A 57,671-nucleotide genomic window follows, 5' to 3' on the forward strand; every position below is an offset into this window, starting at 1 on the left:
GTGTACTTATATTTTTTGTTATTTGATAAAACTTTAGTCAACCTCAATTCCTTTATGTCTCTAGATATGGTTGACTGATTCGTATCAATTCCTTTTAACTTAAGTTGTTGCCCCAGCTCTTCCTGTGTTTCAATATCCATATTTTCGATTGTTTCAAGAATTATCTGTTGCCTCTTGTTCTTCAATTGATTTTCCTCCCTAATTACTATTTGTTGTTTATGATTTTGTCACTTAAAACTTTAAAGAAACTGTAATTTTCTGTAGTTATAAGCCTACAGTGATCTGATGATGACTTTATATTTACAAAAGAATGCTGTTGGAGTTCTTGAGAACACTGTCCATCCACTGTAATAAATACATTTTCCCCATGAGATTTGTACCATATTTTTATATCTGAATCTTTATGAGCTACTAAAGTTCTCATGCCTAAAAGCTGGGGGCATATAGGCGTTATTGATATAACGTCTAACAATGGACACATAATAGGTCCGCCTGAGGATAATGAGTAGGCTGTGGAGCCTGTAGGCGTAGATATAATTATCCCATCAGCTTTAAAAGTAGTGAACATTTCATCATCTATGTAGATTGTAAATTCAATAATTCTTGATAATGTACCTTTGCATATAACTATATCGTTTAAAGCCCTATATTTGTATGTCTCACCATTGTTGATGTTAAATTCTAGGAGCATTCTAGAATCTACAGAGCACTCACCGCAAAGAACTTTCTTAAATTCTTCTTCAAAGTCATTAAGGTCGCAACTAGTGAGAAAACCTAAATTTCCAATGTTCACTCCAAACACAGGAATATCTAAGGGTTGCAAAAGTCTGCAAGTGCTTAGAATCGTTCCATCTCCGCCTAGACTTATAACCATATGGAGTTTTTTTAAATCATCTATGTGATTTGTTTCTTCTAGGACAAAAATCTCACAATCTGGAACAATTTTTTTAATGCTGGACTTTATCATATTCAAAACTGTTTCATCTTTGTCTTTCATTCTATTCACATTTATACCTATATTTTTCATTTAGCTACCTCACTGAATTATAAAACCTGAAAAGCAACATCCACTCTGTTGCTTATTTTTTCTATGGTCATGGTGTTTTCTTTTTCGCTTAAGGAAAGGTGTATAAGATACTCTATATTTCCATTAGGTCCTTTAATAGGGGAGTAGTCGAAATTGAGTACAGAGAGATTTAAAGCTTTACATGTATCTAGCACATCCTCTATTATTTTAGAATGAACACTTTTATTTTTCACAACGCCTTGCTTGTTTAAATTTCCCCTTCCAGCTTCAAACTGTGGCTTTATAAGCGCTACAATTTCGCCGCTATGCTTCATTATATTCAAAACATAGGGCAAAACCTTTGTCAAAGATATAAAGGACACATCTATACTACAAAAATCCATGTTTTCTCCAAAAAAGCCAGGTACAAGCTCCTTTACATTGGTGTTCTCACAAGATATCACTTTATGGTTCCCTAGCAATTCAGAACTTAATTGGCTTGTTCCCACGTCAAGGGCGAAGACCTTTTCAGCGCCGTACTTTATCATACAGTCAGTAAATCCCCCAGTAGATGCCCCTATATCGGCACATATTTTTTTATTTAGATCTATAGAAAAACTATCTAGTGCCTTCTCCAGCTTCAGCCCACCTCGACTCACGTATTTTAGAGGTTCCCCTTTAAACTCCAGTATAGCTTCCTGAGAAATTTTCTTCCCACACTTTGTAACTTTTATTTTATCAACATATATTTCACCTTTTAAAACACTCTCTCTAGCTCTTTCCCTAGATGGAAATATATTTTTCTTTACCAACATAACATCTAGTCTTTCATCCTTAATCATTACAACTCTCCTGATTCACATCTATGTCTACCTTAATTCTCTTTTACAAAAATCTGTATTATTTTAGCTACTCTAAAGATTATGTCCTTGGAGTTATTTATAGCATAGGATTTTCCTATAGCTTTGCCGCCGATGGTCATAGCTGCTATAATGGCGCCTACCATGGCTGGAAGCAATGTAATAATAAGAGAATTACTTCCCACATTATTGAATTGTATAAACTTTTCCGTAATTATAGCACCAGCTGAACCACTGACAATACCGCAAATATCGCCGATAACATCATTGCAAAAGTTTGATACTTTGTCCGCATTTCTTATTAGCCTTACTGCAGTGGCAGCACCTTTTACCTTTTTAGATGCCATGGCGTGAAAAGGCATTTCATTGACGGCAGTTATAGAGGTGCCTATTGCATCAAATAGAATTCCTACCAATATAATTAAAATAACTATAATAAAAGCTACTAACAATGTTGCGTTGCTTAGTAGCGAATCGGATAAAAGGGAAATACAGCCTCCCAAAATTATAGTCCATATAAATATAATTGCAATCCATTTTTTTTGACTAATAGGATTTCTTTTTTTTCTCCCATTGCCCATTTAATAATAATTCCTCCTAAATTGTATAATGTGGTGGTATTTTAAGTAAACCTTATGGCTTAGGTTTAGTATGATTTCCAATGAAAGGATCAGCACGTCGCCATGCTGACGGTTTCCCTTTAACCCTTCATCTATATTGTCACCATATACAGTACTAAATTACCACTTAGACCATACTATAATCCTTAAAATACCTTTTTCAAATAGTCTAGGAGCTTTCCTCCACAGTTGGGTACCTCTTTAGCCTCTTTTGCAACATAGGTTTCAGCAAAGCCTCTACCTACACCACTCAAGGCAGGCTACTCTATACATAGCTCATCACCACAATATAGGTTTAATCCATAATCGTACAAAGGGTATCTAGCCCAATGCACAAGTTATGGTCTCCTCGAAATTAGGGTCAGTACCGCATGCCATTGCGGCTGCCCCAATTTCTTACTCCCAGCACAAGCCCACGACTGGGCGTCGAAAGCCAGCACAAGGAACTTCATCGATATGCCCTTTAACGGATTTTTAGCCCCGCCCTCAGAGATACTTACCTGACTAGAATACTACACCACATAATAAAGTAATTATAACATATTTAGTATTGCCTTTTAAATAGCATATTTGTTATTTCCATTATTTTTTTCGTATCGCCTTTAAGAGAATTAATAAGTTCTTTGCATTGTTCCTCCAAAGAAGCAAGCATGGATTTGCATTTATCTAGCCCATATACGTTGACAAAAGTGCTCTTGTTTTCATCCATATGAGTGTTTTTGCCCATCTTTTCTTTATCCCCTTCCACATCTAAAATGTCGTCTTGGATCTGAAACGCTAAGCCTAAAACCTTTCCATACTCTAAAAGAATATTTTGTTCACATTCCTGTGCCCCGCCCATAATTGCCCCTGATACGATAGAAGCTGTTATTAGCTCTCCGGTCTTTTTATTGTGCATATACTCCAATTGTTCTTTTTCAATTTTTCTATTTTCATTTATAATATCCACAATTTGACCGCCTATCATACCGTCAGCGGAGGATGCCTTGCTTATTATGCTCATTACCTTTATTTTTAAATCACTTTCAATTTGGCATTGAAGCATAGAATTAAAGGCCTCGTTTAAAAGTCCGTCTCCAGCAAGTAATGCCACGGCATCGCCGAATATTTTGTGGTTAGAGGGTTTGCCACGCCTCATATCGTCATTGTCCATACATGGAAGGTCATCGTGTATAAGTGAATACGTATGTATCATTTCCATAGCTGCCGCCATTGGCATGATTTTCTCATAATCAGATTTATACATGCTGTACGTTAAAATCATAAGCATAGGTCTTATTCTCTTCCCACCTACATTTATACTATAACCCATGGCCTCGTATAAAAGCTTATTGTATCCGTCTCTTTTATAAAAATAATCTTTAAGGTATTTATCTATTTTCTTCTTAATTTCATCAAATTCCATACTGTTCTTCTCCTAAAGATTAAACTTCTCTTTGAAAATCTTCTTCTTCACCCTTGTTTAGTATGACTATTTTGCTTTCCATACCGTTGAGAAGTTTATTTATCACGCCTGAAAGCTTCATGCCTTCTTCATATAATTTCATTCTTTCTTCCAATGTCAAATCTGGTTTTTCCATCTTTGACACAATATCTTCTAGCTGTGTTATACACTCTTCATAGCTCTGTTTTTTTGTAGCCATAAACTAATCCACATCCTCTACTTCAATATTTACCCTAACTCTTCCATCCTTAAGAGTTACATAAATAAATTGGCTGTTTTTCAGCGCCTCAATATCTGAAATAACTCTCTTATCCTTATCCTCCAGTATAGCGTAACCCTTTTGAACCACATTCAGTGGGTTTGCAGCATTTAGGATAAGCTTAAGCCTACTTAATCTTTCATTTTCCTTGTTTAAATATAACTCCATAGTATGAGAGATTTTATTTGTGAGATTTTCCACGTAATTATACTGATTCACAATATAATTTTGAGGGCTATTATTTAATAAAATAAATTTATAATCGTTTAAAGCTCTTTTTTGTTTTTCAAGAAAATCTTTCATGGTTGAATTTAACTCTCTTGTGGCTATTATATTTCTTGACATCATATCCTGGCGCAAGGGTATGGCTAGCTCAGCAGCGGCAGAAGGCGTTGGAGCCCTCATATCACTTACGAAATCGCATATGGTAAAATCTATTTCATGGCCTACACCACTTATAATAGGCTTCTTACACTTGTATATGGCATAAGCTAACTCTTCATTGTTAAATGGCCACAGCTCTTCAATAGAGCCACCACCCCTTGCAATTATAATAGTGTCCACATCTTTTCTTTTGTCCAACTCATCTAAAGCCTTTATAACAGATGAAGCAGCATCTTTTCCTTGGACTAGAGCTGGGTTTATTATTAGTTTAACACCTATGTTTCTTCTGCTAGCCACATTTATGATGTCTTGTATAGCAGCTCCTGTTGGAGATGTTATTACTCCCACGCATTGCGGATACTCAGGTATGAGCTTTTTATGTTCTTGGCTGAAAAGTCCCTCTTTTTCCAATTTTTCTTTTAAAAGATTAAATTCATAATAAAGCTTTCCAACACCTTCAAGTTCAATCTCCCTTGCATAAACCTGATATGCCCCATCTCTTTCATATACAGATACTCTTCCCTTTATTATAACATTATCTCCTTCTTTAGGAAGAAAGGACAGCCTTTCTGTGTACTCTTGAAACATGACACAGTTTACCCTACTATTGTTATCTTTTATGGTGAAATAGCAATGACCACTGGTATGAAGTTTGAAATTTGATATTTCTCCCTTCACGTGGACATTGTTGAGAATTACATCATTGTCAAAGGATTTTTTGATATAACTGTTCAAGCCAGATACAGTTAACACTTTCATAATCATTTTATCTCTAGATTCCTCTCCATGGCTTTTAAGGTGTTTTTCAAAAGAAGCATTGTAGTTATGGAACCAACTCCGCCTGGCACCGGTGTTATATATCCTGCCACTGGCTCCACATCATCAAAATCAACATCCCCCGTGATTTTTCCGTTCACATCACTAGTGCCTACATCCATTACGATTGCTCCAGGTTTCACAAATTCGCTATTTACAAAGTGAGGTTTCCCAACGCAAGAAACTAGTATATCGGCTTCCTTTGTTATACTCTTTATATCCTTTGTATGAGAATGACACACAGTGACAGTGGCGTTTTTCTTTAACAGCATAATAGCTAATGGTTTCCCTACTATATTGCTTCTTCCTATGACCACAGCCCTTTTACCTGCAAGATCTTCTCCGATGTAATCTAAAAGTTCCATGACGGCTTTTGGAGTACACGGTTCAAAACACCTACTACCCTTAAATAATCGACCTGCATTAGTATCTGTAAGGCTATCCACATCTTTATCCGGATTTATATGATGTATTATGGCCTTCTCATCAAGATGACTTGGAAGTGGAACCTGCATCATAATTCCATGAACTGAAGTGTCACAATTGAGCTTTTCAATAATGTCAATTACCTCTTCTGTGCTTACACCTTCACTCAAATGAATCAACTCGTATTTTATACCCAATGATTCACAATTTTTCTTCTGAAACTCCACATAAAACATTGAACCCCCATCATTTCCAATCAAAATAGATGCAAAACATGGTTCTACTCTATATTTTTCTTTGTATGAAATAATGATTTCCTTAAGCTCTTCGCTTATCTTTTGTTTTAATTCCTTTCCTTTCAGAACAGTTCCCATAATACAACCCTCCCAGTTATTCTTAATTATTAATTATTCCTTACAAATTTATCAAGCACGCCGTTTATAAACTTTGATGATTTATCTTCGGAAAATTGTTTTGCCAGTTCAATGGCCTCATTTACAGATACCACATTTGGAATTTCATCCACATACAAAATTTCATACACACTCAATCTCAAAATGCATAGATTTGTCTTTGATATTCTATTAATGGTCCAATTTTGAAGCTGAGCACAAATTTTTTCATCTATTTCGTCTTTATGATTAATTACACCCTGAATTATATCTTTAATATAAGAAAAATCTATTTCATCCTCTGGTATTATATCGCCCTCGTCATTGAGCATCTTTAGATATTCTAAGGCCTGCTCAGCAGAAACATCATTCATTTCAATTTGGTATAAAGCTTTCATTGCTAGTTCTCTTGATTTTTTTCTATTCATCGCATTTCCTCCCGCTTAAATATACTTATTATGTATATACCATACCTATAATAACACATTAGCACTGTGTTAACTACTAAAATTTTTTCAAAGACCAAATAACCCACTGCTATGTGAAATCAAAAAAGCAGGTATATCACTTATGTAGTGATATACCTGCTTTTTTACTATTCCTGCTCTTCCTCTTTTTTTGGAAGAATTATGTTCTCTATATAAACATTTATGGCATTAACTTTAAGTCCAGTCATTGTTTCTATAGTCTTTTTTACGTTTTCTTGAACTTTTTGTGCAACTTCGTAAATTTTTACACCGTATTCCACCACTACAGAAAGTTCTACTGTAGGATTTCCTTCCTCCAACGTAACTTTAACACCCTTAGATAGGCTTTTCTTTCCGCTAATTTTTTCTGTAAATCCACCTACAATTGTTGTATTCATGCCTGCAACACCTTCTATTTCAGAAGCTGCTATGCCAGCGATTATGCTAATCACGTCTTCAGATATTTTTACTATTCCTTCATTGTTTAGATTTTCCTGCATTTACAGTACCTCCTCGTATTTCATTAGGTAACCACATTATATGTTTATTATATCAAAGTTACTCATATAATACAATTAAGTTGAAATTATTTTTTTACTGTTATGTCTACATCCTTTATATTGGTGCTTGTCAACACTTCTTCTTTTATAAGCTGTAATTGCTCTTTTGTCAGATCCTTTTTAGATTTTACATAGACCTTAACTTTTGAGTTGTTGTCAATGAAACATATAACATCGTCAAAACCTTTTCCCTTTAGCTTGCTTTCAAGATCAATTTCTCTTTGAGAGTTAAGCGCTAAGGTTCTATACTCCTCTGATGCCTTTTCACGCTGTTCATTTGGAACATTTTCGTTGTCTATTAATACCTGAAGATTTTGGTATGTGTTTGCATTGTTTCTGTCCCTAGAAAGCTTCTGTTCAACAAAGAAAGAATTGGTTCCACTACTTACAGTAGCTGAGCTCTCATTGTCTAAAACATCCTCAATGCTGCCATTTGTACTAGCATCAAAAACTGGGTTATTAAGTTTTATAGCTAGATAACCTGTAAAACACAATAAAACTAACAATGATACTACAATAATTGATTGATTTTTATTCATTTTCATTCCCCCAATGATTTATTTTTCTAAATTATTTATATGCTGTTACTTCATCGGATATACATGAACTTTGCTTTCAGGTATATCAAAAAGATTTATAACTGCCTCCATTATTCTAAGTTCTGTTATTTTATCTTCTGCACCCTCTGCTACTATGCAAAGCCCTACGATTTTAGGAGCTTTAGTATGTGTTATCAGTGGTTTGGTGTTATTGTCCTCACTAAATGTCACAATAGTTTTTCCGTCATTATTTTGGTTGATTTTTCTCTTTCCTCCATTGGTATCGGCCTCTTCAGTGGTGCTAATAGAGTTATTTTCATTCACAGCTGGAATATATTCTTCTCCACCTTGAAAATAGATCATGCTCTTTACCTTTCCCACACCATTTATAGAAGAAAGAATTTCTGTTAATTTTTTGTTCAGTTCATCACCATATCTATTCATCCTGTCTATTCCCTCAGAGTTTTTTTCCATGGTTTTTTCTTTAATATCTGTGCCTTTAATATTTACTCCGTTATTTGAATTGCTGCCGTTTGTAAGTGCGCTTTTCTTAGAAAATACGTTTGCTGTCATGATGAGAACAGCTCCTAAAAGTACTAAAATCAGCACATTTCCTATGTTATATTTTTTAGCCTTGGAAGGCTCGTCAGTATTTTCCTTTGAAGAAAAACACTTTTTAAGACTTTTAATCAGATTATCAAAAAAGCTATCCATTTTTACTTCTCCTTTATTTATCTTTTATTCTTCCTTGTACACACTAATTGATTCCGCGTCTACACCTGTGTAGTTACATATTATTTCTTTAATCTTATTGGCCTTGTTACTGTCATCAAGAGAGGCATGGACCTCTTCTTCACTTTTTCCTATGATAACTTTTTTTATATTTTTCACACCACCCTCCCTTACTCCTATATTTATTGAGGATATAGAAATAACATTTTCTTTTTCATACACCTGTATAAATATATGAAATTCATCTTTTTTATATGTATTTTTCAAAAGTTTAATGCACTGTTTTGAAAGATTTTCTTTAAATACTTCTACAGTTTTGATGTCATTGTTCTTTTTGTAAATTTCTATGTTCTTTTTATATTCTTGATCTTGAAAATAACTTTCAGACTTTGATAAATACACTTCAGCATCAAACTCCCCATTATACAGCTTTATTATGGGACTAATTAAAACTAGCAAAATGATGAGTCCAAGGACGTACTTACTGTATTTTTTTATGCTATTATCAGGCAAGATCATTTCCACCGCGGTGATGAGTATTACTACACCACATAGATTGATAATCCACTGCTTTAACATATCCATCATATTTACTGCTGCCTCCATTCAAATTATACTGAAATTATGCCTTTTCCTGTGGCTGTAAGCACCGCCACCATTATAAAAGTCATTACCGTTGTACATATAACACAAGCTAAAATAAGAGTTATACAATTTCCCACCGAATCAATGGAGTCCGTCAATCGCTTATCCGATATGGGCTGTAACAAAGCCCCTGTCACTTTATATATGCCACTTATGCAAAACAATTTTATTATAGGTGACAACATAACAAGGATAATTACGACCATGCCCAAGGTTCCAATGGAGTTTTTTAAAAGCAAAGTATAGCCAGCCATGGTACTTATGGCATCAGATAAAGTTTTCCCCACCACAGGCACAGCGCTGTCCACTGCAAATTTAGCAGCCTTAATGGTGACATCATCCATGGTGGCACTGGCAATACTTCTTATGGTAAGAATGGTGACAAAAATGGTCATCATTATTCCTTGAATCCACAAGACAGAGCTTTTAATTATTGAACTTAACCTTCCTATTTTGTAATCCTCTGATAAATTATTTACAAAACTCAAAACGAAGCTGAGGGTTATCATCGGAAATATCACCTTGGATATTATGGTTATGCATATATTAATAGAGGCAATTAGAATAGGATCCATAAATATAGCCTGAGTTACATTTCCTATGGAGGCAAATAACACTATCATAACCGGAACAATGGCATACATAAAATCAGATATTCCATTTACCGCATTGGAAGCTATGCTGATGCTTATATAAAAACTTTTTGATATTACCACAATCATGGAAGCGAAACAGGTAAAGTAGGCGATGTCAGAAACTCTGTTTTCCTTAAATGCATCCTGTAGATGCTTTAGCAAAGAACAAACTATGGCGATTACTACTATTACACCCATCAGTTTCCCCGTTTCAGCAATCTCCTTTAAAAGCACTTTTTTTGCCGCTCTTATAATTTTGTTTTTTTCTAAATCAAAACCATCTTTATCATTAAGACCCTCTACAAACTCTTCCACGTCTAATTCCCTTAATATTTCATTGTTATCCTTCATCTTTTCTACCATCTCATATACTTTGTCCGCTTCTTTCTTGTTTTCTTCCAATACCTCATCTTTGCTTTCACTTATCACATTTACATCTTCTACCTGTATAGATCTTGCCTCTGCTTTTACAGAGATTCTCAGCATAACCATGACTACACTTATACAGATTAGCATCCTTAAAATACATATTTTCTTCATTATGTACTTTCTCCTTTACAATATTTTTAATATGGAATCCAAAATTGCCGTTAATATGGGAATGCTCAGAGATAAAATCAATATTTTGCCTGAAAATTCAATTTTACCAGCTATACTGCCAGCTCCGGCATCCCTACATATTTCAGCTGAAAAGGATGTAAGGTATGCTATGCCTAGTATTTTAAATATTAAGTTTAGATATGTAGGATTTATGCCAGCCTTATCACTTAACAGCTTTAGAAACTCTATGACTAAAGTTAACTTAGGAACCATGAATATAAAAATCAAAATACCAACTGCAAGGCAAATCTGCAATGTTATATCGTCTCTATTAGCGTTTTTAAACAAAATTATTAAAGTAACTGCTATGAAGCTAAGGCCTACCACCTTTAAGATTTCCATATTCATCACCTAAAATAAGAATAGAGTTTTTACAGTATTAAATAACTCATTCAAAAGCTTTACCACCATTAAAAGTATTATTATTATTCCGGCAAGATTTGTTATTACAGCAAAATCCTCTTTGCCCGCACTCTTTAATACCTTATCTAAGACAATTACCAGTATGCCAACCCCAGCGATTTTCAATATAAGACTTACATCCATCATATAATTTTACCCCCCACATTATATTAGTAATATGCAAATTGTTAAGCCAAAAGTAACACCAAGAACTGTATACATTTTGCTCATCTTTATTTCGTTTTTCTTTGATTCCTCTAGATTTTCATCCACCATGTTTTTTGCCATAATAAATTCATTTTTATGAGATTCAATATCCCATTTACCAAGAACTTTACCTAAATCCATTATTATTTCTAAATCTTTATTTTCCAAATGAGTATTGAATTTATTTTTACTAGCAGCATCATTAAGAGCGTTGTATACATCAAAGATATCCCCATTTATAAGACTCTTACCCGCTGTTTGAAATATTTTACCTACCCCTTCACCAATGTTTTCGCCAATTTTTAAAAATATATAGGGAACCTCAGTGTATAGATACATTATTTCACTTTCTAAAATGTGAATAGCTTTCTGCAATTGCAATAGCTCTTTTCGCCTATTTTTCAATGAACAGGACTTTATAATCCCAATATACGAACAGCCAAATAAAATCATTAATGCTCCTAGAAGTTTAATCACTTTATTACCTCCATTCTCTGATTTTTTCCAAAATCATATACGTATGCGACTTTCCCCATTTTGAATTTATTGTCTAGAATAATGGCTCTTTTAAAAACTTTATTTTCTAAAAGCTCCTTAAATACATATCGCTGATACAAATCCTCCATGCTATTCCCATGAATGGTGGTAATTATACTAACACCGCTATTAAGAGCCATAAGTATGCTCTTTACGTCTTCTACAGTGCCTATTTCATCGCATATGACAACCTCAGGAGACATACTCCTTATGCACATCATAATGCCTTGACTCTTAGGGCAATTGTCCATTATATCGGTCCTAATCCCAACCTCCATTTGAGGAACACCCTTGTAGCATGCAGCTATCTCGCTTCTCTCATCTATAATAGACACACTCTTGCCCGTAAAATTTGTATTTTTCATTCCATTAGATATATTCCTGCATATATCTCTTAAAAGAGTGGTTTTCCCACATCTAGGAGGAGATATTATTATGGTGTTGTGTATAGAATTTTCATGGCAAATCAACTCCATGATTTTATCTGAGCACCCCTTAACCTCCTTGCTTATTCTAATATTTATAGAGGCTATGTGCTTTATAGTTTTAATTTTGTTATTTTCCATGACGCATACCCCACATATACCTATCCTATGTCCACCGCACACCGTAATATATCCTTGTCTTATTTCTTCTTCAAAGGCATACATGGAGTAATTGCTTATTCTCTTCAAAATGAAATCAATATCCTTCTTTGAACATATGTATGGACAAATGCATTCTAGATTATTTCTAACGTATATTAACTTCCTATTGCATTTTATCCTTATTTCTTCTACACTCTCTATTTTTAAATTACCCGAAAAAAACTTTCTTATATCCTCAGGCAGAATTTCAATGATATAACTTAAACTTTCCATTTTCTCCTCCTAACAAGTTAATATTATCTTTATAGATAACTTATACATCCTGTTAATAAAAATAATATTTATCTTTTCCCAAATTTATTACTGAAACTTTATATATTTTAAAGAAGAAAAATCGCGAAAAAAAAAGTGCAAACAATGTTTGCACTTTTAAAATAAAATTTGTATTACTGAACTCTTTCCATGTACTCGCCAGTTCTTGTATCTATTCTTATTGTTTCACCTTCATTTACAAACAAAGGTACCTTTACGATAGCTCCAGTTTCAACTGTTGCTGGCTTCATAACGTTAGTTGCAGTATTTCCCTTTGCACCTGGTTCACACTCAGTTATAAGAAGTTCAACGAAGTTAGGAGCTTCCACTGAAAATGCTTCTCCCTTGAAAAACTTTATAACAGCATTCATATTTTCTTTTAAGAATTTTATAGCGTTTTCAACTTTTTCATAGTTTAAAGGAACCTGTTCGTAAGTTTCCTGATCCATGAAATAATACAACTCTCCATCATTGTATAAGTATTGCATTTCTTTTCTTTCAACTACAGCTTCCTGAAGCTTTGCTGTTGGGTTGTATGTTGTTTCTACAACTCCTCCAGTTATAACGTTTTTCTTAGTTACCCTTACAAAAGCTGCCCCCTTACCTGGTTTTACGTGAAGGAAATCTACTATTGTAAATACCTGTCCATCTTCTTCGAAAGTAGTTCCTTTTCTTAACTCTCCTGCTGATATCATGAATATCCCTCCAAAATGCGTTTTGTTATTTTATTAATGAACATATATTATCTTTAGCTAATAAATTTTCTATGTTCTAAACAATGTTAAGGTCACATTACCCGACAGTATAAATTTTACTACAATTAACGTGCAAATACAAATAGTTTATTGCATTCTCTTTAAATATTTTCTTCAAAATCATAGATTTTATTCATTAATTTCCTTAGCTTCTATGTAATTATCATAATATATTACATTATATTTCTTATGTCTGTACAAAATATTGTTAGAGTAATAACTTATTTCAGCTACGTTGCCCTGCCCGTGAATAGAAATATAAGAAACATCATCTATGTAAATGTTGCTATTAAAATCTACACTTTTATTATTTCTGCAACATAAGTATTCATTGTGTAGCATATGAAATAAACGCTGCTTTGCCGATGCTATCTCTATTTCCTTTAGTGAAGCCTTAGAATTTATTTTTACATAACATTGTTGATTTTGCTGAAAGCTCATTATGTTTGTTAGACAAAGTAAAATAAAAAGCATGCATATCGACGTAAAAACCATTATACTGCCATTCTTTTTTTTATTTTTTTTAATTATATGCATTTTAAATATTTTTCTCCTATATCCGTCTCAATAAAAATATAAACCAAAAAATCTCCATATTTATTCACTGTAAAAGTTTTAATGTTATTCATGCTTATAGTGTTGGTGCCTATATTCCCACCTATATCGGCAAACTTTGTCACAACCTGAATTCTTTTGTTTTTTAAAAATATCTCCTTCTTTTTGCCTGCATCTTCATATATCACAATTTTTTTAAACTCCAAAATATCATACCCATTGCCTTGGCTTATAATACTTTCAATAAAAGTCAAAGTGTCATTTATAGACATTTTTTCTTTGTGTTTTATGGAAAACTCCCTGTATTCTCTGCATTCCATCACAAATAGGATATAAACATTGCTTACAATGATCATAAATATAAACATGGCAATTATGGCCTCAACTAGTATGAATCCTTTCTTCATAAACCCTTCCTTTCGCAAAAGTAAACATATTTTCTAATTTATCATCATAGAATAATTTAACTTCAACAATAATGCACTGTTCCTCTCTTATGCCAATAGATATATACTGTTTTTCACAAGGGCTATGGGTATACTCATTCAATTTCATAACAGGTATTTTATAAATTGTATTGTCATCTAAAGGAGTATATATTATTTCATCCTTATAGATTAGCAACTCATCATAAGCATACCTGTTCAAAAAAGTTTTTAAAATACAATTTTGCAGATTTGACTCCACTGTTTCCCTTTGAAGCAAAATACGCTGCTTTATAATGTATGTTTTCAAAATAAAAAGTGACGAGGAAAACAGAGAGAAGATTGCCAAGGACACAATTACTTCCACAAAGGAAAAACCTTTTCTACTCCTCATTGACATAATTTGTATACACCCCCACACTGAGCTTCTTTTCTTCTTTACCTCTCACAAAATATATACTACCTGCGTTTTTTATATAGCCAGTATTGTCAATATTTATTCTGCTGAGTTCAAAGGTTATCTTTCTTATCTCTACATCATCTAAAATCTGCAACTTTTTTTCGCAATGAACACCTATGTAAAACTTCATCTGCCTTGTGTCGCTATCAAAAATAATGTATCCACTTTTACATTTTTCTCTGCAAATATTCTTTCCAATTATTATAAAATCTCTACATTGCATTACAGATTTTGACAAAGTCATATTTTTTTCTGATTCAATTATGGATCTACATAAAATAAAGCTTGTGTTGCAAAAAGTACACATTATAAAAATATATACTAAAAGTTCAACTAAACATATACCTGGTTTTTTCATTTTAAATTTCCCATGCTTTCCATCACCGGACACATAACCGAATATATAAGGAAAAATATCATAATTCCTAGCAAAATAATAAGTGCTGGCTGTAATATATTAATTGCTTTTTTAAAACTTTCATTAAACCTATCCTTTTGAATCTTATAGGAATTGTATAGACTTTGTTCTAACTGGGCAGTATCTTCTCCCACACATATAATATCTATAGCTATGCAAGGGAATATTTCCATACTGCTCAAAGCCCTATGAAAAGGCTCACCACTCTTTATGTATTTTAAACCTCGTAAAATTTTGTGCTTTAAAATACTATCTTTTTCATTCTTCATCATAATTTCTAGGCAGTTGTTAATGTGGACACCATTATCCAAAAGAACATACATAAAATATGTATATTTCATACTGCATACACTATGGTAAACCCACTTTACCAACAGAACTTTATTCATGATGAAATACAAGCCCCTTTTAAACTTGAAATAACACACGATGAATATAAAAAAAATAAACATTATCACTGAAATAACATACCTCCAATACTTTCTTATCCACTGATTTATAGTAAGAAGTGAATTCATGTATTTGTTATTGTCTATATTACAGCTGCTGAGGCTATTGTTCATCATTGGAGCAAAATAAAGAACCACTCCTAAAAACAACAGTATTCCAAGGACAACTACAAATAAGGGGTATGCTAAGGTAGCCCAAAGAGATTTATTTCTTTTCTTCTTCTCCTCATAGTACTCCACCAAACTTTTGAGTACACTGCATAACTGACCTGACTCTTCCCCTATTTTTATTAATTGAATCACATATTGGGGAAAATAAAGGCTTTTTTCAAAGGACTCTCCCATGGAATAACCTTTGTCCATGTTAGCTTTTATGCTTTTTACAGCCTTTAAAGTTCTTCCCTTACAAAGCTTGCGATTAATCATCATTTCTAAAACCTTTGGAAGGTTGTAACCACACTTAAGATACATATACATATTTCTATTTAATCTAATTATCTCATCAATTTTTAGTTCCTTCATAATACCACCTTATACACTTCTTCCAAAGAAGTTATTCCGCTTTTTATATATTGCTTACACATGCTTTGAAGGGTAATAAACCCGTTATCTATGCAGAACTTTCTAAAGCCCGATAAATCCTTATTTTCGCTTATATACTGTTTGCATTTATCATCCATAATCAATATCTCATATATTATACTTCTCCCCATATAACCAGTGAAATTGCACTTTTCACAGCCCTTGCCTCTGTAAAGCTTAGTGCCTTCTTCAACAAACTCGTAGCAATCACCATACTGATTTACGTATTCCTCTCTGCAATGGGGGCAAATTTTTCTCACAAGTCGTTGGGACACTATATAAGATAAGGCATCTAACAAAATATATTTTTCAATATTCATATCCAGAAGCCTAGTTATAACACTGGTAGCATCGTAGGTGTGGATGGTTGACAGTACAAGGTGGCCCGTTATGGCGGCTCTTAAAGCTATTTTTGCTGTTTCTTCGTCCCTAATCTCCCCTATCATTATTACGTCTGGATCTTGACGGAGTACACTTTTTAAAGCCTCCTTGAATCCCATATTAGCCTTTTCATTTAAACTTACTTGAGTTATGCCACTTATCTTGTACTCTATAGGGTCTTCGATGGTTATTATATTCTTTTCCTTTTTATTCATCAAATTTATTATAGCTTTTAATGTAGTGCTTTTCCCGCTGCTAGTAGGTCCTGACACTAAAAAAATACCATTGCTTTTAAAAGCTAAATTTTTCAAAACCTCAGCGTGGTTCTTGAATCCTAAATCTTGAAGATTTATCTGTTTTTCAGGGTTCAATATTCTGATGACTAATTTCTCTCTATACATGCTAGGCAAAGTAGATGTCCTCATGTTGTAAACTTGATTTTTGAAATTAAAATTCATGTTCCCATCTTGAGGCACAAGTTTTTTTGATATATCCATGGAAGACTCCAATTTTACAATGGAAAGTATTTTGTCATATACTGGCAGTGGAAACTTGAAAAAGCAGTTTAGCACTCCGTCCATCCTAAATCTCACATAACACATGGAGCTTTCCCCTTCAAAGTGGACATCGCTACTTTTATTTTCAATGGCAGAATTAATAATATGGCGCATTATGCTTCTCGTCAAATCATGGCTCTGATTTTTCCCCATTATTTCTGTATTGTATTTTTGTATACAGTAACAAAATTCCGAATATAGTATATATGTCATATGTACTTTTAACTTGCTGATTTTCTCTATATTATTCAAAGTCTTTTCCCTTAACTTCTTATAGCTCAATACATATACATAATTTTCATCGTAATTTACTGCTACGAAACCTTCATTGCACATATAAGCTATAGAAAAAAGACTTAATATCACCATATTATTGAATCCTGTTTCAATACTGTATTCATGATAATTTTTTTCTTTTAAAACTTTATTCTGACTATAGCACATAATGGTTTCTAAAAAATTATTCACGCAATCACTTCCCTATGAGAATTGTAAGGTTATTCTCAATATTTTTATTCTATCTATAATATATACCCATTATTACTTTATTTATACACATTAAAAGGATTAAACTGGCAATCACTATATGATATATATATAATTCAGGTGATTTGATATGAAATTTTAGATATAGTATAATTAAATATACTGTTATGATGAACATAGATATATATAGACTACACACTTAGAAAGGAAGTAACGCAATGTCACTAGATGGTTTGTTTTTAAAAAGTGTCGAAATGGAATTAAGAGAACTATTAGTCAACTGCCGAATAGATAAGATCAATCAACCAGAAAAGGATGAAATAATCCTAAGCTTTAATAAAAATAAGAAGAATTATAAATTGTTGATTAGCTCTAACTCCACTTACGGAAGGATACATATAACAAATGAAATAAGAGAGAATCCTTCAAAAGCTCCTATGTTTTGCATGATTCTTAGAAAATACTTATCGGGAGCTAGAATTGTATCCGTAGACCAATTGAATATGGATAGAATCATAATTATAAAATTTGAAAATACAGATGAGTTGGGCTTTAACAGCACTTATTCTCTTATAGTTGAGATCATGAACCGCCATAGCAATATTACCCTTGTGAGAGATAGGGATAATATAATAATGGATTGCATAAAGCATGTAGGCTCAAATGTAAACACCTACAGGGTTCTGTACTCAGGCGCAGAATATGTATATCCACCTGAAAGCTCCAAGGAAAATATTCTTACTGTTATGGACTCAACTGTTGAAAAACTCATTGAAGAAAATGATTTATGCCAAGATTTCTTTTCAAATTGTTTTCAAGGCATAAGCAAAAAAACTTCTCGTTTCCTTTATGAAAATTTTCTCAATATCTTTAAAGGCATAATTGATAAGAACAACATTAAAACATTTATACATCACCTAGTCCAAATCATATTAGATAGAGACTTCACCTTCTTTATCTACAACAACAACAATGTTCCTGACTTTAGCTGTATTGACTTTAAGGGTAACAACGATGTTGAAAGAAAAACCTTTAGCAGCGCCTCTAGTCTCTTGGAAGCTTACTACAATGAAAAAGATAAAAGAGACAGATTAAACACCAGGAGCTCGGACTTACAGCGTATTGTTCAAACAAATATTGAACGCTGCGAAAAAAAATTACATATCTTTAATGAAACTTTAAAGGAATGTGAAAAAAAAGATGACTTTAAGCTTAAGGGCGAATTGTTAACAGCCAACATCTATAAACTTCAAAGCGGCATATCCTCTATTTCCCTAGAAAACTATTACGATGAAACTTTGCCCCTTTTGGATATTGCTCTTGATAAAAGCAAAACTCCTGCAGAAAATATACAAATGTACTACAAAAAATACACAAAACTAAAAAAATCTGAAGAGATGTCTATCATAAATATTGCCACCTGTGAGGATGAGATAACATACCTTAGTTCCGTACTGAACTCAATACTTCAAGTTGAAAACTACGTTGAGATTGAAGATATAAGAGCTGAACTGATGGAATCAGGTTATATAAAGTTTAGCAAGAAAAAAGATAAGTCAAAAAAAACCTCAAAGCCCTACCATTATATATTTAAAGATGGTTCTAGTATTTTCGTAGGTAAAAATAACATACAAAATGATCACCTAACATTGAAATTTGCTGGGAAGAACGATATTTGGATGCACACAAAAAACATCCCTGGATCCCACGTCATAATACAGACTTCTAATAATACCTATCCGTCAGAAGAGCTTTTAGATACCGCTGCAAGCCTTGCTGCTTATTATAGCAAAGGTAGAAACTCGTCAAAGGTTCCTGTGGATTATACGGAGGTAAAGAACGTTAAAAAGCCAAAGGGTGCGAAACCAGGTATGGTGATTTACGTTACCAACAAAACCATTTTAGCGTCACCAAGGGAGCCCTTGTCCATGGATCTAAAAGAATAGAAAAAAGATGTCATAGCTCAATTGCTATGACATCTTTTTTTGTCTATGACTCTGATTTACTCTTTTCAGGAAGTAGCAAATTCAAGAATATACCCACAAGAGTGGCCAAGGCTACCTGTGCTATTTCAATGCTAGTTCCGTTTGGAAGAGGAATTGAAATGTTTGCACCTCCAACGCCTAGTACGATTATTACAGAAGCAATGATAAGATTTCTTTTCATTCCAAAATCAATTTTGTTTTCAATATAAACTCTAAATCCAGATGAGGCGATAATTCCAAACAACAGTATGCTGACTCCGCCCATGACTGGCAAAGGTATATTGGTTAGTATGGCAGTTACTTTTCCGATCATGGATAATACTATAGCAATAATAGCAGCGCCCCCAATGACCCATACGCTGTATATTTTTGTTATGGCCATAACTCCAATGTTTTCACCATAAGTAGTATTAGGTGGTGCACCTACAAGTCCTGCAAAACAAGTTGCGATTCCATCGCCTAATATGGACCTATGAAGTCCAGGTTCCTTTGTGAAATCTCTTCCAATTATATTATTAGTAACGTATACATGTCCAATGTGTTCAGCTAAAGTTACAAAAGCCACTGGAAGCATTAATATTATAGCACCCCAACTTAAGCTTGGAAGTGTAAACTTAGGCATAGCAAACCATGGTGCATTTGAGATTTCTTTAATATGTTCTTGAGGTATAGCCCCTATTACAAGTGCTATTATGTATCCTGAAACCATGGCAATAAGTATAGGAATTACGCCAAGGAATCCTTTAAAAAACATAGATCCTATTATACCAATGCCTAAAGTTGACAGAGATACAATAAGCCATTTATACCTAGGAATCTCCACTAAAATCTGAGAAATATTATCCTTATTAAGATATGATGGATTCAACCCCGCCCAATTTATGGCTACATTTGCAAGTGATAATCCTATAACTATAATTACAGATCCTACTACTATGGGTGATAGGGTTTTGTTCAACCAATCTATACCCACTAATTTTATAATACCAGCTACTACAACGTATACCAGTCCAGCAGCCACAATGCCGCTTAACATACCACTTACACCATATGCACTGCTAGCTATTTGCATGGGAACTACAAAGGCAAAGGATGAGCCCACATAAGCTGGTAACTTTGCTTTTGTGCAAAGTATGTATAAAAGTGTTCCTACACCACTGCCAAACAAAGCCATAGAAGGACTTAACCCCGTAAGCATTGGTACTAGTATTGTTGCACCAATCATAGCAAAAAGGTGCTGAAAGCTGAGGGCAATTGTTTTCCCCATTGGTAGCCTTTCTTCAACATCAACAAAATCTTTCATTTTTTAACACTTCCTTATATTAAATTCTATAAAATAAAATTGATACACACTAGTTATTACAGATTTTTATAGAGTCCACTTCATCTAATTCTTTCAATTCTACAGAAATAACTTCCTTATGTGAAGTTGGTATATTTTTACCTACAAAATCTGCTCTAATAGGCAATTCCCTATGTCCTCTATCTACTAAAACAGCCAATTGAATCATCTTTGGCCTGCCCTCATCTATTATAGCATCCATGGCAGCCCTCACTGATCGACCTGTGTACATTACATCGTCAATTAAAATTACGATTTTATCTTTTACGATGACTCCTAGACTTTCCGTTGCGATGTTTGCCTTTTCCCTTAGTTCTAGGCGGTCATCTCTGTAATATGTTATGTCCACTGAACCAACTGGAAGGCTAACGTTCTCTATGCTCTCAATGATTTGTGATATTCTACGAGCCAAGGGTACTCCTCTTGTTTTTATACCTATGAGCACTATGTTTTCCACACCTTTATTTTTCTCTATTATTTCATGGGCAATTCTAGTAAGAGTTCTGTTTATGCCTTTTTCATCTAATATTTCAGCCTTCAACTGCATATTATCACACCTTTCATTAGCTTATTTTTCTCAACAACTCTTTAAAGTATTCAGGTATTTCACTGCTAAACTCCATGTATTCCCCTGTTTTAGGATGAATAAAACCTAGAACCATGGCGTGAAGAACCTGACCTTCAAGCTTAAACTTCTGTTTTTTGAATCCGTATAGCGGATCTCCCACAATGGGGTGGCCTATACTTGCCATATGCACTCTTATCTGATGTGTTCTCCCTGTCTCCAGTCTACATTGAACCAATGTGTAGTTGTCAAAAGTCTCCATAACCGTTACGTGAGTTACAGCTTCTCTTCCCTCACTGTCAATGGCCTTTTTTAGCCTGTTTTTCTTATCTCTTCCTATGGGTTTGTCTATTGTTATACTATTTTCCTTTATAACTCCTTCACATAAGGCTACATAAATCCTTTTCATAGAATGCTGCCGCAATTGTTCAGAAAGCTTAATATGGGCATAGTCATTTTTAGCCACCACTAAGATGCCAGAGGTATCTTTATCGATTCTGTGCACAATACCAGGCCTGTTGTCCCCATTTATCGTTGATAGGCTTTCACAATGATTTAGTAACCCATTGACTAGTGTTCCTGACTCACTACCTGGTGCTGGATGAACTACCATGTTTTGAGGTTTGTTCACCACTAGAATGTCCTCATCTTCATATAGTATGCAAAGTTCTATGTCCTCTTTAATTAAATTCCCTTGCTTTTCTTCACCATGCTCGACTTCCACTTGGTCAAAAGTTTTTACTTTATAATTGCTTTTAGTTTTTTTTCCGTTGACAAGTACCATACCCTCTGCAATGATTTTTTGATAATGACTTCTGGATTTTTCACCATCCTCTTGAAAAAGGTATACATCTAATCTTGTGTCTTCGGATTCCTTATCTACTATGAGTCTCTTTATCATTAAATCCACCCTTTAAAATAAATAATATCATTAAAAATTCCCCAACTGTCACGCATATGTCCGCCACGTTGAAAGTTGGAAAATAGTATAGGTCTTTATAGTGAAAGCATATAAAATCAACCACATATCTATAGTAAATCCTATCTATGAGGTTTCCCACAGCTCCAGTTGCTATAAGTGCCAAACTACAATACATCAATTTACTCTTCTTAGCATACTTGTAAAGATAAATACCACCAAAGATCAAACTCAACACAGCAATTATGGCAAGTAGCACTTGTTTGTTTTGCATTATCCCAAAGGCAGCCCCTCTGTTCTCTAGGTATTCAAACTTAAAGAAGTCTTTGTGCACAATAATCTCCTGAAGCTTTAAAGTATCAATTGCCCATAGCTTAGTAACCCTATCTATTACTATACCAGCGAAAAATATTACAGCGAAAAGTATCATTTTTATACCTCATAATTATTATATTTTTTCTAACATACCTTTAATGATAGCAACCGAATTTCTAACAGCAATAACTTTGAATTTTTCGTACTCAAGATGAGTATCATTTAGAGCATTGTCTGATATGGATCTTATAACAACAAAAGGTATCTTATTTAAAAAGGATACATGGGCAATACTAGCTCCCTCCATTTCGCAAGCATAAGCATTAAAATTAGAGTTTAGCCAAGAAAGCTTTTCCTTTGTAGCCACAAATTGATCTCCAGACACAATTATGCCTTCATACACATTGTAGCCCTTTAATTCTTGTGATACCTGTTTTGCTAGATTTACTAATTTGTCGTCACTAGGAAAGGAATATGTATTCAATCTTGGAATCTGTCCTATCTTATATTGGAAAAAGCTAGCATCAAAATCGTGCTGTATAAGCTCTTTTCCTATTATAATATCACCTGGAACTATTGATTCCATAGCTCCTCCCGCGATGCCCACATTTATTATGGCATCAACTTGAAAGTTATCAGCCAATATCTGTGTGCAAATGGCCGCATTGACTTTTCCAATACCACAAGTAACAACTACAACCTCCTTGTTAAACAACTTCCCACTATTAAAAGTCATCTGAGCCTTTTCAGTAACGGTTTCCACATTCATATTTGATATTAAGCTCTCTGTTTCTTCATTCATAGCACCTATTATTCCAATTCGCATAAGTCAAATCCTCCTTAAAAATATTGTTCCATAATAGTATACTATGATTTTACCTCAATATCAAAATAAACTCACTAAAAGTGAGTTTATTTACTGTTATTTAAAAGACCTACCTCTAAAGGTGATGTGCTCTTGATACTGGATAGGTCAATGTTGTTTTTTGTGAGAAAATCGTTAAAATTCTCTTGTATGCTCACGGATTCATCATCTACAAACTCATCAAATATCAAAGGATTTCCCACGGGCATTTTAACTGGGGATGGCTTACCTTGTAGCGAAGTCTTTTGTTCTTCCTTTTCACTAGCTGTGCTTACTTGTTGATTTATATTTAATTCGTTGCATTGTTTCTTAAAACCGTCGTCAAGAGTTTCAAACATATCCATCTGACTATTCATAAAGTTTCTAAATACAACCTTAAATTTTTCAAATTCTTGTTTTAATCTCTCATATTCTTGATTTATCTTAATAACATCATTATTGGCATTTTGAACTATTATTCTTGCATTATCTCGAGCTTCTTGTAAAATTCCGTCAGCTTCTTTTCTCGCTGCTTGCTTTACTTGCTCTGCTGCACCTTGAGCTAGCACAAGGGTATTTTGAATTGTCTCTTCTATTCTTTTATAATTTTCAACTTTTTCTTCATAGTTACTTATTTTTTCTTTGTACAATGAATTTTCTTTATACAGCTCATCATACGTATCTGCAACATCATTTAAAAAGTCATTCACATCGTCAATGTCATATCCTCTAAAGCTTTTTTTGAAATCTTTGCTATCTATATCCATTGAAGTAATTCTCATGACAGTTACCTCCTTAGTATAATCATACAAACTTATGAAACAAAACCTTTATTCTATCTTTTTGTGTTTTTCCAATTATATCTGCGATCTTATATTTTCCATAGCCTCTTACTGTTATAATATCACCCATATCCACTAAACGTTCTTTTCTGTGTTCTCCTATATAATTTACGAGAACGTTACCTTTATCTAAATATTGCACTGCCACGGCTCTTGATTTGTTAATAATGGAGGAAAGAACACAATCTATCCTCATAGACGTTATAATTGCATTTATTTTTTCAAACTCTGGCCTTGGTATATCCTCGTCGTGGACTTCAAGGATGCTTATATCGCAAGGACTGTTGCTTATCTTGTTGAGATTGTCCTTGATATACTGAGAAAATTCCTTCATAACTGGAACGTAGGCACAATCATGCTTTACAATCAAATCAGCAAATTTCTCTCTTTTTATATCTAAGGACATAAGCGCACCTAAGTAATCCCTGTGACACAACTGGCTAAATTTAGATTTATTTGTTATCTTCAATATATGAATAGGAAGTTCTATGGAAATGATATTATCTTCAGAAAGAACGCACAGTTTTCTCTCACATCCCTCATAGAACTCCCATATGTTTATTATTATTCCTTCATAATCAGCTGCCTTACGCAGTCCCTCATATAAGTCCGGAGTTAAAAACTCACCTATTACTATGTCCTTGCCACTTTTAGATGTCAAATTAAATTTATCGTAGAGATACTGAATCCTATCCAGATTTCCATTGACAAAAAACTTTTGAAAGCTACTCTTATCCATATTCACGTCCTTACAATTTAATACTAATAATCCACATAGTATATTAATTCATAAAGTTGAAAACACCCTTGCCTTGAATCTCTTTTTTCAAAGTATTGGACACATCAACGTTAGATGGTAAGAACATGTATATACCCTTGTCGATTTCTCTTATTTGAACGTTCAAAACATAAGTTGCTCCACCAACAAAATCAAGCAATCTCTGAGCTATTTTGCTATCTAAAGAATTAGTGTTTACAACAACTATCTTATTATCCTTTAAATTATCGCATATGCCAGCAGTTTCATCAAATTCAAAAGGCCTAACGATAACTACCTTTTGCTTTTCGTCCATTGATTCCATGTTTGATTTTACTGGAAGCTTTACAACTCTACTATCTTTTCTAGAAGATCTACTTGAAGACTTTAAATCATCTTCCTTTTTAAAATCAGCTATTTTATCCTCTATACTAGTTGATTCTTCAAATTCATTTTCTTCCATTTCATCATCATATGAATCATTTAAACAAAATGCGTCCATTACCTTACTTATAATTTTGTTTGCCATTATTAATTCCTCCTATATCTTTACGTTGTACTCCCTTTCTCCGAAGATCTTTTGACCAACCCTTACCATATTACTTCCTTCCTCAATTGCCCACTCATAATCGTTGCTCATGCCCATGGATAATATTTCCAAGGAAATATTATCTTGATTTAGGGATACAGCCTTTGAAAATATCTGTTTTGCTTGTTTAAAAAAGCATTTACATTGAATTTCTTCACCCTTAGGTATCACAATCATAATCCCTCTAATACAAATGTGATGAAAAGCTCTGCACTGTTCTAGAAAACTGGTGATTTCCTCTGGATATATTCCATGCTTTGCCTCTTCACGACCAAGGTTTATCTGTACTAAACAGTTAAGCATGACTTCCTTTTTTGAACACCACTTTTCCACTTCTCTTGCCAGTTCCAAGCTATCCAAGGACTGAAGAAGGAAAATTTTATCTACAATATACTTTACTTTATTTTTTTGTAAAGTACCAACAAAGTGCCACCTTATATCCTTCGGTAGCTGGTCATACTTTTTTAAAAACTCCTGAACCTTGTTCTCACCAAAATCCATTTGGCCTGAATCATAGGCTTCCTGAATAAGCATAGCAGGTTTTGTTTTAGATACACATACAAGAGTTGTGTCTTTACCTAGTGTGGATTTTATCTCCTGTAGTCTTTGAGAAATACTCACATCATTACCTCCCTGAATTCTTATCATATAAAAAGTATACCTACATATATATATTCTTCATTCAGCGCATAATCCCTTTAAAAAATTAACTATTTTTTAATTTTTCCGTGTTTAAAATTATAGTCCCCAGCATAGGCAGGTATCTCCACCTCTTCACTTTCAGATATACTAATTTGCATCTCCCTTATATCCAATATTTTCATGTGAGATTCATCACTAAGTATGTAGTCTTTTAAGCTAGAAGGATTTCCTATTACGTCTATATAGAATGGTGCCACCATCTTTGCACCATCTATTTCTATATACACGCCTCCACAAGTTGTATAAGAGTTTGGCATAACCCTATTGCCATTTATAGAGATAGCCTCAGCTCCAGCAATTCTCAAATCGTTTATTAAATATAAAAGATCTGTATCGTGTATGTTATTACTTCCAAAGTAGTCATCTTCTATACCAAAACTCTTTGCATCATTTAATGTGATGTGCAAACCTTTTCCCACAAGGGCTTCGTGGCCTAAATACACTTCATTTAGTCTTACCTCATCATTTATTTGGGATTCAATATTCTCTAAGTTGTATGAATTAGACTCATATTTTGATAGCTTTTCTATAGCTTCATCATACTCTTTTTTTAAATCTCTTATATTTTTGCTTAAAGCGTTTCTTCTATTGTATTCTTCGTTAAATTCATCCACACTTAGGAAGATAGAGTCATTGGAAGAGGAAAATTTTATATTCATGGAAATCAGTATGCCTACAACAATAGAGGCTATAAAAACAAATATAGTAGCTTCATTCTTCTTCATTTATCTACCTCAATACATTCTTAATTTTTCTTTTCCGATATCTTCTCAAGAAGTCTTCTTCTTATGCTAGCAAAATTATTTAAAATTCTTCCTCCAAACACAATGACAGCTGCAAGATATATTGGAAGGCTTAATTTATCACCAAGATAAACAAGAACCGATGATATAGCTGCATTTCCAAGGAATCCAGATATGAAAATGTCTTCCCTAAAGGTTCCAGTCATTTTTGCACGTATAGCCCCAAAAATGGAGTCGATACAGGCAAATATTGCTACAGAGATATAAGGAGCAAATTTTACCGGAATATTGATTTGCCAAACAATACCTATTAAAACGCCAATAATAATTCCCACAAAAGCTACCATTTTATTTCTCCTTTTCTATAGATTTAGCATATTTAAACTTCATATCCTGTGATGTGTCCTTTCCAATGACCACGTCATCTCTAAGTTCCCAGGAAACATCAAAATTATTTTTTATATTTTCTGGAATGGTACCTGGAAAATTAATAGCACTTTCTAAATCCTTTTTCTTGCCTATAGCTTTTATTACTATCTTACTTTTGGGATATATCTTACTGCTATTGATTCTAATAGAATCTGCGGTTTTTCTGATCCCCGTAGTGGCATTTAACCTTATATCATTAATAGAGATAACCTCTCCACCTATTGCATACAATTCATTTACTATGTTTAGAAGTTCCATGTGGTCTACAGCAGCATCTGCGTTTCCAGTGCCAAAGAGTGCTTTTTTAGGTTCTATAGTCAACAATATACCTTCGCCCTGAACGTCCATGTATCCATTTAAAAGCTTTAAATTCTGTAATTCCGATACTAGCGCCTTAGTATCATGATTTCTGTCCGCCAAGGAATTTTCGTAAATATTGATTTTCTCCATAAGCTCTTTTAACTTCTTTTCATACTCTTTTTTTTGGGTTTCCATCTCCTGATTTTGCTTTATAATTTCCGCTTTAGCTATGTTATCCTTGGAATCCACATCAAATAAATAACTCATTTTTATCTGGTAGGTCACAAGAAAACCTAAAATACCAAAGATGACGATTATCAATACTTTAGAAAAAAATTTGTTCAAATCTATACCCCCTAATCTACGTTTACCACTGAACTGCTTTTAAAACTCACATCAATATACCCTGTTTTTTCTGATATATTGTGGGCTTCAATTATATTTATGGCTTGATTCAGTTTTTCTTTCATATTGTATTCCGTTCCTAATTTTATGGTTAAGTTGTTAAAAAAAACATTTATGTTTGTTATTTCCCCTATATCTATCTTTGAAAATTTAATATTAGATTTATTTGCCTTGCACAGCTCGTGAAACTCTTTTAAAACCTTTTGTTGTCTCTTGCTAAACCCTACCTCAGTCTCTGAAAAAACTTGATTTCCAAACCCCGTGACCTCAATTAGGGACTTATTGTTTAACTGTTCACTTCTCTCTAATATTATACCATCATAATCTATAATATAAAGCTTATCATTGTTAATAAAATAACTAGCCCTTCTCTCCTTTACAGATATGTTTATTTTATTTGGAAGGATTTTTTTTACCTCAACATCTTCCACGTATTGATTTTCCTTTAGTCTTTCTTCAATTTTTTGCTTTCTTAGTAGAAAAATATTTTGTCCTAAATATTTGTTGTATATGGTAGATGCCTGATCTTGAGATAGGTTTTTATTGCCTAAAAGCTTAAACTCCGTCACATTAAAATACGGTAATTTCACTGCTAGAGTGCATAAAACACATAATAGAATAATAATTATTATAATGCCTCGTCTTCTTCTAATTCTTTTTTTTCTTTTTTTTATAAGCTCATCTTTATTTTTTATAATGTATTCCGCTGAATATTTTCCTTTATTATTCATGGTTTAACCTCATTTTTAATCTTATACTACTTTAATATTATACTTATATGATACCATTGTAAATAATAAATTTCATCTTAATATTTCTTAACAAATTATTAACAATAAAATAAAAAAAGGATTAAATCCTTTTTTTATTTTACAATTATTTGTTTTGCCTTGTTATATTTAGGAGCACTCCCATGGCTAGCATGTTAAACACAAGGGAAGAACCTCCATAGCTTATAAAGGGAAGAGGAACACCCGTAACAGGCATAGCTCCTGAAATTACCGCTATATTAATTATAGCCTGTACTCCAACCACTGATGTTATTCCCACAGCTAAAACATGGCCGTATATATCTTTAGCTTTGCTAGCAGTCATTATTCCTCTCCAAATAAAAACAATATAAAGAAATACTATAAGCAAACAACCTATAAGTCCTAGCTCTTCACCTATAATAGGGAGAATGAAATCATTGTGAGGTTCAGGTATAAAGAAACACTTTTGCCTTGACATACCAAAACCCGTTCCAAAAATTCCTCCAGCTCCCAAAGCAAGAAGAGATTGGACCAACTGATAACCTTCTTTTTGCTGTTTAGCCCATGGATTTAAAAAACTTGTAGCTCTATCCAATCTGTATTCAGAGGTCACTATTAAAAGGACACCAGCTGCTATTCCACATATTAAATACAAGCCTAAATGAGACTTTTTAGTTCCAGTGGAAAACAGTACTATAAATACTACAAACATAATTACACAGGCTATACTCATATTGGGTTCTAGAAGAATTAGCCCTGCAAACAAACCACCTACCATAAGATACCATGTAGTCCACCTAAAAAAGTTATTGGAAAGTATATTTCTTTCCTCCATACTCTTTGCCAATATAAACACCACCATATACTTTGCAATTTCAGATGGCTGAATAGTGGAAAATCCTAAGTTGATCCATCGCCTTGCACCTTTTATAGGTGTAGATCCAAGTACGAGGATCAGCAATACAAAGGTTACTACCGTGCCTATTTTTGTAATTTTCTTCAGAGCATGATAATCTAACCTCATAGTTATTATCATACCAAGTGTACCTATACAAGCCCATAAAAGCTGTTTTTTCAAAAAGAACATGGAGTCGTATTTATAATCTTTTGAGAAAAATGATATGTAGGAGCTTGCACTATATACCATAACAACCCCTATAGTGACAAGTGCCATTATTACTATAAACATGACAAAATCGATTTTACCTAACTTATTCTTCTCCTTATTCATTAATTACCCTCCTAAAATTACTATAAGGATAAAACCAGAAAACTTACAAGACATAGTACTACTGTAATTATTGAAAATATGACTACTACTCGAGTTTCATGCCATCCACACAATTCAAAATGATGATGTAATGGTGCCATTTTAAATACCCTTTTGCCTGTACTTTTAAAGGAAATAACCTGTATTATTACCGATAAAGTTTCCATCAATGGAATACCTGCAACTATTATTACGATAAGAGGATTTTTTAGCATCATGGCTACAGTTGCAATAAATCCACCCAATGCTATGGATCCCATGTCTCCCATGAATACCTTAGCTGGGTAGGCGTTGTATTTTAAAAATCCTAATAAAGCCCCTACCAGTACAGCACATGTTATTGAAAGGTCCAAGTAATTCATAACATAAGACAAAACAGCAAAAAATGTTATTATAAGCAAAGATATTGAAGTAGCTAGTCCATCAAGACCGTCTGTAAGGTTTACAGCATTTGTCACTGCTGTGAAGAAAAATATCATGGCTGGCATGTAAAACCATCCTAAATCCCAGCTTACATTTAAAAAAGGTATTATTATTTCTGTACCTATTCTCACATACCCAAAATAAGACATACCACTTGCCACTATAATTAAAAGTAGCATTTTCTGTCTAGGTTTCAAGCCCTCATTTTTCTTGTGAACCATTTTTAAGTAATCATCTATAAAACCTATGGATGAAAATAATATAAGACCCATCAGTGGAGCAACAACCTGACTTGTGTATACCCTTCTAAAAGCAAATAAAGTTATTATGGATGCTAAAATAAATATAAATCCTCCCATAGCAGGAGTCCCAGATTTAACCCTATGACTTTTAGGACCTTCTACTCGTATGTTTTGTCCCATTTTTAGTCTTCGAAGAATTGGTATAATAATGGGACCTAAGGCTATTGCCACTATAAAGCTAATTAAAATAAAAAATACAACTGAATTCATACTTATCCCTCACTTTTGTTACTTTACATAATTTTAGCTACTATATTTTCAAATTTCATGGATCTGGAGGCTTTAACAAGAACAGCATCGCCCTTTTCCTTTATGGAATTATAGTAGGATGCCAATTCCTCATTTGTCTTAAAACATTTAACTTTTCCCCCGTTGAAACCTTCCACGAACGCTTCACTGAACTCGCTATTGACAAGGAGCACATCTATTCCTTTGTCTTTAGCGTATACAGCCACCTCTTTATGTAGCTGGTAAGAGTTATCACCTAATTCTCTCATAGTACCCAGTATGCAAATTTTCCTCTTTCCATTAAGTACATTTAAATAATCTATACCCGCTCTTACTGAATCAGGACTGGCATTGTATGAATCATTTACTATTCTAATATTAGAGGATTCTATAAGCTCTAATCTCATGGAAGTGCTTTCGATGTTTTGAAAGCCTTTCTGTATTTCCTCAAACTCTAGACCCATTTCCCTTGCAACAGCAATGGCAAGCTGTGAGTTTAACACATTGTGCTCTCCAGGAGTGCTTAAAGCTATATGGGCTGTTTTCCCCGTTCTTTTCTCTAATATATCGTATTCTATACCACTCTCATTATTAATTATATCCTGCACATCATAAATAAATTCGCTATTTTTTACATTGTAGCCTATTTTTTTAACTAGAAATTTACTGCTTTTCACCGTAGAAAGATAATCATTGTCACCGTTTACAATTAAAACATTTTTTTCATCAAAAAAATCTGTTATCTCCATTTTTGCTTTTAGTATATTTTCTCTAGTTTTCAGATTTTCAAGATGTGATACACCCACATTGGTTATAACGGCTATTTCAGGGTTTGCAACGTATGAAAGCTGATGAATCTCATTTAAATTGCTCATTCCCATTTCCAACACTGCCACGTCATAACTGCTGTCCATGGAAAGTATCATAAGCGGAAGACCTATGTCATTATTGAAATTTCCTTTAGTTTTAAACACTTTGTATTTTCCGCTAAGAGCTGCTGCCATAAGATCTTTTGTGGAAGTTTTCCCTGTAGAACCAGTTATGCCTACCACTTTAATTTTAAGCTTCTCTCTGTAGTATTTAGCTAAAGCCTTCAAGGCTTCTCTTGAGCTATCAACTAAGATCACGGTGCTAGAGGAATTACTCAAATTATCTTCATCTTCTAGATGATCTACAATACAAAGAGATGCTCCCTTTTCTATAGCTTGCTGAACATACAAATTTCCATCAAAGTTTTCACCCTTTAGTGCTAAAAATACATCACCACTTTTTATGGTTCTTGTATCTGTATTTATATTATAAAAAGGACCCTCACTTTTTTTTCTGAGAATTTTCCCATTTATAGCTTCATTTATTTCATAAAGACTAAGTGCTTCCACGTTAAAACAGCTCCTTTACTATTTCTTCTACAATTTCATGCTCATCGAAGTGTATCTTCCCTGTTTTTAAAACCTGATAGTCCTCATGACCCTTGCCGGCAATTACAATAACATCGCCTTTTTTTGCTTCCACTATTGATTTCTTAATGGCTTCTCTTCTATTCTCTTCTACCACATAATTACTTCTTTCTACGCCCTTTAGAATATCTCTTATAATCTCCATAGGCTCCTCTGTTCTTGGGTTATCTGATGTTATGACACAAAAATCACATATATCAGTTCCTATTTTACCCATAATAGGACGTTTAGTCTTATCCCTATCTCCACCACAACCGAAAACTCCTATTAGCCTTCCCTCAGTGAACTCTTTGCATGTTTTAAGTATCTTTTCAAGTCCATCCGGAGTATGGGCGTAATCTAAAATAACGTGAAAGCCCAATCTATCTGTGCATTGCATTATTTCACATCTTCCAATTACCACTACATCACCCATAGCCTTTTTTACTACGTCCACATTTATTTTCTCTTCCATGCAAGTTGCTATAGCTTCTAAAGAATTGTAAATATTGTATTTACCTGAAATAGATATACTCATAGGATAAGAATCGACGTAGCTTACCAATGTATAATCTATTTTTCTAGGCTCAATATTGTAGTTTTCAGCTTTATAATGGTAATCTCCTTCTATTCCGTATGTAATCACCGATTTGCAAGACTTACTTATCTGGTCAATTAATCGTCTGCCATACTCATCGTCGCCATTTATTATACATGTATCGCTCATGGTAAACAGTTTGAATTTTGCCTTATAATATTCCTCAAAGGTTTTATGGAAATCTAAATGGTCTCTTGTCAAATTAGTGAATATACCATATTTAAAATTAATGCCGAAGACCTTATCCCAGTATAGAGAATGGGATGATACCTCCATGACACAGTATTCACAACCTTCATCTACCATTTTCCTGAAAAGTTTATGAAGCTCGAAAGATTCCGGAGTTGTAGAGGAAGCTTCCATTCTTTCGCTTCCGATGTAATTGGCCACAGTACCAAGAAGCCCTACCTTATACCCTGCCTCCTCTAGTACTCTTTTTATCATAAAAGCAGAGGTAGTCTTTCCGTTGGTCCCGGTAATTCCTATTATCTTCAATTTTTCATGGGCTCTATTAAAATAATTAGAAGAACAAAGGGCAAAGGCTTTTCTAGTGTGCTGAACCTTAATTACAGTAATCCCTTCCTGATTTAAGTTCACACTCTCACTGACCACAATAGCAGAAGCTCCATTTTTTATAGCCACAGAGATGAAGTCATGGCCATCGCTAGTAACACCTGGCAGTGCAAAAAAAACATCTCCTTTACATACTTTTCTACTGTCATATTCTAATTTTTCTATTCTAACACTAGTACTTCCCTGAATCAATTCATATTCCATATCACATAGAATTTTTTCTAATATCATATCCTTTAGCTGAAATTGCTTCAGCTAAACACCACCTTTCCGTAATTCTATTCTACTTAAAAATTCGGCAGAAAAGTTTTCTGCCGAAGATAAATCATACTAAAAATATCACATTTTTTGTACAATGTCTAGTCGCCGATTATTTCCAACTGAAGATATATGGTTGTTCCTTTCCTTACCTCAGTGCCTTCATCTAAACTTTGAGAAGATACCATACCATCACCTGCAATCCTCACTTTTAATCCAAGATGTTCTAATAGTTTCACTGCTTCCTGTGGATTTAATCCCTTTAGGTTTGGAACAACAACAGTATTGGTAAATTTACTATCAGATGATGCGTAAATTATGATTTCCTTGCCTTCTTTTACGCTAAATCCAGGTTTTGGATTCATATCAGATATATATTCACCCTCTCCCTCTACTTTAGCTTTTACTCCAGCTTCCTTTAAAATCTTTATACCGTCTTTTACAGCTGTACCTCTAACTTCTGGTATTGTAACATCCTTAAGAAGACTCTCCAATCTCTGCTCCTCAGTGGCATCACCCTTTATAGCAAGGTAATTGAAAATATCATTAAAAAGCTGTTTACCCACAGGTGTTGCAATTTGGCCTGCATAGTAGTTTGATGGGTCTGGTTCATCGATGGATATGAGCACACTTATCTGTGGCTTATCCGCTGGTGCCATGGCAGCAAAAGAAGCGATGTATTTTCCCGATCCATATCCTCCACCATTTTCATTTATTTTTTGAGCAGTACCAGTTTTTCCAGCAATATGGTAGCCTTGTATGAAAGCCTTCTTTCCTCCACCTTCAGCAATAACGCTTTCCAAGTGCATTCTCAATTCTTTCATTATATTAGGATCCAAAATGGATTTTGCGTTTTTATCCTCATATTTCAAATCTGTTATCAATTCATTTTTATCATTGTAATGGCTTATTTCCTTCATCAAATGAGGTGTTACTAAGTTTCCACCATTGGCAATGGCATTAAATGCCTTTAAATACTGAATAGGTGATAAAGTATTGGTTTGTCCAAAGGAAATTGTAGCTAAATCCGTTTCTGTAACATCTTTTGCATTTTTAATTATTCCAGAAGCTTCACCATTTAAATCAATTCCCGTTCTGCTTCCTAAACCGAACAGCTTTATATACTCAGTAAGCTTTTCAGCCCCTAGTCTTTTTCCAAGCTCCATAAACCCAACATTGCAAGAGTTCTGCAGTATTTGTGGGAAGGTTTGTGTTCCGTGGCCCGATGTCTTCCAACAATGAATCTTTCTTTTTCCAATGGTCAAAGAACCATTGCAGTGGAAAGTATCAGAGCTCTTTACTTTTCCCTCTGACATAGCTGCCGTAGCAGTTACTACTTTAAAAATAGATCCTGGTTCAAAAGTATCACTTACCGCTCTATTTCTCCAAATTTTTTGGTTTTCATCTAAACTTAAATCGTTATTATATGGCTCATTAGGATTATAATCTGGCTTGTTCACCATTGCCAATATCTCACCATTATTAGGATTGGAAACTATTATACTAATAGCTCTTGCCTTATTGTCACTTAAAGCTTGTTCTGCTGCTTTTTCGGCGAAATACTGTATGTTTTCATCTATGGTTAAAACAACATTTTTCCCATCTACAGGCTCCACATAGTCAGAAATTATATAAGGTAAATCCTTAGAATTTCTGTCCATTTCAGCAATTTTTATACCTGGTATGCCTGAAAGATATTTATTGTACACTTTTTCAATTCCCATGAGTCCATCGCCATCTGAATTGGTATTTCCTAATACATGGGCTAGGAAATTGTTGTTTGGATAATATCTTTTTGTATCTGGAGATATTATAAATCCGTAGTAGCCCTTTTCATCAAGAAACGCTTTAATCCTATCCTTCTCCACGCTCTCCATTCTTCTCATGAGAATGGCATTACCTTTTAATTTTCCATTGGGTAAGGGATCGATTATCTGTTTTTTTACCCAAGCCTCATCCTTTCCAAGTACCTTTGAAAGCTCTGGAACAATAGATGAAATATTTATTTTTTTTGTCTTTAAATCCTCTCTTAAAGTGTTAAGATCTACATCTAACCTGTATACATTTGCACTTATGGCAAGTTCTTTCCCATTTCTATCTAAAATCTTGCCTCTTTTTGCCGCGATTTTTACTTCACTAGTCCACTGGTTCACTGCCCTTTCTTTTAAGTCTTTTCCTTGGAACACCATGACATATGTAAGCCTTATGGATAAAAGTATAAATACAGCTGTAAAGCCTAGAGTTATAAAAGCTCCTCTTTTTCTAACAAAAATTTTATCTCTGTATTTGCCTTTCAATACTATGACCTCCGATTAAAAAAGATACTTTAAAATCCTATCCAGTATAGTAGTGTTTTTATTAGAGTTGCTATTTACCTCTGCAAAGTTATTTTTACTTAAATCATAATAATATGTATTAGCTATCCTAGGCTCCTTCATACCATATTCTGTTTTAGCCTTGGCATCTATTTCGTTTATATTGTCATGTTTAAGTAAAGCAACCTTTAACTCGTCACTATTACACTTTACCTTTGTTATCTCACTTTTTAAATTTATTATCTGTTTTTGGGTAGAATAAATAATAGAATATCTCACCATAATAGTCATGGCAACAAGGAAAAATACTGAAAGACCTTTTATCATATTCATTCTTTTTATATTTTGTTTTTGTCTTTTGTTTTTATAGTTTTCTTTTTTAAATTCCTTTAAACTATCAACTTTTTTCTTCTGTTCTCTTAATACTTCCTCTTTTAATACTTCACTTCCACTAATATAGTTTTTCTGCCTTTCCACTATCACTTTATTCACCCTTTCTGTAATTTAGAACTAATAATATATTACAACCTCTTACAACCTCTTAGGTACATAGAGTACATATATGTGTCATTATTTATCTAATTATAATTTCTCTGCGATTCTTAGCTTTGCACTTAAGCTTCTCTTATTCTGACTCTTTTCTTCTTCTGAAGGCTCCAAAGGTTTTCGTGTAATAACCTTGAGTACAGGTTTCTTTCCACATATGCATATAGGAAAAGAGCTGGGGCAAGTACATGGATTTTCCAGCTGCCTAAATTTATTCTTTACGATCCTATCTTCTAAAGAATGGAAAGTTATAATGGCTATTCTTCCACCAGGCTTTAGACAGCTCACCGCATCCTCTATGGCTTGATTTAAAATGGCAAGTTCACCATTTACCTCTATTCTAATAGCTTGAAAAGTTCTTTTAGCCGGATGTCCACCTTCCCTTTGGTTTTTCATTGGGATAGATTTTCTTATTATCTCTACCAATTCAAAAGTTGTCTCAATAGCCTTTATTTCTCTTGCCTTTACAATATTAGATGCTATTCTTCTTGCAAACCTTTCTTCCCCATATTCCTTTATAACTCTAATAATTTCTTCTTCACTATACCTATTTACCACATCGTAAGCAGAAAACTCGCTATTTCTGTCCATTCTCATATCAAGTTTAGCATCCTGCATATAGCTAAAGCCTCGCTGCCCATTGTCCAACTGATATGAAGAAACTCCAAGGTCCATCATTATTCCATCTATGCTTTCAATGTCTAACTCCTTCAAAATATATTTTATTTCTCTAAAATTGTTATGCACATACTTTACATTTTTATAGTCCTTAAGTCTTTCCCCTGCTGCCTTTAATGCTTCAGTATCCTGGTCAATGCCTATTAATAATCCATCTTCCCCTATTTGCTTTACTATTTCACTAGAGTGTCCTGCACCTCCCATGGTGCCATCCACATAAATTCCTCCACTTTTTATATTTAATCCATCTATTGTCTCCTCTAACAAAACTGATACGTGTTTAAAATCCATTAAAATCCTCCTGCCTTCTTTATAAAAAGCCCAGTTCGCTCATATTTTCTGCAATATCATCAAAATCTATATTTTCTTCGTTATACTTCTTCCAATTTTCTAAAGACCATATTTCAATTCTACTAGAAACACCTATGCTTACTATTTCCTTTTCAATAGATGCGTATTCCAATAAATTTGAAGGGATAAGAACTCTTCCCTGTTTGTCCATCTCACCTTCACAGGCACCTGCAAGAAAAAACCTAGAAAAAGCTCGTGCATTCTTGTTTGTAAGTGGCAAGGTTTTAAGCTTATTTTCAAATATGTCCCATTCCTCTCGGGTATAAACGTAGAGACATCCATCCAATCCTTTTGTAAAAATAAAAGAACTTCCTAAATCCTCGCGAAATTTTGAAGGTATTACTATTCTATTTTTGGAATCTATGGCATGATTGTATTCACCAATGAACATTTTAACACCTCTTTTAACTATTTCGCTCCACTTTGAACCACTTTAAACCACCTTATATTATTATTCTACATTAATCTCATTTTCCCTTCAACTATTATATAAATTTAAATTTATTTTAAACAAAAGTGAAATTAAATTATGCTTAACATATTTAAATATTATGCTATAATACAATTAGGCTTTTTATTAGCTGAATACACAATAAACTGTAGCGAAAGGATTGTTTATATATATGAAATTAGGAATAGTAGGTTTGCCAAACGTTGGAAAAAGCACATTGTTTAATGCTATAACAAAAGCAGGAGCAGAATCTGCCAACTACCCATTCTGTACCATAGACCCAAACATTGGTGTAGTAAGCGTACCAGACGAAAGATTAGATGTTTTAGAAAAGATGTATAATTCAAGAAAAAAAGTACATACAGCCATAGAATTTTATGATATAGCAGGACTAGTAAAGGGCGCTAGTAAGGGAGAGGGCCTAGGAAATAAATTTCTTTCTCACATAAGGGAAGTTGAAGCCATCGTCCACGTTGTTAGATGCTTTAATGACGAAAACATCGTCCACGTAGAGGGTTCAGTGGATCCTATAAGAGATATAGAAACCATTAACCTTGAACTTATCCTGTCTGACATGGAGATTCTGGATAGAAGAATTGAGAAGACTGCAAAACTAGCCCACTCTGGAGACAAAGAAGCAAGAGTGCAGATAGAAATTCTCAATAGGATAAAAGAAACTTTAGAATCTGAAAAGCCCGTTAGAAGCATGGAATTTACAGAAGAAGAAGAGCTTTTTGTAAAAACATTGACTCTTCTTACTTATAAGCCTGTTTTATATGCAGCTAACATAGCTGAAGACGACCTTACATCTGGAAATATTGAAAACGATTTTGTTAAAACAGTGAAGGAATATGCAAAAAAAGAAAACTCCGAAGTCATAGTAGTTTGCGCTAGATTAGAAGAAGAGTTATCCACATTGCCAGATGATGAAAAAATGGAAATGCTTGATGAATACGGTCTTAAAACATCAGGACTTGATAAGCTTATTCAGTGTAGCTACAAATTACTAGGCCTTATGAGCTTTCTAACAGCCGGAGAGCAGGAAGTAAGAGCTTGGACAATTAAAATAGGAACAAAAGCTCCTAAAGCAGCTGGAAAAATCCACTCTGATATAGAAAGAGGTTTTATAAGAGCAGAAATAGTTTCTTATGATAAACTTGTGGAATGTGGCTCAGAAGTAGCTGCAAAAGAAAAGGGCTTCTTCAGATTGGAAGGCAAAGAGTACATCATGCAAGATGGAGACGTAGTAAACTTTAGATTTAATGTTTAATATTCAAACAAATAGAGCTAGTAATTATGATATTTATTATAATCACCAGCTCTTCTTTATTTTTTAATATTTGTTTTTTTCTTTTTTGTCGTATTTTTTTATTTCCTTTTGCATCTCTTCTATAAAATCATAACTACGAAAATTAATTTCATCCTTATCTAGCATTAAGTCTACAGCATCCTGAAATCTTTCCATGGTGTATATTGAAAATTCATTTTTTCTCACGGCTTCCTCAACTTCTCTATTCAATACTATATTTTTTATATTTCCCCTTGGAATTAAAATTCCGCACTTCTCTCCACCTTTTATCTTTGAAGTATTGTAATACCCTTCAATTTTTTCATTAATTCCGCCCACCACCTGAACTTCTCCTAACTGATTAATGGAGCCTGTTACAGCTATGCTCTGTTTTAAAGGTACCTTCAAAAAACTAGACACTATAACAAGAGCCTCTGCCACTGAAGCGCTGTCACCTTCAACCATGCCATAAACTTGTTCAAAGCTAATGTTAAAATCCACAGGAATACCATTGTAGTTTCCTATAAGTGCATTTAAAAATCCTCTCAATATACCAAGGCTCTTATTGTGGATTTTCCCACTAAGACTTGTTTCCCTTTGCACATCTATAATATTTCCTCTTCCCTTGCAACAAGTACAAGTGATTCTAACCGGCCTTCCGATGCTACAATAGCCCAAGTCAATAACAGATATACCATTGATCTGCCCAACCTTACTTCCTTGAACATTTAAGAGTACATTATTCTCCTTAAAACTATTCAAAATTTCTTTTTCCACTTGAGTTTTCTTCAAGAGCCCACAGTATAAATCCTCACATTCTATTGCCTCTTTTTTTCTATACTTTGCACTAATGTTAGCTGCACAGAGTAAATCTTTAATTTTACCTCTATCAAACACAAATTTGTACCTATTATCACTTTCCCTGCACAACATCCTTATGAGCTCTTGGTAACCTTCCTCCTTTAACTCTAGGCAGTTGTTGCTTCTTCCAATATACCTGATGCTAGATACTAACTCCTGCCTAAACTCTCCGTCTATCTCTATATTCTGCTGTGATTCTAGCGTAATTTTAAAGATTTGGCCAAATTCCTCATCTATTTTGTGCATCATATAAAAATACTTTTCTTCCCCAATTAAAATCACATTTACATCCACAGCAATGTCTTCACATTTAGGTTTTGGCATTTGAAAGATATTTGTTAGCACATCATCTCTGTTAAAACACGTAGCCCTATGCCTCAGTACCTTTTTAAGATAATTATAACAAGTAGGCTCTTTTAGTAATTCTGTAATGGGTACAATGAGAAAACCACCATTAGCTTTCAACAGACTTCCCGCTTGTATTTCGTACTGGTATTCCTGTTTGTTTTCTTTCCACGAAGTCTTTGGCCTCATATATCCAAAAAGGTTCTCGTAAGATGGTTTATCTTCGTACACTATGGGCGTGTTCCCATCTTTATTGTCCACAATTACATCTATGCAATACATATTCAGTATTTGGATGACAGCCTCCTCATCAACTAAAGTGTTTTCATCTATCTCACTTACAATATATTCTCGTATATTTTCGTTAATATACTGTAGAAAGGTCCAAGTTCTATTGCCAATGGATTGTTTTGATTCCTGAAGAGTCCTATTGATTTCAGTATTCAAAAAGTGAATAAATTTGTTTTTAATCATATTTCTGTACTCAGTGTTTAGATCAGAAATACTTGCAAGAGATGTCATAGCCTTATTTTTCATATATTTTATATTTTCCATTATCACATATCTATCATTAAAGGAAAGCCTTTCAAATCCCTCTTCAGTTATTTTTTCACCATTTACTATAGGAATAAAATTGAAAGTATTGTGCTTATAATCTATTTCCAGCCCTCTCTCTTTTGCCATGCTTCTTATGCTTTCAATTATTTCATCTTTTTTTCTTATTAACCGCTGAATATCCTCGTCTTCCATATAACTTTCTGTATTATTTTGAAAAGTCAGCAAAGAAATTCCGTAGGCGTTCTTCAGTTCCTCCACCGCGGACTTCAACCTTGCCCCATCCCCCCAAGGCAAAAAATAGGGCTTTCTTATACCTTCTTCATTGTATATTACAATGTCTTCCGCCTCTCTTTTATAAGACTTTTCCTTTAAATATTTACAAAAATTCTTTATAGAAAATTCATCAAATTTACCCCATATGCCGTAACTATAATCATTTTTACAACTTATAAAGGGTTTTATACTTCTATATATATTTACCATTTCTATTGGGTTATCTTCATTAATTTCATCTAATTTTATATTGTCTAATGAAAACTTAAACTTTACCTCTTCATATTCCAATTTTTTAATCATACCCAACCTTCTTTGCTAAAGTTTTATACTATATAATACTATTCAACTTAACACTTTTCGGTACATTTCATTGAAAAATACGTACTTGTTATATAGAACAACTTAATATATAATAAAACTTAGTTATTATAATATAGGATTTTAGAAAAGGAGCATTAAATATGGGATTTAAAGATAATTTAAAACAGCAATCAGCGGAGATGTTTTACAACAAAAACAAAGACAGATTAACTCAAATACAAGGAAAAGCCTTATCAGTAAAGATAGAAGAAAAAAGCATTCTATGGATTTTACATAAAATAATAGTTACAGTATTAGTGAAACCTGAAAGCTCTAAAAACACCACATTGTGCATCTACAAAAAGAAAAAATGGTTTAAAAAGCCTAAGTTTATTGTTTTAAACCAGGGCAATTCCCTTATCGTTCAAGGATTAAAGACAAAAAATAAAAAAGATAATAAAGAGTACATCGAGATACTAAATATACGCAACAACAACACAAAAACCTTCCTTCATCCCGTTGAAGGTGGAGACAATATAAAGGTTCAAAAAGTAAGACAAAACCCAAAATTTAAATAAAAAAATCAGGCAATGCTGTGGTTCTTTATCCCATCAGCATTGCCCTTTTTTACTTATCTGTAAACAAAAGAGAAACATTGTTTATGACGAAAATTATGCAGGAGAAAAATAAAACAATACACCATTGAGCAAAGGATAGCGCCACAGTATGGAAAATACCTTGGAAAAACGGCATATAAAGTATGCATACTAACATTGACATGGAAAGCATCACAGCAAATATAAGATATACATTAGAAAATACATTGATTTTAAAAATAGAATGCCTTTCAGACCTACATTCAAATACATGTAAAAGTTGAGATAATATAAGTGTAGTAAGAGCTAAGGTTCGGCAACTTATAAGATCCATGCCAAAATATCTGCCCGCAATAAATGATAGCACTGTGCACACCCCGATAAGCACACCTCTAATAATTATCTTTTCCTTCAATCCATTTGCAAATATGCTTTCTGTTTTTCCTCTCGGTTTACCTTGCATGATATCATCATCTGCCGGATCTACACCCAGTGCTATGGCTGGCAATCCATCTGTCACTAGATTTACAAATAAAATCTGTATTGGAAGAAGGGGAGTTGGCAAGTAAAACAAAGAAGCCAAAAACATGGTGAGAACCTCTCCTAAATTGCAAGATAAAAGATACCTTATAAACTTTCTTATGTTGGAATAAATACTTCTGCCCTCTTCAACAGCTGATACTATGGTAGAAAAATTATCATCTAGCAGTATCATGGAGGAAGCTTCTTTAGTTACATCTGTGCCCGTAAGCCCCATGCTCACACCAATATCTGCCTCCTTAACTGCCGGTGCATCATTTACTCCATCACCTGTCATGGACACCACATTTCCATTGTGCTTAAAGGCCCTCACAATTCTCAATTTATGTTCAGGAGTTACTCTTGCAAAAATACTCAGGGTTTTTACCTTTTCGTACAATTCTTCATCCTTTAGTTTATCTAGCTGTTCCCCAGTGCAAACCTCCTCTTCACTTTTGCATATGCCAAGTTCCTTCCCTATGGCTGTGGCAGTATTTTTGTGATCTCCTGTTATCATAACCACCTTTATACCAGCTAGCTTGCATTTATCTACAGAACTTTTTGCCTCTTTCCTTGGAGGGTCTATTATCCCCGCCATACCCAAGAAGACTAAGTTCTCTTCTACAGAGGAATTATTTTTTATGTTGCTATCTTTATACGCCGCTGCAATACACCTTAACGCATTGTCAGCCATTTTATCCATCTCTCTTTGGATAATTTCCTTCTTTCTGCTATCAAAAAGTACTTTTTCACCATTTATCATTACGTATCTGCATCTTTTTAATATTCTTTCAGGTGCACCCTTTATATACGCTGTATCCATTCCATTTTCTCTTATAACAACAGACATCATTTTTCTATCGGAATCGAATGGAATACTGTAAATCCTTTTACCCTGTTTTTTAAACTCCTCCACATCCTTTGTATTATTAAAGAATGCTTTTATTAGAGCCGTCTCTGTTGGATCACCCATGAGCCCCTTATTAATGTCCTTAATTTTTACGTTACAAGTACAATCATTGCAATATACGAAAGCTTTTTTCAAAAGTGTAACAGAAGATAAATTATCTGAAGCACCGTATTTTTTTCCGTTATAATACAATTCTTTTACAGTCATATTGTTTTCTGTCAATGTACCTGTTTTGTCACTGCATATTACAGAGGTACACCCAAGGGTCTCCACAGCAGGAAGTTTTCTAACCAAGGCTTTTCGCTTCAGCATTTTTGATACACCAATGGCTAAGGCAATGGTAACTATAGCTGCCAATCCTTCTGGTATTGCAGCCACAGCAAGACTTACCCCCAACATGAACATATCTGTGGGGTCCTGTCCTCTAATGATCCCCAAGGCCGTTACAATTATACAAATTACAATACACAAAAACACCAAAATTTTCCCCATGGAATTAAGCTTTTTTTTCAAAGGTGAATCATCACTTTCAATGGTGTGAAGCATATTTGCAATTTTTCCCATCTCAGTTTTCATGCCTGTAGAAGCAACCTTAAACTTTCCCTTTCCTTTCAAAACCGTTGTACCCATATATACTTTATTATGATCCTCTTCCCTTGCCTTTTCAACACCAGCAGATTCACCCGTTAGTAAAGATTCATCCACCAAAAGACTGTTGCTTTCAATTATGTATCCGTCGGCCGGCACTCTTACTCCAGCGTCCAAAAGCACAACGTCTCCCCTTACCAGATTTTCAGCATTAATTTGAACAACTTCCCCACTCCTTACTACCTTTGCACTAGGTGATGATAATTTTTTTAAAGCTTCTAGAGATTTCTCAGTTTTAAACTCTTGTATAAAACCCAGTATAGAATTCATAAACACAATAATTAAAATTGTAATGGCATCAGCACTATCTCCCATGATTCCAGATATAATAGTAGCACCAATGAGAATCCATATTATAAAATCATTAAATTGGCTTATGAATATTTTAATTGGAGATATCCTTTTAGAATTGACAATGACATTAGATCCCTCCTCCTTAAGCCTTTTTCTGGCTTCCTCTTCGCTAAGCCCTTCCTCATATGATTCATATTCTATACTATGCGATTGCATAAACATACCCCCTTTAACATTTAATCACATTTTCTATTAATTATATGTTGGGCTGCTATTCAATATGAATTATGGCTAAATGATTTTAATTATCAATGAAATTTGCCTCTTTCCCTTTACAATAATGAAGTTTAACATTAAAATATACTGTGGGTAACTTAAATCCGCAATTAAATAACATAAATAAATATAGATACAAGGAGAACAATATGAAAGACATAATCTACGTAACAGGACATAAAAACCCTGATTCAGACTCAATATGTGCAGCCATTGCCTATGCTGACTTCAAAAACAAAACTAGCGACATACCTGCTATTCCAATAAGACTTGGCAACGTAAGCAGAGAAACAAAGTTTATCCTAGATTACTTCAACGTGGCAGAGCCAAAATTAGTAACTACGGTAAAAACTCAGGTATGTGACCTAGATGTGGACAAAATTCAGCCACTTTCCGCTGAAATATCTTTGAAAAAAGCTTGGGAAGTCATGAAAAATCACTCTAAGAACTCCCTTCCCGTAATTGATGAAAATGATAAACTAACAGGACTTTTATCCCTTTCAAACTTAACAGCTACTTGCATGGATATATGGGATGCAGATATATTAGCACAAAGCAATACAACTATAGACAATATTATTGAAACCCTTTCTGCAACACCTATGTACATAGACAATCCCCTTGAAAGATTAAGTGGGAAAATCGTGGTAGGAGCCATGAGTCCAGAGCATATTTCAGAATTTGTTGATGAAAAAGATATAGTAATATGCGGCGATAGAGAGGACTCACAGACCACCATTGTAGACCAAAAAGCTTCTTTAATGATAATTACAGGCAATCACGAAGTAAGTCAAGATATGGTGGATAAATGCAGAAACAACCATTGTTCAGTCATATTAACACCGTATGATACATTTACCACTGCAAGATTAATAACTCAAAGTATTCCAATTAAATACGTTATGGCAAAGAAAGAACTTGTGAGTTTTAGAGAAAATGATTTTGTAGAAGATGTTCGAGAAAAAATGTTGGAAACTAGATATAGAAATTATCCAGTTGTAGACAAGGACAATAAGGTAATTGGTGTTATATCAAGATATCACCTTATATCAAAAAATCAAAAGAAGATTGTACTTGTAGATCACAATGAGAAATCCCAGTCTGTTCACGGACTAGAAGATGCACAGATATTTGAAATAATTGATCACCATAGAGTAGGAGATATCGAAACTGGTTCTCCAATATACTTTAGAAATGAACCCGTTGGAAGCACATCCACCATTGTGGCATCCATATTTTTCGAAAACGGTTTAAGACCGTCAAAACAAATTGCCGGCATATTGTGTGGTGCCATAATTTCCGATACCCTAATGCTGAAATCGCCAACTTCTACCATGGTGGATAGGATGATTCTAGAAAGATTGGCTGCTATAGCTGGCATCAACCCAGAAACCTTCTCAAAAGAAATGTTCATTGCAGGAACTTCTCTTGAAGGAAAAACTGGTCTTGAAATCTTCAACACAGACTTTAAAAATTTTGCCCTTGGAAGCCTTAAAGTTGGAGTTTCTCAGGTTACAACCATGGACCTTGAAGGTTTTATAAAGAGAAAAGATGAATTTGTAGACCTTATGAATGACATGTGTGAAAAAAATTCCTATGACATCTTAGCCTTGCTAGCTACTGACATAATAGAATCTAATTCCAATGTTATTTGCGTTGGCCCACACATGGAACTAATAAACGAAGCATTCCACGTTACCTTAGAAGAAAACTGTGCCCCACTTCCAGGTGTGGTGTCTCGTAAAAAACAATTTATACCACCACTAAGCAAAGTAATAACAAAGTAATTTATAAAACCCACTGAGAAAATTTATCAGTGGGTTTTTCCATATACAATATTGAATTTTCTAGCGTATACCGTATCTACTTACCTCTCATATTATTTACCATACTCCACATCTCATCTGTTGTTCTAAGTGCTTGAGTGTTCATCTGAAAGGCTCTTTGCGTTATAATCAATTCTGTCATTTCTTCACCTAAGTCCACATTAGACATCTCTAAAAATCCTGATCTTACATTGTAATCGGGATTGTTGATTACATCTACATTTTCTTTTGGCTTAAAGAGATTATCTCCCACTGAAAGCAGAGACTTATTCCCTACAAAATCCACAACTTTAATTTGACCTACGTTTATATCACGGTTTTCATCTTTCAAAAATATATTTCCATCATCATCAATGATAATGTTTTCTCCAGTAACCTTTATACCAGCAGAATTCAAAGATACTTCTTGCCCATCCTTTAGTATAGTAACTTTATATCCGTTGCTATTTACAAGATCCCCGTTTTTATCCACTAAAAAGGAACCATCTCTAGTATAAGCTTTTTCTCCGTTTGATGTGGTGACCTGAAAATATCCTCTTCCATCAATGGCCAAATCCACAGGTCTTCCTGTCTCCTTTAGATCACCCTGTCTATCATTTCTTACCCACTCGTTGGATTTAACTCCAGAACTGTGTTCTAGTTCAGGGTTGTTCCTGTCTACTATGGGATAACCTCTTCTATTCAGTGACTCCTGCAGTAAATCTGAGAATCCCACATCTACTTTTTTGTATCCCGTAGTAGTTACATTTGCCATGTTATTTGAGATGCTGTCCATTTTATTTTGTTGTGCTATAAGACCACTTTTACTCAACCATGTTAATCGATGCATTTATAAAGCCTCCTAATTATAATCTACCTACTTCATTAACTGCCTTACCTAAGGTTTCATCAATGACCTGAACAAGTCTCTGATTAGTTTCGAAGGATCTAGAATTATTCATCATTTCAACTGTTTCCTTTACAACATTAACATTTGATTTTTCGATGTATTTTTGTTTCACCACAGCATTTGTCACAGTAGAAGGATTTTCCCCTTCATATAAATTGTCTCCAACCTTTTTTAGCGACTCATAATTTGGAAAATCAGATATTTCAAGTCTATATCTTTCCACTCCATTTACAGAAATATTGCCTTCAGAAGATAGGTGAATATCCCCACTGTCCAAATTAATTTTTTCTAAATTGCCCGTATATAGATTGTACCCCTTTACAAAATCACCCATATCGTTTACAAGGTACCCGTCTTGGTTGATATTAAAATGCCCATCTCTTGAATAATAAGTATTGCCATTTCTCTCTATATTAAAGAAACCTCTTCCCTGTATGGCCATATCAGTGTTTCTGTCAGTGAGCTGATGTACCCCTTGTGTAAAGTAGGTGCTTACATTGTTTATAGCACTGCCTTTGCTGAGCATACCCAAATCCTGTCGAACATTTTGTCCGTTTTTAACCTTATCATAATTGGATATTAGCACATCCCCAAAATTCTTAACATTCAAACTATCCTGTTTATACCCCACGGTGTTTGCATTGGCGATGTTGTTTGTTATTACGCCTTGTTTTGCTTCACCAACCACCATGCCCGATACTGCAATATACAAGCCTCTTATCATTTTATTTCTCATCTCCCACATTAACTCTTTTATTATTTTCATAGGTCATGCCAAGCTTTAAAGCTCTTTTTTCTACTTCAGCATCGCTTATTTTAATTTGATATTTGCTAGTAAACATTATAATAGTAGTAAGAACTATGCCCAAGCCCAGTCCTAAAAGGAATTTTTTATCTCTCACAATATTCATCAATTCTTTTATTTTGAATTTAAATCTTGTATTAATAATATTTCACCTCTCCCTATGCCCAGTGAAGAACTGATTTCATCCACAGTTTTACCGCTTTCTAGCATATTTATTATGATACTTCTCCTGTTGTTCTCTTCCTTCTCTTCATGTTCTTTATGCTCATGTTTTTTATACTGATGTTCTTTATTATCTTCTTCAGGCAAGGAGACTTTCCCTTCTTTTTTTATAGAATTTATCTCCTCTTGCAGTTGAAAAATGTCCTTTTGTAGATCTAAGATACTCTCCGCCACTTCTTTTCTCAAAATATTTATCTGTCGATTGTCCTTATTTTGATTAGTCATCTCATCCTGGATTATGCTACTAAATGTACCCTTTTCCTTTTTCATTCCCATTAAACTGTATATTATAAGGCATAAACCTACAGCTATTAAAATAACAGCGGTCATTTTCGGCTCCTTTATTTACCCATTTTATTTATTCATTTTATTTATCCATTTATTTATATTTCAGTTTACTCATTATTTTTCTTAAATGTATGATGGCTCTACTGTGAAGCTGACATACCCTTGATTCCGATACATTAAATATTTTGCCAATCTGTTTTAAAGTTAAACTCTCATAATAATATAAGGTAAGTACCCTCTTATCCTTTTCATTTAACTCTTCAATGGCAGCAGCAAGCATGCTGATTTTTTCTTTTTCTTCAAGTATTTCTTCAGGCCTTAAACTATTTTTATCCTCGATAATTCCCTTTAATGGTACGTCATCCTCCCCGGCAAAAATCATATCCTCTAGGGAAACTGTAGAAATATAATTTATATACCCTTCAATTTTTACTATTTCTGATACATCAATGTCCATAGCTTCGGCAATTTCATCAACGGTGGGCTCTCTTAAATTGGTTTTTTGCAAATTTTCTATGGTGTCATTGTATAAATTTAGCTTATCCATGGCAGTTTTAGATATAGGACTAATTCTTCTTATCTCGTCAATAATGGAACCCTTTATTCGAATGGAGGCATAGGTAGAAAATTTCATTCCCTTGCTGTCGTCGAACTTATTAATGGCGTCTATAAGCCCTATCATTCCATAACCCACCAAGTCATCGTATTCCACATACTTACTTTTGCCAAGAAATACTCTCGAAGCAATGTATTTAACTAGCGGTATAAATTCCCTTATTATTTGTTCTTTCTCTTCCATATTTTTAACTGTAGCTGCCATAATTCATTCCTCCAATTTACTAAATTTAAGATAGTAGCTTGAAAATATTTTTAAAAAATCCATGCAAACCTTGTTTTGAAGTAGCCTTTTTTCTATTACACACTAAATCTGCAATATTATCAAAACACTTGCTACTAGGACAATTGCTATGGGCTATGTACACTGGAACCTGCTGTCTTACACATTCCACCAGCCTTCTGTCCTCCAAAATACAACCATAATAATTTAAGTCTATTTGGAGAAATTTTTTAGTAACATTTTTTATTCTACTAAAAGTTTTCTCTGCTTCTTCGCTATACAATGCTTTATTAATAATTATGTTGGCTGATTCCTTTATTTTAAAGTAATTTACCGTCTTTATAAGACTGTAGGCATCAGTTATAGATGTAGGCTCTGGCGTAGTAACCACTATAAACTCATCACAGGCAGCTATAAAGCTTAGAATATCTCTATTTATACCTGCACCGGTATCAATTAGAACATAATCGTATCCGTTTAATGAGGACAACTTACTTAAAAAAACTTCTCTTTCCCCGTCTGCCATGGAGAATATTTTATTCAGTGCCGAACCACTTGATATAAGATCCACTCCATAAGGGCTTTTCACAATAATATCTTCAAGCTCAAGGTTTTCATTAATTAAGTCGAATATATTATTATTAACCCTCATATTCATAAGAACATGGTCATTGCTCATGCCAATATCAGCGTCAAAAACAAGAACTTTAAGACCTCTTTTGCTAAGGCATATGGCCAGATTTACAACAAGGTTGCTCTTTCCAACTCCACCTTTACCTGAAGCAATAGTATATACCTTTGTACCTTCTTGCTTCAGGTTAAGCTTTATTTTATTATTTACATTTACTTCTTCTTTTGGCTCTTTGTTTTGTTTCATTAAATCTCTTAGTTTTTCCGCCTGATCTAACATATTGAAGTTTCTCCTAATACAATTTCAGCTAACTCTTTTTCACCAATTTTCTTTATATCTTGTGGTACCCCTTGTCCAACTGTCACATAACTTACAGGTACCTTACTTTTTTTAACCATGGTAAGTATAGAACCATATGTGGTAGTTTCATCTAATTTAGTTATAATGAGGCTTTCATAATCCATTATTTTATATCCCTCAATAATGGAGTTAATATCCTTATTTTTCGTTGTGGCACTTAAAACCAAAAATACCTTATTGGGTTCTGCCTTTTTTACAAAAGCCTTCAATTCCTGAAGTTGCATAAGATTTTTGCTGCTTCTTCCCGTAGTGTCTAAGAAAATCATATGGCAATCCTTCATCTTTTCTATGGCTCTTTCCATCTCTTTAATATCAAAAACTACCTCAAAGGGGATTCCCATAATCTCAGCATAAGTTTTCAGTTGTTCAACTGCACCTATCCTGTAAGTGTCCACAGTTATAAGTCCTACCTTCTTTTTGTACTCTAAAGAATACTTCCCTGCTAACTTTGCGATTGTGGTAGTTTTACCAACACCAGTAGGTCCAACAAAAGCTGTTACACCATCTTTTATATCTTTTTCATCGCAAATTTTAACATCAAAAGTGTCCATTATTATGTCCTTGAGCAATGACACATTTACTTCCTCTTCATTGTTTACTTTACCATTCAACTTTTCCACAATGACATCTATAATGTCTTCTGGGATGTCCCTTTGGCTTAAGAAATCTCTATAGTTACTTAAATCTTCCTCTTCTTTACTGGCAGTTTTATTGTTGCTTACAAAACTGCTAATCATAGCCTTCATTTCATTTACATCTTTCATTATCTGATTATTTAAAACTGGCTCATGATTTGAATGAAGCTCCACTTTGTCGCGGTTGTCATGTTTGTCATAATTGTTGTACTTGTCATAAGCATTGTTAACCGAAGATAAATCTTTTTCATAGGCCACGGTAATTTCTATTTGTTTTGAAGAAAAATATCCTATTAGACCACTTCTTCTAACCTTTCTCTGGGATACGATGATGACATCGTTTCCTAGTTCACCCTTGATTCTATTCATACCCTCAGGAATACTATTCACAATGTATTTTTTTATTAACATTATAATTCCACCACCCCTTCGGTTCTTATCTGCACATCATTTGGTATTTCATTTAGAGAAAGAACAATTATCTGCGGAAATACCATTTCAATAAATCTTCTAAAGGCAGGTCTTATAGAAGGTGAAACAAGAATAATAGGTTGATTGTCATTAAAGTAGACCTTTTCCACCGTACTATTTATGCTTTGAAATATACTCCTTGTAGTGTCAGGGTCAATTGCTGGAAATGATCCGTGCATAGATTTTTGAAGATTTTTTTGGATCATGTTTTCTAACTCTGGACTAAGGCTTATAACTGTTATTGTTCTATCCTGTGAAATTAAAGGATTGCAAATGCTCCTTGACAATGCACTTCGAACGTATTCCGTAAGAATTTCAATGTCCTTTGTATTTCTTGAAGTATCAGCTAAAGCTTCAAATATAGTAACAGTATCCTTTATAGATACTCTTTCCTTAAGCAAATTCTGCATTACTTTTTGTATCTCTCCAATAGTCATTAAATCCGGAACTAATTCTTCTACTACAGCACTGTACTTTTCTTTTACATTGTCTAAAATCATCTTTGTCTCTTGACGTCCTAGCAATTCGTAAGCATGGGACTTAATCACCTCTGACAAGTGAGTTACAAGAACAGTAGTTGGGTCTACCACCGTAAGGCCTTTTATTTCAGCTTCCTCTCTCTTGTCTTTATTAATCCACAATGCTGGTAGACCAAAGGTAGGTTCCACTGTGTTTATCCCTGGGATATTCACATCTTCATTGCTAGGGTTCATGCATAAAAGCATGTTGGGCATTAATTCTCCCTTTACCACCACAGTACCCCTTATTTTTATATCGTACTCATTGTTGGTAAGTTGCAAATTATCCCTTATTCTTATGGGCTGAACGATAATACCCATCTCTATAGCACACTGTCGTCTAACGGATGCTATTCTCTGAAGTAAATCTCCCCCAGCCACTTCATCTGCCAAAGGAATCAAAGCATAACCGATTTCAATTTCCATGGGCTCAACTTGAATAAGATTCATCACGTTTTCAGGTTCCTTCTTTTCTATCTCCAAGCTCTCTTGCTCCTGCACATGCATTTCTTCAAGTTTTTGATTCTTTTCATCTTTTATAAGAAAGTATGAACTTACTCCAGCCACTGTAGCAATGACTATAAATATAAAGGAAGGCATACCTGGAATTATGGCAAGCAAAAGCATGATTGGAGACAATAATCCAATTACTTTAGGGAAGCTTGTCATCTGCTTTCCAAAGGTTTTACCGAAATTTTCTCCATTCCCAGATCTTGTGGTTATTATACCAGAAGCTGTAGAAATAAGAAGGGCTGGGATCTGGCTTACAAGTCCATCGCCAATTGTTAGTTTCACATATTGATTTACAGAATCCATAATTGGCTGATCCTTCATCAAAGTTCCTATAATGATACCACCAAGAATGTTAACTATAGTTATAATTATACCTACAATGGCATCACCCTTTACGAACTTAGAAGCACCATCCATAGCCCCAAAGAAGTCTGCTTCTCTTTGAAGGTCGGATCTTCTCTTTTTGGCAGTGTTTTCATCAATTAAACCTGAATTCAAATCAGCATCGATGCTCATCTGCTTACCAGGCATAGCGTCAAGAGTAAATCTTGCAGCTACCTCTGATACCCTTCCTGCACCACTTGTTATTACAACAAATTGCACTATAACGATGATAAGAAATATTATGACACCCACAACGAAATTTCCACTTACAACGAAATTTCCGAAGGTGTTAATTATATCTCCAGCCTTCCCCTCTGCCAAGATAAGCCTTGTAGAGGAAAGATTTAATGCCAATCTAAATAAGGTTGTTATAAGAAGCATAGATGGAAATATAGAAAATTCCAGTACACTAGTAGTAAAAAGAGTTGTAAGAAGTATAATAACGGATACTGCTATATTTACGGCCACAAAAAAATCCATTAATTTTGTATTAAGAGGAATAATCATCATAAGGACTATGCCTACAACACCGAAACCTACAATTATATCCAGATTGTCTTTTATGCTAAATTTTTTTTTGTTTTCCATTTCAAAAATTCACCCTTTGTACTTTAATTTTTCACCGGCTTGCGTCCCGATTCTGAATATATAAATGCAAGTATTTCCGCAACAGCTTGGTACAATTCCTCTGGAATTTCACTATCTATTTCAACTGTATCGTATATAGTTCTTGCCAATGGTTTGTTTTCATATACAGGCACATTATTTTTTGATGCAATATCTTTAATCTTAAATGCAACATAATCTGCTCCCTTAGCTACCACCACCGGAGCTCTGTTATCCTCATCATTGTATTTTATAGCCACAGCAAAGTGAGTGGGATTTGTTATTACAACTGTGGCATCAGGTACACTCTGCATCATTCGCTGAGTAGCCATCTCTCTTTGTTTCTGTCTTATCTTTCCTTTTATTTGAGGGTCCCCCTCCATCTGCTTAAATTCTTCCTTTATCTCTTGCTTTGACATCTTCAAATCCTTCTTATGTTGAAACCTTTGGAAAAAATAATCTGCCACAGAAATAATAGTCATTATCATGCTCACTTGAAAAAGAAGTTGAACTATTATCCTATTAAATTCTTTCATGACTTCACCTAATCTTAAATGACTTATATTCAAGATCTGTGAAAAATTTTTAATGCAATATCTGTAAGAAACATATATCAGCAAGGATATAACAGCTATATTTTTTACCAAATCCGCCATGGCCCTTACGGAAAAAAAGTTTTTAAAACCTTTTAAGGGATTAAGCTTGGATAGATTAGGTTTTAGCGGTTCAGTAGTGTATAAAAAACCAGTTTGAGCAATATTTGATACAATTCCTACCACCATAATTGACAATGCTACAGGCAAAGTGACCTTGATTATAGACCAAGCCGAATTAAATAAAATCTTATTTAATGTTCTTTTATCTATACCCACATTTAAATAATTGTAGAAGAATCCATAAAAGTCTTTTGTCATATTGTTAAAACAAAACTCTCCCAACGACATCATTACAAAAGTTATGGCAATCAGTGTAGCTGTCATTGACAGCTCTTTACTTCTCGCAACTTGTCCTTTTTTCCTAGCATCACTTTTCTTTTTCGGTGTGGCATCCTCTGTTTTATCTCCATTGTCAGCAAAGACGAACATCACAGGACCCATGGCGGTTAAAACATTTATGATATGCTTTGGTATTTGCTCAAAAGCTACTCTATAAAGCTTCATTATCAAAGGCAAAGACAATATAAGAACCGCTAAACCTATGACGATTTTTATTGGCAATCCCAGTATCATTATATTTAGCTGCGGTACAGTCCTAGATGCTATTCCCATGACAAAATTCACAAGTAGCAATACTAAGGTAACTGGAAGAGAGATTCTAACTCCCATGGTAAAAAAGTATATGAAAGCCTTTAAAATCATGCTGAAGCTTTCACCGATTATTATGCCATTGCCTATAGGTACTGCTCTAAAACTACCTATGAAAGCCTTTATAAGAATATGATGACCATCTATAATCAAAAAAATAACAATAGCAGTCATGTACAAAAAATTTTCAATTAAAGTTACGCTCTCGCTTTCCATGGGATCTATTAAGGTGCTCATAGAAAAACCTACGTGTATGTCTAAAAACTGTCCAGCCATTTTTATAAAATTAAAACAAAGATTTGTAACATATCCCATTAGTATGCCTGTTAAAACTTCACTTGCAATGGCAAAGGTCATACTAAACATATTGTTTATTACAAGGGCATTTTCTTTGCCTATAACTGGAAACAACACGAATGTACATATAAGAGAAAACAGTAGTTTTGTTAGTTTTGGTGTACCAGCTGGGAAAAACACCTTTGCTATTGAAAAGAAAGCCGTCATCCTAAAAAGTACCATTAAAAATAGCAATATGTCAGCTTCGTTTATCAATGTTTTTCCTCCTTGAATTTGCAATTATAGTTTACTTTGTTATATTGGATATTAATTCAAAAATCCTTGTGGTAAATTGAATACCTTTATTCATCATCCAGCCACCAAATATTATTCCAACAATGCCTGCTATAACAATTTTAGGAACAAAGGTCAATGTCTGCTCTTGTATCTGAGTTGTAGCTTGAAAAATTGATATTATAAGACCTACTAACACAGCCGTCAAAATTATTGGAGCTGATATCATAATAGACGTTATCAGTGCATCTTTTAAAACCGATAAAACTAGCGCTTCTGACATTTATATCACCTCACCTAAAACTTAAAATTAATGCCCTAATTAATAAATTCCACCCATCAACCATAACAAATATCAGCAATTTAAATGGAAGAGAGATCATAACTGGTGGCACCATCATCATACCCATGGACATCAATATACTTCCTGTGACAATGTCAATGATTAAAAACGGTATATATAGTAAAAATCCTATTTCAAAAGCTGTTTTAAGTTCACTTATCATAAATGCCGGTATTATAACTCTCATAGGAACCGATGAGTAATCGTAATTAACTTTATCTTTGTTGTTTTCATCCTTTGTGACTTTCACTGTGTGCTCCAAATTTCCTACTTCAAGAAAAAGCTTGATATCCTTTTCTTTTGTCTGCTTAAGCATAAATTTCTTCAGTGGAGCTTTGCCCTTATCATAGGCTTGCTGTTGAGTTATGCTACCCTTTATATATGGATCAATAGCATCAGATTTAATGGTCTGAAATGTGGGGTACATTATAAATAAAGTTAAAAACAATGCAAGTCCCATAAGCACTTCTCGTGGCAATGCTTGCTGAGCTCCTATAGCATTTTTGAATAAAGAAAAAACTACTATTGTCCTAATGAATGACGTTGTCATTATTATAATAGAAGGTAACAACGTGAGGACAGTCATAAGTATTAAGATTTTAATGTTATCCACATAATCCTGTGGTGTGCTAGGCTTGGTAATAGTTAAATCTACCTTTGGTACAGTTGGAGCCGTAGGTTGAGCTAAAGCATATATACTGCCAAAGTACACTATAGCGATGAACAACACCGTTATTCCTATGGTCATTGCCTTTTTATTTATCCTCATTTTTCTTTTCCCTTTTCTTCACAAAACTCTTAATAATGCCTTCCACCCTTGTACTAATATCTGGGCTTAACGCATCTTCAGGCTTCATGGCATTTTTCCTTATTTCTTCTACCTTTTCTTTATCTATTTTCTTTATTATTCTGCTTTTGTCTGAATTCACATGCATAACATAGTATTCATCGGCGATTTTTACCACCATCATATATGAATTCTTTGTTATAGCAGTTTTTTCAATAACACTTATTATTTTATTTTTATTTACAGCTTGGAGTTTGGTGTTACTGTATTTCAAAAGGAAATACAAAATTGCTATCATTGCTGGCATAATTATAACAAGCTTAATTACCATGATTAAAATGTCATTATCCATAGCAATTACCTATTGTACAAGTATATCAGCGAAATATACTTC

At 33.9% G+C, this 57,671-nt stretch carries 65 protein-coding genes (2 of these 65 cut by a window edge); 4 read left to right on the forward strand and 61 right to left on the reverse strand.

The genetic code is table 11. The annotated features are described in order from the left end of the window. The 25 genes from BUA73_RS03000 to BUA73_RS03120 all read right to left on the reverse strand — a co-directional run. On the reverse strand, positions 1 to 185 hold the beginning of the coding sequence (locus BUA73_RS03000; RefSeq protein ID WP_072902204.1) for an arginine repressor. The gene continues 265 nt to the left of window position 1, outside the view; only the first 185 of its 450 coding nucleotides appear in the window; it begins with the start codon at positions 183 to 185; its stop codon lies off the left edge, out of view. A 20-nt stretch (positions 186 to 205) separates the two neighbouring features. Beyond that, the gene (locus BUA73_RS03005; protein ID WP_072902206.1) at positions 206 to 1,027 is read right to left on the reverse strand and encodes an NAD(+)/NADH kinase; all 822 of its coding nucleotides are present in this window, start codon (positions 1,025 to 1,027) and stop codon (positions 206 to 208) included. Positions 1,028 to 1,044: 17 nt separating this feature from the next. Then, entirely contained in the window at positions 1,045 to 1,848 is an 804-nt protein-coding gene (locus BUA73_RS03010; protein ID WP_072902208.1) for a TlyA family RNA methyltransferase, read from the reverse strand. 32 nt (positions 1,849 to 1,880) lie between these two features. Continuing rightward, entirely contained in the window at positions 1,881 to 2,447 is a 567-nt protein-coding gene (locus BUA73_RS03015; protein WP_072902210.1) for a CNNM domain-containing protein, read from the reverse strand. A 583-nt stretch (positions 2,448 to 3,030) separates the two neighbouring features. Then, positions 3,031 to 3,891 carry a polyprenyl synthetase family protein gene (locus BUA73_RS03020; RefSeq protein WP_072902213.1) on the reverse strand — a complete coding sequence of 287 codons (861 nt, stop codon included), beginning with the start codon at positions 3,889 to 3,891 and terminating at the stop codon, positions 3,031 to 3,033. Positions 3,892 to 3,910: 19 nt separating this feature from the next. Beyond that, positions 3,911 to 4,129 carry an exodeoxyribonuclease VII small subunit gene (xseB, locus tag BUA73_RS03025; protein ID WP_072902215.1) on the reverse strand — a complete coding sequence of 73 codons (219 nt, stop codon included), beginning with the start codon at positions 4,127 to 4,129 and terminating at the stop codon, positions 3,911 to 3,913. 3 nt (positions 4,130 to 4,132) lie between these two features. Beyond that, entirely contained in the window at positions 4,133 to 5,338 is a 1,206-nt protein-coding gene (gene xseA / locus BUA73_RS03030; RefSeq protein WP_072902217.1) for an exodeoxyribonuclease VII large subunit, read from the reverse strand. Further along, positions 5,335 to 6,189 (reverse strand): bifunctional 5,10-methylenetetrahydrofolate dehydrogenase/5,10-methenyltetrahydrofolate cyclohydrolase, encoded by an 855-nt coding sequence (locus BUA73_RS03035; RefSeq protein ID WP_072902219.1) that lies wholly within the window; start codon positions 6,187 to 6,189, stop codon positions 5,335 to 5,337. Before BUA73_RS03035 ends, xseA begins: the two co-directional genes overlap by 4 nt. A gap of 29 nt (positions 6,190 to 6,218) precedes the next feature. After that, positions 6,219 to 6,635, reverse strand: a complete 417-nt coding sequence (gene nusB / locus BUA73_RS03040; protein WP_072902221.1) for a transcription antitermination factor NusB — start codon at positions 6,633 to 6,635, stop codon at positions 6,219 to 6,221. Positions 6,636 to 6,802: 167 nt separating this feature from the next. Next, the gene (locus tag BUA73_RS03045) at positions 6,803 to 7,174 is read right to left on the reverse strand and encodes an Asp23/Gls24 family envelope stress response protein (protein ID WP_072902223.1); all 372 of its coding nucleotides are present in this window, start codon (positions 7,172 to 7,174) and stop codon (positions 6,803 to 6,805) included. 86 nt (positions 7,175 to 7,260) lie between these two features. Continuing rightward, complete coding sequence (locus BUA73_RS03050; RefSeq protein WP_072902226.1) at positions 7,261 to 7,773, reverse strand: SpoIIIAH-like family protein; 513 nt, start codon at positions 7,771 to 7,773, stop codon at positions 7,261 to 7,263. A 45-nt stretch (positions 7,774 to 7,818) separates the two neighbouring features. Beyond that, on the reverse strand, positions 7,819 to 8,487 hold the full coding sequence (gene spoIIIAG / locus BUA73_RS03055) for a stage III sporulation protein AG (RefSeq protein ID WP_072902230.1): 669 nt from the start codon (positions 8,485 to 8,487) through the stop codon (positions 7,819 to 7,821). A 24-nt stretch (positions 8,488 to 8,511) separates the two neighbouring features. Further along, positions 8,512 to 9,093: a stage III sporulation protein AF gene (spoIIIAF, locus tag BUA73_RS03060; RefSeq protein WP_072902233.1), complete on the reverse strand. Its 582-nt coding sequence runs from the start codon at positions 9,091 to 9,093 to the stop codon at positions 8,512 to 8,514. Between the two features lie 23 nt (positions 9,094 to 9,116). Beyond that, positions 9,117 to 10,325 (reverse strand): stage III sporulation protein AE, encoded by a 1,209-nt coding sequence (gene spoIIIAE / locus BUA73_RS03065; RefSeq protein WP_072902235.1) that lies wholly within the window; start codon positions 10,323 to 10,325, stop codon positions 9,117 to 9,119. Positions 10,326 to 10,340: 15 nt separating this feature from the next. Continuing rightward, positions 10,341 to 10,727 carry a stage III sporulation protein AD gene (gene spoIIIAD, locus BUA73_RS03070; protein WP_072902237.1) on the reverse strand — a complete coding sequence of 129 codons (387 nt, stop codon included), beginning with the start codon at positions 10,725 to 10,727 and terminating at the stop codon, positions 10,341 to 10,343. 9 nt (positions 10,728 to 10,736) lie between these two features. Beyond that, complete coding sequence (gene spoIIIAC / locus BUA73_RS03075) at positions 10,737 to 10,934, reverse strand: stage III sporulation protein AC (protein ID WP_072902240.1); 198 nt, start codon at positions 10,932 to 10,934, stop codon at positions 10,737 to 10,739. Between the two features lie 18 nt (positions 10,935 to 10,952). Beyond that, entirely contained in the window at positions 10,953 to 11,471 is a 519-nt protein-coding gene (locus BUA73_RS03080; RefSeq protein ID WP_072902242.1) for a stage III sporulation protein AB, read from the reverse strand. Next, the gene (gene spoIIIAA, locus BUA73_RS03085; RefSeq protein ID WP_072902244.1) at positions 11,468 to 12,391 is read right to left on the reverse strand and encodes a stage III sporulation protein AA; all 924 of its coding nucleotides are present in this window, start codon (positions 12,389 to 12,391) and stop codon (positions 11,468 to 11,470) included. Before spoIIIAA ends, BUA73_RS03080 begins: the two co-directional genes overlap by 4 nt. Before the next feature lie 173 nt (positions 12,392 to 12,564). After that, positions 12,565 to 13,125: an elongation factor P gene (efp, locus tag BUA73_RS03090; RefSeq protein WP_072902247.1), complete on the reverse strand. Its 561-nt coding sequence runs from the start codon at positions 13,123 to 13,125 to the stop codon at positions 12,565 to 12,567. A 189-nt stretch (positions 13,126 to 13,314) separates the two neighbouring features. Beyond that, positions 13,315 to 13,722, reverse strand: a complete 408-nt coding sequence (locus BUA73_RS03095) for a hypothetical protein (RefSeq protein ID WP_072902250.1) — start codon at positions 13,720 to 13,722, stop codon at positions 13,315 to 13,317. After that, entirely contained in the window at positions 13,713 to 14,147 is a 435-nt protein-coding gene (locus BUA73_RS03100) for a hypothetical protein (RefSeq protein WP_072902252.1), read from the reverse strand. Before BUA73_RS03100 ends, BUA73_RS03095 begins: the two co-directional genes overlap by 10 nt. Beyond that, positions 14,122 to 14,565: a type II secretion system protein gene (locus BUA73_RS03105; RefSeq protein WP_072902255.1), complete on the reverse strand. Its 444-nt coding sequence runs from the start codon at positions 14,563 to 14,565 to the stop codon at positions 14,122 to 14,124. The genes BUA73_RS03100 and BUA73_RS03105 overlap by 26 nt, the downstream gene beginning before the upstream one ends. Further along, complete coding sequence (locus BUA73_RS03110) at positions 14,549 to 14,983, reverse strand: hypothetical protein (RefSeq protein ID WP_072902256.1); 435 nt, start codon at positions 14,981 to 14,983, stop codon at positions 14,549 to 14,551. The genes BUA73_RS03105 and BUA73_RS03110 overlap by 17 nt, the downstream gene beginning before the upstream one ends. Then, positions 14,980 to 16,014: a type II secretion system F family protein gene (locus BUA73_RS03115; RefSeq protein ID WP_072902259.1), complete on the reverse strand. Its 1,035-nt coding sequence runs from the start codon at positions 16,012 to 16,014 to the stop codon at positions 14,980 to 14,982. The genes BUA73_RS03110 and BUA73_RS03115 overlap by 4 nt, the downstream gene beginning before the upstream one ends. Continuing rightward, a complete protein-coding gene (locus tag BUA73_RS03120; RefSeq protein WP_072902261.1) occupies positions 16,011 to 17,480 on the reverse strand; it encodes a GspE/PulE family protein in 1,470 nt (489 codons plus the stop codon). The genes BUA73_RS03115 and BUA73_RS03120 overlap by 4 nt, the downstream gene beginning before the upstream one ends. Positions 17,481 to 17,716: 236 nt before the next feature. Between BUA73_RS03120 and BUA73_RS03125 the strand changes: the two genes are divergently transcribed. Further along, positions 17,717 to 19,444 (forward strand): Rqc2 family fibronectin-binding protein, encoded by a 1,728-nt coding sequence (locus BUA73_RS03125; protein ID WP_072902263.1) that lies wholly within the window; start codon positions 17,717 to 17,719, stop codon positions 19,442 to 19,444. A 43-nt stretch (positions 19,445 to 19,487) separates the two neighbouring features. Here the strand turns inward: BUA73_RS03125 and BUA73_RS03130 are convergent, their stop codons facing one another. The 21 genes from BUA73_RS03130 to mraZ form a co-directional block, all read right to left on the reverse strand. Further along, positions 19,488 to 20,786 carry a solute carrier family 23 protein gene (locus BUA73_RS03130; protein WP_072902265.1) on the reverse strand — a complete coding sequence of 433 codons (1,299 nt, stop codon included), beginning with the start codon at positions 20,784 to 20,786 and terminating at the stop codon, positions 19,488 to 19,490. 49 nt (positions 20,787 to 20,835) lie between these two features. Next, positions 20,836 to 21,372 (reverse strand): bifunctional pyr operon transcriptional regulator/uracil phosphoribosyltransferase PyrR, encoded by a 537-nt coding sequence (pyrR, locus tag BUA73_RS03135; RefSeq protein ID WP_072902267.1) that lies wholly within the window; start codon positions 21,370 to 21,372, stop codon positions 20,836 to 20,838. Between the two features lie 16 nt (positions 21,373 to 21,388). After that, positions 21,389 to 22,291: an RluA family pseudouridine synthase gene (locus BUA73_RS03140; RefSeq protein WP_072902270.1), complete on the reverse strand. Its 903-nt coding sequence runs from the start codon at positions 22,289 to 22,291 to the stop codon at positions 21,389 to 21,391. Continuing rightward, entirely contained in the window at positions 22,266 to 22,739 is a 474-nt protein-coding gene (gene lspA, locus BUA73_RS03145) for a signal peptidase II (RefSeq protein ID WP_072902272.1), read from the reverse strand. Before lspA ends, BUA73_RS03140 begins: the two co-directional genes overlap by 26 nt. A gap of 18 nt (positions 22,740 to 22,757) precedes the next feature. Further along, complete coding sequence (locus BUA73_RS03150; protein WP_072902274.1) at positions 22,758 to 23,450, reverse strand: 5'-methylthioadenosine/adenosylhomocysteine nucleosidase; 693 nt, start codon at positions 23,448 to 23,450, stop codon at positions 22,758 to 22,760. An 86-nt stretch (positions 23,451 to 23,536) separates the two neighbouring features. Beyond that, complete coding sequence (locus BUA73_RS03155; RefSeq protein WP_072902276.1) at positions 23,537 to 24,250, reverse strand: DivIVA domain-containing protein; 714 nt, start codon at positions 24,248 to 24,250, stop codon at positions 23,537 to 23,539. 22 nt (positions 24,251 to 24,272) lie between these two features. Continuing rightward, positions 24,273 to 25,049 carry a YlmH/Sll1252 family protein gene (locus BUA73_RS03160; RefSeq protein WP_072902278.1) on the reverse strand — a complete coding sequence of 259 codons (777 nt, stop codon included), beginning with the start codon at positions 25,047 to 25,049 and terminating at the stop codon, positions 24,273 to 24,275. A gap of 43 nt (positions 25,050 to 25,092) precedes the next feature. Then, a complete protein-coding gene (locus tag BUA73_RS03165) occupies positions 25,093 to 25,596 on the reverse strand; it encodes a cell division protein SepF (protein ID WP_072902280.1) in 504 nt (167 codons plus the stop codon). Positions 25,597 to 25,608: 12 nt separating this feature from the next. Then, a complete protein-coding gene (locus BUA73_RS03170) occupies positions 25,609 to 26,277 on the reverse strand; it encodes a YggS family pyridoxal phosphate-dependent enzyme (RefSeq protein ID WP_072902282.1) in 669 nt (222 codons plus the stop codon). Positions 26,278 to 26,366: 89 nt separating this feature from the next. Further along, on the reverse strand, positions 26,367 to 27,083 hold the full coding sequence (locus tag BUA73_RS03175; RefSeq protein WP_072902284.1) for a DUF881 domain-containing protein: 717 nt from the start codon (positions 27,081 to 27,083) through the stop codon (positions 26,367 to 26,369). 20 nt (positions 27,084 to 27,103) lie between these two features. Beyond that, positions 27,104 to 27,448 carry a small basic family protein gene (locus BUA73_RS03180; RefSeq protein ID WP_072902286.1) on the reverse strand — a complete coding sequence of 115 codons (345 nt, stop codon included), beginning with the start codon at positions 27,446 to 27,448 and terminating at the stop codon, positions 27,104 to 27,106. A 1-nt stretch (position 27,449) separates the two neighbouring features. Beyond that, entirely contained in the window at positions 27,450 to 28,175 is a 726-nt protein-coding gene (locus BUA73_RS03185; protein WP_072902289.1) for a DUF881 domain-containing protein, read from the reverse strand. Positions 28,176 to 28,186: 11 nt separating this feature from the next. Further along, positions 28,187 to 28,966: a cell division protein FtsQ/DivIB gene (locus BUA73_RS03190; RefSeq protein ID WP_072902291.1), complete on the reverse strand. Its 780-nt coding sequence runs from the start codon at positions 28,964 to 28,966 to the stop codon at positions 28,187 to 28,189. Positions 28,967 to 29,111: 145 nt separating this feature from the next. Then, positions 29,112 to 30,218, reverse strand: coding sequence for a putative lipid II flippase FtsW (ftsW, locus tag BUA73_RS03195; RefSeq protein WP_072902294.1), 1,107 nt, complete (start codon positions 30,216 to 30,218; stop codon positions 29,112 to 29,114). A 20-nt stretch (positions 30,219 to 30,238) separates the two neighbouring features. Then, a complete protein-coding gene (gene mraY / locus BUA73_RS03200; RefSeq protein WP_072902296.1) occupies positions 30,239 to 31,192 on the reverse strand; it encodes a phospho-N-acetylmuramoyl-pentapeptide-transferase in 954 nt (317 codons plus the stop codon). 23 nt (positions 31,193 to 31,215) lie between these two features. After that, on the reverse strand, positions 31,216 to 32,589 hold the full coding sequence (locus BUA73_RS03205; RefSeq protein WP_072902298.1) for a UDP-N-acetylmuramoyl-tripeptide--D-alanyl-D-alanine ligase: 1,374 nt from the start codon (positions 32,587 to 32,589) through the stop codon (positions 31,216 to 31,218). Between the two features lies 1 nt (position 32,590). Further along, positions 32,591 to 34,048 (reverse strand): UDP-N-acetylmuramoyl-L-alanyl-D-glutamate--2,6-diaminopimelate ligase, encoded by a 1,458-nt coding sequence (locus tag BUA73_RS03210; RefSeq protein WP_072902299.1) that lies wholly within the window; start codon positions 34,046 to 34,048, stop codon positions 32,591 to 32,593. Between the two features lie 128 nt (positions 34,049 to 34,176). Further along, complete coding sequence (locus tag BUA73_RS03215) at positions 34,177 to 36,372, reverse strand: stage V sporulation protein D (RefSeq protein WP_423230379.1); 2,196 nt, start codon at positions 36,370 to 36,372, stop codon at positions 34,177 to 34,179. Between the two features lie 15 nt (positions 36,373 to 36,387). Beyond that, positions 36,388 to 36,873, reverse strand: a complete 486-nt coding sequence (locus BUA73_RS03220) for a hypothetical protein (protein ID WP_072902303.1) — start codon at positions 36,871 to 36,873, stop codon at positions 36,388 to 36,390. A gap of 99 nt (positions 36,874 to 36,972) precedes the next feature. After that, positions 36,973 to 37,905 carry a 16S rRNA (cytosine(1402)-N(4))-methyltransferase RsmH gene (gene rsmH / locus BUA73_RS03225; protein WP_072902305.1) on the reverse strand — a complete coding sequence of 311 codons (933 nt, stop codon included), beginning with the start codon at positions 37,903 to 37,905 and terminating at the stop codon, positions 36,973 to 36,975. 19 nt (positions 37,906 to 37,924) lie between these two features. Continuing rightward, positions 37,925 to 38,356 carry a division/cell wall cluster transcriptional repressor MraZ gene (gene mraZ, locus BUA73_RS03230; protein ID WP_072902307.1) on the reverse strand — a complete coding sequence of 144 codons (432 nt, stop codon included), beginning with the start codon at positions 38,354 to 38,356 and terminating at the stop codon, positions 37,925 to 37,927. 232 nt (positions 38,357 to 38,588) lie between these two features. Here mraZ and ychF point away from each other — a divergent pair, with 232 nt between their 5' ends. Continuing rightward, positions 38,589 to 39,686, forward strand: a complete 1,098-nt coding sequence (gene ychF, locus BUA73_RS03235; protein ID WP_072902309.1) for a redox-regulated ATPase YchF — start codon at positions 38,589 to 38,591, stop codon at positions 39,684 to 39,686. Positions 39,687 to 39,749: 63 nt separating this feature from the next. Here the strand turns inward: ychF and BUA73_RS03240 are convergent, their stop codons facing one another. Then, a complete protein-coding gene (locus BUA73_RS03240; protein WP_072902312.1) occupies positions 39,750 to 42,044 on the reverse strand; it encodes an AAA family ATPase in 2,295 nt (764 codons plus the stop codon). 161 nt (positions 42,045 to 42,205) lie between these two features. On the opposite strand from BUA73_RS03240, the gene BUA73_RS03245 reads away from it, so the two are divergent. Then, positions 42,206 to 42,622, forward strand: coding sequence for a hypothetical protein (locus tag BUA73_RS03245; RefSeq protein ID WP_072902314.1), 417 nt, complete (start codon positions 42,206 to 42,208; stop codon positions 42,620 to 42,622). A gap of 49 nt (positions 42,623 to 42,671) precedes the next feature. Here the strand turns inward: BUA73_RS03245 and BUA73_RS03250 are convergent, their stop codons facing one another. Continuing rightward, entirely contained in the window at positions 42,672 to 45,227 is a 2,556-nt protein-coding gene (locus BUA73_RS03250; RefSeq protein ID WP_072902316.1) for a calcium-translocating P-type ATPase, PMCA-type, read from the reverse strand. Between the two features lie 209 nt (positions 45,228 to 45,436). On the opposite strand from BUA73_RS03250, the gene BUA73_RS03255 reads away from it, so the two are divergent. Beyond that, entirely contained in the window at positions 45,437 to 47,074 is a 1,638-nt protein-coding gene (locus tag BUA73_RS03255; RefSeq protein ID WP_072902318.1) for a putative manganese-dependent inorganic diphosphatase, read from the forward strand. Positions 47,075 to 47,150: 76 nt separating this feature from the next. Here the strand turns inward: BUA73_RS03255 and flgF are convergent, their stop codons facing one another. The 13 genes in view from flgF to BUA73_RS03320 are tightly spaced (at most 49 nt apart) and all read right to left on the reverse strand, a layout consistent with a single transcriptional unit that may run on beyond the window. Continuing rightward, a complete protein-coding gene (gene flgF, locus BUA73_RS03260; RefSeq protein WP_072902320.1) occupies positions 47,151 to 47,942 on the reverse strand; it encodes a flagellar basal-body rod protein FlgF in 792 nt (263 codons plus the stop codon). A 16-nt stretch (positions 47,943 to 47,958) separates the two neighbouring features. Next, positions 47,959 to 48,726 carry a flagellar hook-basal body complex protein gene (locus tag BUA73_RS03265; protein WP_072902322.1) on the reverse strand — a complete coding sequence of 256 codons (768 nt, stop codon included), beginning with the start codon at positions 48,724 to 48,726 and terminating at the stop codon, positions 47,959 to 47,961. A 1-nt stretch (position 48,727) separates the two neighbouring features. After that, complete coding sequence (locus tag BUA73_RS14010) at positions 48,728 to 48,904, reverse strand: hypothetical protein (RefSeq protein ID WP_178139214.1); 177 nt, start codon at positions 48,902 to 48,904, stop codon at positions 48,728 to 48,730. Between the two features lie 17 nt (positions 48,905 to 48,921). After that, complete coding sequence (locus BUA73_RS03275) at positions 48,922 to 49,359, reverse strand: DUF6115 domain-containing protein (RefSeq protein ID WP_072902327.1); 438 nt, start codon at positions 49,357 to 49,359, stop codon at positions 48,922 to 48,924. Between the two features lie 49 nt (positions 49,360 to 49,408). After that, positions 49,409 to 50,137, reverse strand: coding sequence for a FliA/WhiG family RNA polymerase sigma factor (locus tag BUA73_RS03280; RefSeq protein ID WP_072902330.1), 729 nt, complete (start codon positions 50,135 to 50,137; stop codon positions 49,409 to 49,411). Between the two features lie 25 nt (positions 50,138 to 50,162). Continuing rightward, positions 50,163 to 51,065: a MinD/ParA family protein gene (locus BUA73_RS03285; protein WP_072902333.1), complete on the reverse strand. Its 903-nt coding sequence runs from the start codon at positions 51,063 to 51,065 to the stop codon at positions 50,163 to 50,165. Further along, positions 51,059 to 52,192: a flagellar biosynthesis GTPase FlhF gene (gene flhF, locus BUA73_RS03290; RefSeq protein ID WP_072902336.1), complete on the reverse strand. Its 1,134-nt coding sequence runs from the start codon at positions 52,190 to 52,192 to the stop codon at positions 51,059 to 51,061. Before flhF ends, BUA73_RS03285 begins: the two co-directional genes overlap by 7 nt. Continuing rightward, positions 52,192 to 54,255 (reverse strand): flagellar biosynthesis protein FlhA, encoded by a 2,064-nt coding sequence (gene flhA / locus BUA73_RS03295; RefSeq protein WP_072902338.1) that lies wholly within the window; start codon positions 54,253 to 54,255, stop codon positions 52,192 to 52,194. The genes flhF and flhA overlap by 1 nt, the downstream gene beginning before the upstream one ends. Positions 54,256 to 54,278: 23 nt before the next feature. Further along, positions 54,279 to 56,129 carry a fused FliR family export protein/FlhB family type III secretion system protein gene (locus BUA73_RS03300; protein ID WP_072902340.1) on the reverse strand — a complete coding sequence of 617 codons (1,851 nt, stop codon included), beginning with the start codon at positions 56,127 to 56,129 and terminating at the stop codon, positions 54,279 to 54,281. 31 nt (positions 56,130 to 56,160) lie between these two features. After that, positions 56,161 to 56,430: a flagellar biosynthesis protein FliQ gene (fliQ, locus tag BUA73_RS03305; protein WP_072902343.1), complete on the reverse strand. Its 270-nt coding sequence runs from the start codon at positions 56,428 to 56,430 to the stop codon at positions 56,161 to 56,163. Between the two features lie 10 nt (positions 56,431 to 56,440). Continuing rightward, positions 56,441 to 57,259: a flagellar type III secretion system pore protein FliP gene (gene fliP, locus BUA73_RS03310; RefSeq protein WP_072902344.1), complete on the reverse strand. Its 819-nt coding sequence runs from the start codon at positions 57,257 to 57,259 to the stop codon at positions 56,441 to 56,443. Beyond that, the gene (locus BUA73_RS03315; RefSeq protein ID WP_072902345.1) at positions 57,246 to 57,629 is read right to left on the reverse strand and encodes a flagellar biosynthetic protein FliO; all 384 of its coding nucleotides are present in this window, start codon (positions 57,627 to 57,629) and stop codon (positions 57,246 to 57,248) included. The genes fliP and BUA73_RS03315 overlap by 14 nt, the downstream gene beginning before the upstream one ends. Before the next feature lie 9 nt (positions 57,630 to 57,638). Continuing rightward, positions 57,639 to 57,671, reverse strand: partial view of a flagellar basal body-associated FliL family protein gene (locus BUA73_RS03320; RefSeq protein WP_072902346.1) — the end only. 453 nt of this gene lie beyond the right edge of the window; 33 of the gene's 486 nt are visible here — the last part of the coding sequence; its start codon lies off the right edge, out of view — the gene reads right to left on this strand; the stop codon is at positions 57,639 to 57,641.

Source organism: Hathewaya proteolytica DSM 3090 (genome assembly GCF_900142225.1).
Lineage (GTDB): Bacteria > Bacillota > Clostridia > Clostridiales > Clostridiaceae > Hathewaya > Hathewaya proteolytica.

Coding starts and splice junctions, on each gene's coding strand:
- lspA (WP_072902272.1), bottom strand. CDS start 22,739: ATGATACTTTTCGCTGTAATATTTTTCGCTGGTATAGTAATAGATAGG.
- BUA73_RS03160 (WP_072902278.1), bottom strand. CDS start 25,049: ATGGATAAGAGTAGCTTTCAAAAGTTTTTTGTCAATGGAAATCTGGAT.
- BUA73_RS03275 (WP_072902327.1), bottom strand. CDS start 49,359: ATGACCGCTGTTATTTTAATAGCTGTAGGTTTATGCCTTATAATATAC.
- BUA73_RS03250 (WP_072902316.1), bottom strand. CDS start 45,227: ATGCAATCGCATAGTATAGAATATGAATCATATGAGGAAGGGCTTAGC.
- BUA73_RS03015 (WP_072902210.1), bottom strand. CDS start 2,447: ATGGGCAATGGGAGAAAAAAAAGAAATCCTATTAGTCAAAAAAAATGG.
- BUA73_RS03125 (WP_072902263.1), top strand. CDS start 17,717: ATGTCACTAGATGGTTTGTTTTTAAAAAGTGTCGAAATGGAATTAAGA.
- spoIIIAF (WP_072902233.1), bottom strand. CDS start 9,093: ATGATGGATATGTTAAAGCAGTGGATTATCAATCTATGTGGTGTAGTA.
- BUA73_RS03020 (WP_072902213.1), bottom strand. CDS start 3,891: ATGGAATTTGATGAAATTAAGAAGAAAATAGATAAATACCTTAAAGAT.
- BUA73_RS03315 (WP_072902345.1), bottom strand. CDS start 57,629: ATGGATAATGACATTTTAATCATGGTAATTAAGCTTGTTATAATTATG.
- BUA73_RS03105 (WP_072902255.1), bottom strand. CDS start 14,565: ATGTCAATGAGGAGTAGAAAAGGTTTTTCCTTTGTGGAAGTAATTGTG.
- BUA73_RS03115 (WP_072902259.1), bottom strand. CDS start 16,014: ATGAAGGAACTAAAAATTGATGAGATAATTAGATTAAATAGAAATATG.
- BUA73_RS03150 (WP_072902274.1), bottom strand. CDS start 23,450: ATGCGAATTGGAATAATAGGTGCTATGAATGAAGAAACAGAGAGCTTA.
- BUA73_RS03005 (WP_072902206.1), bottom strand. CDS start 1,027: ATGAAAAATATAGGTATAAATGTGAATAGAATGAAAGACAAAGATGAA.
- BUA73_RS03045 (WP_072902223.1), bottom strand. CDS start 7,174: ATGCAGGAAAATCTAAACAATGAAGGAATAGTAAAAATATCTGAAGAC.
- BUA73_RS03280 (WP_072902330.1), bottom strand. CDS start 50,137: ATGGCAGCTACAGTTAAAAATATGGAAGAGAAAGAACAAATAATAAGG.
- BUA73_RS03100 (WP_072902252.1), bottom strand. CDS start 14,147: ATGAAGAAAGGATTCATACTAGTTGAGGCCATAATTGCCATGTTTATA.
- efp (WP_072902247.1), bottom strand. CDS start 13,125: ATGATATCAGCAGGAGAGTTAAGAAAAGGAACTACTTTCGAAGAAGAT.
- xseA (WP_072902217.1), bottom strand. CDS start 5,338: ATGATTATGAAAGTGTTAACTGTATCTGGCTTGAACAGTTATATCAAA.
- BUA73_RS03190 (WP_072902291.1), bottom strand. CDS start 28,966: ATGAATAATAAAGGAAAATATTCAGCGGAATACATTATAAAAAATAAA.
- flhA (WP_072902338.1), bottom strand. CDS start 54,255: ATGGAAAACAAAAAAAAATTTAGCATAAAAGACAATCTGGATATAATT.
- ychF (WP_072902309.1), top strand. CDS start 38,589: ATGAAATTAGGAATAGTAGGTTTGCCAAACGTTGGAAAAAGCACATTG.
- BUA73_RS03095 (WP_072902250.1), bottom strand. CDS start 13,722: ATGCATATAATTAAAAAAAATAAAAAAAAGAATGGCAGTATAATGGTT.
- nusB (WP_072902221.1), bottom strand. CDS start 6,635: ATGAATAGAAAAAAATCAAGAGAACTAGCAATGAAAGCTTTATACCAA.
- spoIIIAE (WP_072902235.1), bottom strand. CDS start 10,325: ATGAAGAAAATATGTATTTTAAGGATGCTAATCTGTATAAGTGTAGTC.
- mraZ (WP_072902307.1), bottom strand. CDS start 38,356: ATGTTCATTGGTGAATACAATCATGCCATAGATTCCAAAAATAGAATA.
- BUA73_RS03255 (WP_072902318.1), top strand. CDS start 45,437: ATGAAAGACATAATCTACGTAACAGGACATAAAAACCCTGATTCAGAC.
- BUA73_RS03130 (WP_072902265.1), bottom strand. CDS start 20,786: ATGAAAGATTTTGTTGATGTTGAAGAAAGGCTACCAATGGGGAAAACA.
- flgF (WP_072902320.1), bottom strand. CDS start 47,942: ATGCATCGATTAACATGGTTGAGTAAAAGTGGTCTTATAGCACAACAA.
- BUA73_RS03175 (WP_072902284.1), bottom strand. CDS start 27,083: ATGAAGAAGAATGAAGCTACTATATTTGTTTTTATAGCCTCTATTGTT.
- BUA73_RS03155 (WP_072902276.1), bottom strand. CDS start 24,250: ATGAGAATTACTTCAATGGATATAGATAGCAAAGATTTCAAAAAAAGC.
- BUA73_RS03010 (WP_072902208.1), bottom strand. CDS start 1,848: ATGATTAAGGATGAAAGACTAGATGTTATGTTGGTAAAGAAAAATATA.
- BUA73_RS03210 (WP_072902299.1), bottom strand. CDS start 34,048: ATGATATTAGAAAAAATTCTATGTGATATGGAATATGAATTGATTCAG.
- BUA73_RS03240 (WP_072902312.1), bottom strand. CDS start 42,044: ATGATTAAAAAATTGGAATATGAAGAGGTAAAGTTTAAGTTTTCATTA.
- flhF (WP_072902336.1), bottom strand. CDS start 52,192: ATGTTAATAAAAAAATACATTGTGAATAGTATTCCTGAGGGTATGAAT.
- BUA73_RS03245 (WP_072902314.1), top strand. CDS start 42,206: ATGGGATTTAAAGATAATTTAAAACAGCAATCAGCGGAGATGTTTTAC.
- BUA73_RS03110 (WP_072902256.1), bottom strand. CDS start 14,983: ATGAAAAAACCAGGTATATGTTTAGTTGAACTTTTAGTATATATTTTT.
- spoIIIAC (WP_072902240.1), bottom strand. CDS start 10,934: ATGATGGATGTAAGTCTTATATTGAAAATCGCTGGGGTTGGCATACTG.
- BUA73_RS03285 (WP_072902333.1), bottom strand. CDS start 51,065: ATGTTAGATCAGGCGGAAAAACTAAGAGATTTAATGAAACAAAACAAA.
- BUA73_RS03140 (WP_072902270.1), bottom strand. CDS start 22,291: ATGATAAAGAGACTCATAGTAGATAAGGAATCCGAAGACACAAGATTA.
- rsmH (WP_072902305.1), bottom strand. CDS start 37,905: ATGGATTTTAAACACGTATCAGTTTTGTTAGAGGAGACAATAGATGGA.
- spoIIIAG (WP_072902230.1), bottom strand. CDS start 8,487: ATGGATAGCTTTTTTGATAATCTGATTAAAAGTCTTAAAAAGTGTTTT.
- xseB (WP_072902215.1), bottom strand. CDS start 4,129: ATGGCTACAAAAAAACAGAGCTATGAAGAGTGTATAACACAGCTAGAA.
- mraY (WP_072902296.1), bottom strand. CDS start 31,192: ATGAATTCAGTTGTATTTTTTATTTTAATTAGCTTTATAGTGGCAATA.
- BUA73_RS03180 (WP_072902286.1), bottom strand. CDS start 27,448: ATGGTAGCTTTTGTGGGAATTATTATTGGCGTTTTAATAGGTATTGTT.
- fliP (WP_072902344.1), bottom strand. CDS start 57,259: ATGAGGATAAATAAAAAGGCAATGACCATAGGAATAACGGTGTTGTTC.
- BUA73_RS03035 (WP_072902219.1), bottom strand. CDS start 6,189: ATGGGAACTGTTCTGAAAGGAAAGGAATTAAAACAAAAGATAAGCGAA.
- pyrR (WP_072902267.1), bottom strand. CDS start 21,372: ATGCAGTTGAAGGCTGAAATATTAGATGAAAAAGGCATAAACAGAACT.
- spoIIIAD (WP_072902237.1), bottom strand. CDS start 10,727: ATGGAAATCTTAAAGGTGGTAGGCCTTAGCTTCATAGCAGTTACTTTA.
- ftsW (WP_072902294.1), bottom strand. CDS start 30,218: ATGAATAAGGAGAAGAATAAGTTAGGTAAAATCGATTTTGTCATGTTT.
- fliQ (WP_072902343.1), bottom strand. CDS start 56,430: ATGTCAGAAGCGCTAGTTTTATCGGTTTTAAAAGATGCACTGATAACG.
- BUA73_RS03265 (WP_072902322.1), bottom strand. CDS start 48,726: ATGATAAGAGGCTTGTATATTGCAGTATCGGGCATGGTGGTTGGTGAA.
- BUA73_RS03050 (WP_072902226.1), bottom strand. CDS start 7,773: ATGAATAAAAATCAATCAATTATTGTAGTATCATTGTTAGTTTTATTG.
- spoIIIAA (WP_072902244.1), bottom strand. CDS start 12,391: ATGGAAAGTTTAAGTTATATCATTGAAATTCTGCCTGAGGATATAAGA.
- BUA73_RS03165 (WP_072902280.1), bottom strand. CDS start 25,596: ATGGCAAACAAAATTATAAGTAAGGTAATGGACGCATTTTGTTTAAAT.